Below are 50,249 nucleotides of genomic sequence, written 5' to 3'. Positions count from 1 at the left end.
ACCCCCACCGGTCTCCTTCCTTCCCACCCACGGGAGGGGACGGGCCGGAGGGGCCTGGTGTGTGGACGTAAAGCGAAGCAGTCCACACACCAGGCCCCGGAGGACCGTCACCGCACCCGACAGCCCCGCGCAGCGGCACCGCCCGCCGCAGGCGCCACGGCGACAAAGCCAACAACGTGGGGAGAACGCCGGCCGCCAGGCCACGGCGGGACGGCCGACAACGTGGGAAGCCAAGCCAAGCGCTAAGCGTTTTCTTAGGGGGGCGAAAATTTTCTTTAGCGTAGGGAATGATTGCACCCTGCGCCCCGTTGTACCCCTACGGAGCGCCCGGCAGCGAAGCCGCGCAATCCACACCATTCAGTTCTCCGCAGGAGGATCAGACGAAGGGAGAAGCCGGTATGCGCTTCGAGATCATGCGCCTGGACGACGTCGACGGCACCGCCGTGGACAGCACCGTCGTGGACGCCGCCTCCGTCAACCGGATCGTGCAGCAGGCCGCCGCCATAGGCCAGCGCATCTACATCCGCCCGGCCGACACCGCCGCCCGGTAACACCGACGCCCGTAGCCACGACTCCGCGGCGCCCCCGTACAACGTGTACGTACGGGGGCGCCGCGGCGTTTCGGGGCGGGGTCAGGCTGCCTGGATCACCTGGAGCACGCCGTTGATGATCTGCTGCACGGCGAGCGCGGAGAGCATCATGCCCGCCAGCCGCGTCACCAGGACCACTCCGCCGTCCTTGATCAGACGGATGATCACCAGCGAGAAGCGCATCACCAGGTACAGCACGACGTGGATCGCCACGATCGCCGCCCAGACGGAGACCTGGTCCGCGAACCCGTGCGCGTGCTGCACCGCGAGGATCACCGACACGATCGCACCCGGCCCGGCCAGCAGCGGCATGCCGAGCGGCACCAGCGCCACATTGACGTCCTTGGTCTGGGTCGGCTCCTCCGACTTGCCGGTCAGCAGGTCCAGCGCGACGAGCAGGAGCAGCAGTCCGCCCGCGATCATCAGGGCCGGCGTCGAGATGTGCAGCCGGCCGAGGATCTGCCGGCCGAAGAGACCGAAGACGGCGATCACGCAGAAGGCCACGGTGGCCGCCTGCCAGGCCATGCGGCGCTGCACCTTGGCCGGCCGGCCGGAGGTCAGGGCGAGGAAGATCGGAGTGATCCCCGGGGGATCCATGATCACGAAGAGGGTGACGAAAAGGGTACTGAAGACGGCGACGTCGAACACGGTGGTGGCCTTGCAAGTGGTGGTACGGACGAGCAGACGGGCGGGCCGGTGCGGTTATGCGGGCCCACAGGGGCCGGCGCGGTGCGCGGGCCCGGACGGGGAAGGGGAAGAGAGAGGGGACGGGCTGCCCTCAGCCGCCCGTGCCGGGTACGGGGAAGGCGCCGGTCGCACGGCGCACGATCTCGCCGTAGATCTCGGGGTCGGTGGTGTACTCGCCGAGCCGGCAGGTCTTGCGGCTGCCGTGGTAGTCGCTGGAACCGGTGGTCAGCAGGCCGAGGTCGGCGGCCATGGAGCGCAGCCGCGCACGGGTCGGAGCGTCGTGGTCCATGTGGTCGACCTCGATGCCGTCCATGCCGGCCGCGGCCAGCTCGGCCATCGCGCTCTCCGGTACGCAGCGGCCGCGCTTGACGGCCAGCGGGTGCGCCATGACGGTGACCCCGCCCGCGCTCTTGACCAGCCGGATCGCGTCGAACGGGTCGAGCTCGTGCTTCTCGACGTACGCCGGGCCGTCGCTGGAGAGCAGCGTGGTGAAGGCCTCGTCGACGGACCGGACCACGCCCAGCTCCATGAGGGCGGTGGCGATGTGCGGCCGGCCCACGGCGCCGTCCCCGGCGATCCCGGCGACCTGCTCCCAGGTGACCGGCATGCCCAGGTCGCGCAGCTTGGCGATCATGCCCTGGGCGCGCGGCACCCGGTCGTCGCGCACCAGCTCCCGCTCGCGGGCGAGTTCGGGCTCCTCGGGGTCGAAGAGGTAGGCGAGCATATGGAGGCTCACCCCGTCGATCCGGCAGGAGAGCTCCGCGCCGGTGACCAACGTCAGCCCCTCGGGCCGCGCGGCGCGCGCCTCGGCGTGGCCGGCGACGGTGTCGTGGTCGGTCAGCGCGACCACGTCCAGTCCGGCCGCGGCGGCGTTCCGCACCAGCTCGGCGGGGGTGTCCGTACCGTCGGACGCCGTGGAGTGGGTGTGCAGGTCGATGCGCACGACACGGACTCCAGACTGCTGCGGGACGGACTCGGGAACCCGCTCCGGGCGGACGCCGGGCACGGGCACACCGTAAGGGGACCCCAGCAGGATACCGGGCGGGCGGACGGCACCCGCCCACGGCGATCGCGGACGGTCAGCTCAAGATCCGCGGCGAGAGCGCCCCGCACGGCAGCAGGTCCACCTCGGCGCCCGCCTCGCGCAGATCCGTCAGCACCAGCTCGTCGTACATCAGCATCCCGGACTGCTCGGGCCAGGCGATCGCCCACAGCCACAGCCCGCGCGCCTCACCGGCGAAGACCGCGCGGTCCGCGGGGGCGCCGGCGACGTGCCAGAGGGGGGTGGGGCGACCGGCGGCGAGCACCTTGGCCTGCGGCGCTTTGTCCACGCACATGTGGGGGCCGGGGTCCGGGCCGTCTATGCCGGCGTAGCGCGCGCCCAGTCCGACGCCCAGTTCCTCGGCGATCAGCAGGAGTTCACCGGGGCCGCCCAGTGGTCCGGGGCCCGAGCAGGCCACCGCGGTCGCCCGGCCACCGCTGCGGTCGTCGCCGGCGCACGCCACGCCCGTGAAGAGCCAGCCGACCGGGAGCGGCCAGGGCATCCACACGGGCACCTGCGCGCGGTGCACGACGACGCCGAGCGCCTCGACGCTCGGCGGGACGACCGGCTGGAGCGGGTGCACGGTGCCGTGCACGGCGCACTGCCAGGTGTCGGAGAAGAGACCGGGCGCCCGCACCCGGCCTCCGCACTTCGGGCAACTGGGTTCGCCCCTCATAAGGACCAACGGTCCTCCAGCCCCGCCGTCGCGTCAAGGACGATCACCCGACCGGTGTGGGCCCTGAGGACCGCGCACCCACCGCACCGCTCGACCACCCGTTCGGGTGACGGGTGATCGAGGCCGTCCGCGACTCCGCGCCCGCACACGTACCGACCTCTCGGTGGACTCCCCCGCGAGCGGGCGAACGGGCTAGGGATCGCCGGTGCTCACGGGGGGGGTGTGAGCCGGTACGACGTGGCCGCACGCGGAAGCAGCGGAGCGGTCGACGGTCCGGCCGCGGCGAGCGGTACGTGCTGAACGACCGGTGTCGCGGCCACCTCGGCGACGGCGTACCTCCAAGGGCTCGCGGGGCTGCGCGCTCAGGAGGAACGCCCCGTCAAGTCCGGTGTGGTGAACGCCACTTGGCGAACCGGCCGGCGGAGCCGGGTGACGCGCGGTGCTTCACGACAGCGGTACGCCCGTGCGCAGCGGGTCGCGCAGGTCCGTACCGTGCTGCAACCAGCGCTCCTGGAGGGCGTCGGCGCCGTGCACCCGCTTCCAGGCGGCCTCGTTGGGCGTCATCGGCAACAGCGGGAGGAAGCGCACCGGATCCCTCGGCTCATCGAGTTCCAGGTCCTCGATCAGGCCGCCCGACTCGGCGACCAGCACCGAGGTGAACGCCGCGCCCGGCCACAGTGGTTCGCCCACGTCCAGCGAGGCCCCGGGGGCCACGATCACCCCTTCGACCTGCGGCGACGCGGCGAGCACGGCGAGCGGTCGCAGGACCTTGTCGGTGTCCGCGCGGCCGGCCCGTACCGAGAGCACGAGTTCGGCGCGCGGGCCCCGCAGCGGGTCGGCCAGCACGGCCGTGGGGTCGGCCATCGGCTGCGCGGACATCCCGAGCGTGGCGTAGCGCACCACATCGTCGTCCACGAAACGGAGCACCTCGATGCGCTCGGTCCCGAGGAAGGTGACCGCGGCGCGCGCGTCCGGCTCGCCCAGGCTCGTACGCAGCCGGGCTTCGACCAGCTCAAGAACGTCAGACATGCCGCGAGCATATGGCCAGCCCCTCGACCGCCCGTCACCCTCAAAGAGCTGCCCCGGAGCGCGTCAGCCGTTCGTATCGAACAGGCAAAGCGGCGCCTTATCGCATCAGACGGCTGATAGCCTTGCCGTCTGGTCAGGGAATGACGTCGTCCCCCAGCGGGGACCGGCCGGAGGAGGTGGGGCTGCGGTGGATCCGAGTCGACCGTGCAGTACCGATAGTTCTCCCGCCATCCCCCTCGCGCATCGCATCTCCTGATCCGAGAGCTTCCGTACCCCGCCGCCGCGCGGCGAAACCAAGGAAGCGCCTTTGCGCCGGATGTAGATGACGGAAGAGCGCCTTCGACTCTTTTTTTCCGTGTCTCTGCGAACTGCCGTCGCTGTTCCGCACCACGCTCTGCCCGCCCTCCCCGCCCGCCGCCGCGCGGCGGGACCCCGCGGACGTACAGTCAACGACGCTTGTACGCCTGCGTTCCGGGCAGCGTTGCGCCCCGCGCCCACAGCTGACGGCCGGCCCGTGAAGGAGCCTGCCATGTCGATGATCCGCGACCTGCGCGCCGCCGTCCGCCCGTCCCGGCGTCGCGACGCCCCCTCGTACCACCACCAGAGCGCCACCCCGGTCTGCGCGAACAGCGCCATCGTCGACTGCGGCGTCTACCGCGAGGGCCGCCGGATGAGCGAGCACGTCACCCCGGCCGAGGCGATGGCCCAGGTACGGGCGGACGGCGGCTTCGCCTGGATCGGGCTGCACGAGCCGACCGAGGCCGAATTCGCCGGTATCGCCAAGGAGTTCGGGCTGCACCCGCTCGCCGTCGAGGACGCCGTGCACGCCCACCAGCGGCCCAAGCTGGAGCGGTACGACGAGACGCTGTTCACCGTCTTCAAGACCGTCCACTACGTCGAGCACGCCGAGCTGACCGCGACCAGCGAGGTGGTGGAGACCGGCGAGGTGATGTGCTTCACGGGCCGGGACTTCATCGTGACCGTGCGGCACGGCGGCCAGGGCTCGCTGCGGGCGCTGCGGCACCGGCTCCAGGACGACCCGGAGTTGCTGGCCAAGGGGCCGTCCGCGGTTCTGCACGCCATCGCCGACCAGGTCGTCGACGGCTATATGGCGGTGGCCAATGCGGTGCAGGACGACATCGACGAGGTGGAGATCGACGTCTTCAGCTCGGGCACCAACGGCAAGGGCAACGGCACCAAGGGCTCCGCGAAGGGCGGCGACGCCGGGCGGATCTACCAACTCAAGCGCGAGGTACTGGAGTTCAAGCGTGCGGTGTCGCCGCTGCTGCGGCCGATGCAGCTGCTGAGCGAGCGGCCGATGCGGCTGGTCGACTCCGACATCCAGAAGTACTTCCGGGACGTCGCCGACCACCTGGCGCGGGTCAACGAGCAGGTGCTGTCCTTCGACGACCTGCTCAACTCGATCCTCCAGGCCAACCTGTCGCAGGCGGCGGTCGCGCAGAACGAGGACATGCGCAAGATCACGGCCTGGGCGGCGATCTTCGCGGTACCGACCATGATCGCCGGGATCTACGGCATGAACTTCACCTACATGCCGGAGCTGAAGTGGAAGTACGGCTATCCGGCGGTGCTGATCGTCACGGTCGCGATCTGTTTCGGCATCCACCGCGGCTTCAAGCGCAACGGGTGGCTGTGACGGCGGCCGCCTGCCGCTTCCGGCCGGGGGTCCGGGGGTTGCCCTCCGGGAAGACACAGCAAGCGCAACGGGTGGCTGTGAGGCACCGCCGTCCCACCTCCTGGGCGGGCCCGGGGAGCCGCGGCCGGGCCCATTAGGCTGAGCCGTATGACGGAGACCGTGTCGCAGGCCCTACAGGATCGGGCGCTCATCGAGGAGGCCACGAAGAAGTCCGGCCTCATCTGGGTGCGTGGGGCAACGGGCCCCGCCCGTGCGCTGTGGCACGTCTGGCACGACGGCGCCGCCTGTCTCGTGGGCGGCCCCGGCGAGCAGCCGCTGGCCGACCTCGGACTGACCGACGGCGGCCCGGCGACGGTCACCGTGCGCAGCAAGGACAAGGGCGGCCGGCTGGTCGCCTGGCAGGCCAGGGTGGTCGAGCCGGCGCCGGAGAGCGAGGCCTGGCGGGCCGCGGTCGAGGAGCTGAAGGGCAAGCGGCTCAACGCACCGGACGCGGACACCCTCGCCGAGCGTTGGGCGCGCGAGTGCCGGGTCCTGCGCCTGGAGCCGGCCGCCGACGAGGCCGTCCAGCGCCCCGGCCGGATGCCGGAGGGTTCGCACGCCGCACCGCCGCTGGCGTCCGCCGCGATCACCCGGCGGCCGATCCCGGCGGCGCTGCCCAAGCTGCTGCGCCGGGGCCGCAAGGGCTGACCGCGGGCGTCGCCCGCAATGCTCAGCCGGCGCCGGAGATCTTGCTTCCGTAGTCCACGACCTGGTCCTTGGCCGGGACCTTAAGGTCCACGTCCTTGCCCCAGTCGGCGAGCCGGACCACTCCCGCGTCGCCGGCGCGCTGCAACCGCAGCGGGTAGGGCGTGCCCTCCAGCGAGACGTCCAGGGTGCCGCCGGAGCCGGCGCCGGCGGTCAGCCGGACGGTGCGGGTGCCGTCGACGGTGCCGCGGTCACCGGCCGTCAGTTTGCCGTGCAGCCCGAGCAGGCTGGCGAGCAGGGTGTCCTTGTCGGTGAAACCGCTGAAGCGCTTGTAGACCGGGTCGGTGGCGGGCACCTTCACGTACTTGCCGCCGAGCTTCTGCGCCGCGGCGGGGTCGTGACCGCCCTGCCCGCCGGACGAGCCGCCCTGCTCGCCGGCCCAGAAGGCGGCGTCGGCCTTCAGGTAGAGCGCATGGCCCACCCGCAGCAGCTGGAAGCCGGCGGCCTTGGTGGTCAGCTCGCCCCTGGCGCCGTCCTCGGCCAGGCTCATGTCGAGCTTGTACGTGCGACCCTGGCTGACCACGTTGCCGGAGAGGTGCACCGTGTCCGCGTGCTCGGCCGCGGCCCGCGCCTTGGCCTCGATCGTGGCCGGCGGCAGCTTTCCCACCCCGTTGGTCCCGGCGTCCGGGTCCTCGCCCGCGCAGCCCGCCAGCGCCGCGGCCAGGGCCACGCAGGACGCCCCCACCAGCGCGAACCGGCCCGTACGGCGGGACCCGGCCAGGGGTCGGGGGCCGGCCCCGGGGGGGATTGCGCTCACGTCGGCTCTGCCTCCTGATGCGGGTGACCTCGACAGCCGTACGGCAGCGTACCTGCCACGCACCGGGTCCCGACCGGGTGCGTGGGCGGTCACCCTACGGCCGCTCTCCCCAGGGCGGCACGGACCCGGGCGGGTTAGCCTGAACCCGAATTGATGCCGTATTTCCGGCGACGGGAGAAGGGCGGCGCTCTGCATGGCAGTGGTGACTCCCCGGGTCTTCGTCTCCCACCTCTCCGGCAGCGCCGTCTTCGACCCCAACGGCGACCAGGTCGGCCGGCTGCGGGACCTCGTCGCGCTGCTCCGGGTCGCCGCCCGGCCGCCGCGGCTGCTCGGGCTGGTCGTCGAGGTGATCAGCCGGCGCCGGATCTTCGTGCCCATGACCCGGGTGACCGGCATCGAGTCCGGCCAGATCGTCATCACCGGCGTGATCAACATGCGGCGCTTCGAACAGCGGGCGTCGGAGACCCTGGTGCTCGGTGAACTGCTCGACCGGCGGGTGCGGATGGTGGAGTCCGGCGAGGAGGTCACCGTCCTCGACATCGGCATCACCCAGCTGCCCGCCCGCCGCGACTGGGAGATCGACAAGGTCTTCGTACGGAAGGGGAAGGGCGGGGCGCTGCGCCGCAAGGGCGAGGTGCGGACCGTGGAGTGGTCGGCGGTGACCGGCTTCTCCCTGGAGGAGCACGGGCAGGGCGCGGCGAGCCTGCTGGCCACCTTCGAGCAGCTGCGCCCGGCCGACCTCGCCGGCGTACTGCACCATCTCTCCGCGAAGCGGCGCTCCGAGGTCGCCGCGGCACTCGACGACGACCGGCTCGCCGACGTCCTGGAAGAGCTGCCGGAGGACGACCAGATCGAGATCCTCGGCAAGCTCAAGGAGGAGCGGGCCGCCGACGTCCTGGAGGCGATGAACCCGGACGACGCCGCCGACCTGCTCTCCGAGCTGCCGGAGGAGGAGAAGGAGCGGCTGCTGGCACTGATGCGGCCGGAGGAGGCCGCGGACGTGCGGCGGCTGATGTCGTACGAGGAGCGCACGGCGGGCGGGCTGATGACCACCGATCCGATCGTGCTGCGCCCGGGCGCGACCGTCGCGGAGGCGCTGGCCCGGGTCCGCGACCCGGACCTCTCCCCCGCGCTCGCCGCCCAGGTCTACGTCTGCCGGCCGCCGGACGAGACCCCGACCGGCAAGTACCTGGGCCTGGTGCACTTCCAACGGCTGCTGCGCGACCCGCCGTTCACCCTCGTCAGCTCGATCGCCGACACCGACCTGCCGCCGCTGCCGCCGGACACCGCGCTGCCGGAGCTGACCAGCTACCTCGCCGCGTACAACATGGTCGCCGCGCCGGTCGTCGACGACAGCGGTGCGCTGCTGGGCGCGGTCACCGTCGACGACGTCCTGGACCACCTTCTGCCGGACGACTGGCGGGAGGCCGAGCTGCACGGCGAAGGGACGCCCGGGCTGACCGGCGCCGGGCACCTGGGGGAGGCCGCGGATGGGCGCTGACGAGCGGGAGGGCCGGGAACGTACCCGGGCGAACGGTGCCTCGGCGGTGCGGCGGAGCGTCGCCGCCGACCGAGCGCGGGTACGCCTGGACCTGCCGCGCACGCCCCGCCGTACGTTCGTGCCGCAGTACGACCCGGAGGCGTTCGGACGGCTGTCGGAGCGGATCGCCCGTTTCCTGGGGACCTGGCGGTTCATCGCCTGGATGACCGTCACCATCATCCTCTGGGTGATCTGGAACATCGCCGCGCCGGCCCGGCTGCGGTTCGACGAGTACCCCTTCATCTTCCTGACCCTGGCGCTGTCCCTCCAGGCCTCGTACGCGGCGCCGCTGATCCTGCTGGCGCAGAACCGCCAGTCGGACCGGGACCGGGTCACCCAGGAACAGGACCGCAAGCAGAACGAGCGCTCCATCGCCGACACCGAGTACCTGACCCGGGAGATCGCGGCGCTGCGGATGGGCCTGGGCGAGGTGGCCACCCGGGACTGGATCCGCGACGAGCTCCAGGACCTGCTGCGGGACCTGGAGCTGCGGCAGCTGATCGAGGCGGAGAGTGACGAACGCGACCGCTGACGGGACTTTCCGGAGGCACCCTCACGCGCCGTACCATCGGGGCATGGCTACCGACATGCCCACAGGCCCCGCCCCGAGCGAGGACGCGATCCGCGCCGCACTCTCGACGGTGAACGACCCCGAGATCCACCGCCCCATCACCGAACTGGGGATGGTCAAATCGGTGGACATCGCGGCGGACGGCGCGGTGGCGGTCGTGGTCTACCTCACCGTCTCCGGATGCCCGATGCGCGAGACGATCACCAACTCCGTGCGCGACGCGGTCGCCGGGGTCGAGGGCGTGACCGGCGTCCGGGTCGACCTGGAAGTGATGAGCGACGAGCAGCGCAAGGAGCTGGCGACGTCGCTGCGCGGCGGCACCGCCGAGCGCGAGGTGCCGTTCGCCAAGCCCGGCTCGCTGACCCGGGTCTACGCCGTGGCCTCCGGCAAGGGCGGCGTCGGCAAGTCGTCGGTGACGGTCAACCTGGCCGCGGCGATGGCCGCCGACGGGCTGAAGGTCGGTGTCGTGGACGCCGACATCTACGGCCACTCGGTGCCCCGGATGCTCGGTGCGGACGGCCGCCCCACCCAGGTCGAGAACATGATCATGCCGCCGTCGGCCAATGGCGTGAAGGTCATCTCGATCGGCATGTTCACCCCGGGCAACGCCCCGGTCGTCTGGCGCGGCCCGATGCTGCACCGCGCCCTCCAGCAGTTCCTCGCCGACGTCTACTGGGGCGACCTGGACGTCCTCCTGCTGGACCTGCCCCCGGGCACCGGCGACATCGCCATCTCGGTGGCGCAGCTCGTCCCGAACGCCGAGATCCTCGTCGTCACCACCCCGCAGCAGGCGGCCGCCGAGGTCGCCGAGCGGGCCGGTTCGATCGCGGTGCAGACCCACCAGAAGATCGTCGGCGTGGTCGAGAACATGTCCGGCCTGCCCTGCCCGCACTGCGACGAGATGGTCGACGTCTTCGGCACCGGCGGCGGCGAGCGGGTGGCCGAGGGCCTGACGAAGACGACCGGTACGCAGGTGCCGGTGCTCGGCGCCATCCCGATCGACGTCCGGCTCCGTGAGGGCGGCGACGAGGGCAAGCCGGTCGTGCTGACCGACCCGGACTCCCCGGCCGGCTCGGCGATCCGCGCCATCGCCGGCAAGCTGGGCGGCCGCCAGCGGGGGCTGGCGGGCATGTCGCTGGGGATCACCCCGCGCAACAAGTTCTAGCGGTCGCGCGCCCTGGCTCGTACGGAGCCCGGGGGGCTTCCTGATGCCCGTTGATGCGTGCGAGGGGGCGGGTCCCCAGGACCCGCCCCCTCTGCCGTCCGCCGGCGCGCCGGGCCTCCGTACGCGCTGGTCAGCCCCGGTACGTGGCGATCTCCTTGATGACCGAGAAGCCGAGCCCGTAGGCGCTCATCCCGCGGCCGTACGCACCGATGTGCACGCCGTCCTCGGCGCCCTCGCTCGCCGAGCCCGCCAGCACCCAGCCGTACTCGGACTCGCGGTAGGCGAACGAGGTCGGCACCCCGTCCACCGGCAGCATCAGCTCGCTCCAGCTCCCGCCCCCGAGGTCGTCGGCCAGCTCCCAGGCGAGCATCGTCTGCTGGTCGAGCCAGTCCTGGCGCAGCGAGCGGTCCATCTGGGTCGGCCAGGTGTGGGCGAGCAGCCCCGAGCCGGCGAGCCAGGCGGCCGTGGAGACCGAGGTGGCCTCCAGGACGCCGGTGCCGTCGGCGCTGCGCCGCACGGGGCGGCTGGCGACCGTCACCACCACCGCGAACCGCTCGTCCTGCGGCGACTCCACCTTGATGGTGGGCTCCTCACCATGCCCGGTGGCGCCGTGCTCGACCGTTCCGTCCGCGGCCGCGCCGACCTGCATCAGCCAGCGCGGACCGGTGAATGCCTCATCGAGCCCGTACCACGGGAACGCTGCCAGCAGGTAGCCGTCGACCTTCCGGCCGGCCGTGGTGGTCGCCTCGTGATCCGCTGTCCGACTCGTCGTCTCCATCTGTGCGGAGCCTCCTTGTTGCCCTGCGTCGTGGGCGGCCCGCCCCCCTCAGGCGACCAAACCCCGGACACCCGGAGCATAGCTATAGGGGTCAACACAGCCCGGGCATACCGGAGTGTGTCAGGTAGCGTCGGCGTCGAACGGCGGACGCTCGTCCGGCCCCGTGTTTCCGGGCTTCTTGAGCATGTCCGGGCGGCCGCCTGCGGCCGGGGACTCCTTGGACAGACTCAGGCCTGAGCCGTTGGAGTGCGTGGCGGACGAACCGCTCCCGCGGCCGTGCACGGCGTCCGTGACCTCGGCCATCTCCTGCTTCAGATCGAAGCCGTTGCGGATCTCGGCGAGCTCCTTGAGGCCGTACTCGTCCTTCTCCAGGACGTGCTTGCGGACGAAGTTCTTGGGCTTGAGGTCCTCGAACTCGAAGTCCTTGAACTCGGGGCCCAGCTCGCTGCGAATGTCTTCCTTGGCGCTGTCGGAGAACTCCCGGATCTTCCGGATGACGCCCATGACGTCCTGGATGACCTTGGGGAGCTTGTCCGGGCCGAAGACGAACACGGCGAGGACCACGATCGCTACCAGCTCGAGTGGTCCTATGTCGAAGAACACCGTGCAGCTCCTTGGGTCATCCGCGGCCTTCGTAAGCCTATGGGCCAGGCCGACTATCACGGTACCTGGCTCCGCACGTCCGACGGGAGTCGCCCGTGCCAACACCGTGCAAACGATCAGCCCGTCGTGGAGGAACCCAGCCTGAGCCGTACGGACTGCTCCTTGCCACCCCTCTGGAGCGTCAGCATCAGCGTGTCACCCGGCCGGTGGCTGCGGATCTTCACGATCAGCTCCTCGCCGCTGTGCACCGCGGCACCGTCCACCTGGGTGATCACATCGCCGGCCCGGATCCCGGCCTTGGCGCCCGGGCCGTCAGGGGTGACCGGCGCCTTGCCGTCCTTGCTGTGCCGGCCGACCCGCGCGCCGTCCCCGGCGTACTCCATCTCCAGCGTGACGCCGATCACCGGGTGGGTCGCCCGGCCCGTGTTGATCAGCTCCTCCGCCACCCGCTTGGCCTGGTTGATCGGGATCGCGAAGCCCAGCCCTATGCTGCCGCCCTGGCCACCGCCGTCCAGGCCGCCGGCGCTGTCGGCCGCGCGGATGGCGCTGTTGATGCCGATCACCCGTGCCCTGGCGTCCACCAGCGGCCCACCGGAGTTGCCCGGGTTGATGGGCGCATCGGTCTGGAGCGCGTCCACGTAGGAGATGTCGCTGCCGTCGCCCTTCTTGCCGCCGGCGGTGATCGGGCGCTGCTTGGCGCTGATGATGCCGGAGGTGACGGTGTTGGCGAGGTCGTACGGCGCGCCGATCGCCACGACCGGGTCGCCGACCTGCACCGAGTCGGAGTTCCCGAGCGTGAGCGGCCGGAGCCCCGTGACGCCCTCGACCTGGACGACGGCGAGGTCGTAGCCCCCGTCCTGCCCGACGACCTTGGCCTTGGCCGTCTGTCCGCCGCTGAACGTCACGGATATCTCGCCGCCGCTCCCGGCCGGCTCCACTACGTGGTTGTTGGTGAGGATGTGGCCCTGCCGGTCGAGGACGAAGCCGGTGCCGGTGCCCTGCTCGGCGTTGCCCCGGACGTGGATCGTGACCACCCCGGGCAGCGCGGCCTGCGCGATCCCGGCGACGCTGTCGGGCTTGCGGCCGCCCTCGTCACCGGCCGCCTGCGGCAGCTTGATGTCGTTGATCCCGCCGTAGCGCTCCACATACGCGCCGACCCCGCCGCCGACCCCGCCGGCGATCAGCGCGAGCGCCACCGCGCCGACGGCCAGCAGCCCACGCCGACTGCGCCGCCCGGCGCCGGGCGGCGGCGGTACGGACGGGCCGCCCTGTAGGGGCGCGCTCCAGGGGTCGTACTGCTGCCAGGCGCCGTGGCCGGCCGGCACCGGATCGGGCCCCCGGCCACCCGGTACACCGGGCTGCGGCTGCGGCTGCGGCTGCGGCTGCGGCTGCGGCTGCGGCTGCGGCTGCGGCTGCGGCTGCGGCTGCGGCTGCGGCTGCGGCTGCGGCTGCACGGGAACGGCCGGTTCGGCGGCGGGTGCGGGGTGCGTGGACTCGGCCGGGCGGGCCGGGTGCGGCTGCTCACCGGTCGGGCCGGTCGGGCCGGTCGGCGCGCCGTCGGCGGTGGCCGGCGGCAGGGGGGACGACGCGGCGATCCCGCTGCCGTCCGTGCCCTGCGGCACGGCGGGCGGCGGGGACTGCGGCGCGCTCGGATAACCCGCGGCCGGCGGCGAAGCACCGTACGGCGGCATCGGCCCGGCGGGCTGGGGGTACATCCCGGCGGTAGCCGGGGGAGGGAGCACGGTGCCGTGCGCGGGGGTGGCCACCGGGCGTTGCACGGGCGGCGCGGGCGCCCACGGCCCGGGGCCGCCGTACGGAGGCGTGCCGTACGGGTCCTCGGGGTGCAGCGGCTGCTGGCGCTGCGGCGGCGCGCTGGGCGTCTCCGCGGACACCGACGGCGCCGGGGCCGCGGGGGCAGCCGGCGCCAACTCCTCCGCTGCATCGGCCGCTTCGGCCGCCGCTGCCTCCGGCGGCCGCACGACCCAGTCCGCCGGCTCCTGCGCCCCGGATATCCCGGAGGCGTCGGACGCATCGGCCTGTGCCGGGTCCGCCGAGCCGTCTGCGGACGGCATCGCCTGCGGGCCGGCCTCGGCGGACGACCCGGTGCCCGGGGTGTGTCCCGGACGGCTCCACCACTTCAGCTTCGCCCCGGCAGCCTTACCGTCGTCCATGCTCTCCCCAGAATTCGCCCGCGCACACGCGGGCCACCGCCACCTCGCGGCACCTGACCGGTCCCCCGGTCAGGGGTGCGCCGCCCCACAGGGATTCAATCAGTTCCGTGCGGGGCTGCGCAGGGGCCGGTCAGCGCCGGGCGGCGGCGGTGTCCGGGGAAGCGGAGCCGGCGGCCGCGGAGCCGATCAGCGGCCGCTTGGGCTCCAGCGGCGGGAGCGGGGGCGGGTTGCGGTGCGCCGGGGCGCCGCTCGCGGCTATCAGGGGCGACAGGCCGAACCGACCGGCCGGCTGGTCCGTTGCCGGCGCGGACGGCACCGACGCGGCGCCGGGACCGTAGAGGGCCAGGGCGCTGGGTGCCGGCGCGAGGGTCGGGCCGCCGGACGACGGCCACGTCCGCTGCCGGGCGTTGCCGGTCCGCAGGAACTCCCCGCTGCGGAGCAGCGAACCGCTGTCGGCCGCGGGGCTGACGCTGAGCGGGGTGACGGCCGTGCCGCCGCCCTCGGGACGCCCACCGCCCGGATCGACGGCCGCCTCCAACGGCAGGGCGCCGCCGAGCGCAAAGGCCGCGAGCGAGACCGCACCGGCCGCCGCGAACGCGAACCGGCGCCGCTGCGCGGGCCGTTCGGCCTCCTGGGCGCGGAAGCCGCGCGGACGGGACTGCGGGGGAACGGCGGGCATCGCAGGGCCGGAGTGGTTGCCGGAGGGGACGTAGCGGAACGGGCTGCCGCCCCGGGCGAATTCACCGCGCCCGAAGCTGCCGTTGCCGAGCCGACTGCCGGGCCCGTCGGAGTCTCCTCCGGGCAGCTGTTGCAGGCGTGCCAGGAACCCCGCGGAGGGCCCGGGGGGCGCCGCCTCGGCGAACACGCTCTTCAGCCGACGCTGGGCGTCGGCCTCCGCCTTGCACTTTCCGCACGTCGCAAGATGCGCGAGCACCCGCTCGCGCGCGTCATGCCCCAACTCGCCGTCGACCAGGGCCGCGAGGCGGTCGCCGAGATGCTGCTCGGCGGGGGACGGACCGCCACTGAGGCTCACGCGATTCCGACCTCCCCCGTGGGCACCACGGCCAGCGACCGCCGCTGCCGGGTCTCCTCGCTGCGCGTCGCCGGGGCGCGGTGCTTGAGCGCCTTGCGCAGGTGGGAACGGCCGCGGTGGATCCGACTGCGGACCGTACCGAGCTTGACGCCGAGCGTCGCGGCGATCTCCTCGTACGACAGGCCCTCGATGTCGCAGAGGACGACCGCGGCCCGGAACTCGGGCGCGAGGGTGTCCAGCGCCTGCTGCACATCGGCGTCGAAGTGACTGTCGTCGAACTGCTGCTGCGGCGCGGGCTCACGGCTGGGGAGCTTCTCGGCGGCGTCGTCACCGAGCGCATCGAAGCGGATACGCTGACGGCGCCGGACCATGTCCAGGAAGAGGTTGGTCGTGATGCGGTGCAGCCAGCCCTCGAAGGTGCCGGGGGTGTACGTCGACAGTGAGCGGAAGACGCGGACGAACACCTCCTGGGTGAGGTCCTCGGCGTCGTGCTGATTGCCGGTGAGGCGGTAGGCGAGGCGGTAGACCCGTGCGCTGTGGGTGCTGACGATCTCCTCCCAGGTGGGCGGAGTCCACGCCTGCGCATCCGCGTCTGCGGCAAAGGTCGCGGTAGGTGCGGAGTCGGTGGTGCGGAAACGGTCAGCGGTGTTGGTCACGGATTTCGGCTCGGCGAACGACCTTTTCAAGCGCCTCAGCACTCCTCGGTCACCCGCCGCAGCCGCACCTCCCCTGGTGGCTCTGGTGGTGTCCAGTAGAGCCCCTACCATATCCACCTCGCCCGTTAGCTCCGGATAAGCAGTTTTGACCTGCATTTGGTCCTGCTTCTGGCTGTGATTTCCCTGATTCCCGTCTCGCGCGGTCTTCACCACTGCGTCCCCCCGTCTTTCCCCTACCTCTCCTTAACGCCCGGTCCCATCTGCGGGTTCCCGCAGACAGCGGATACAGTCACGGTTGCGTCAACTACGGGGACAGGAGAGGGCCATTACCGGCAACCGGCAGACGAGCTTGGCATTCGCCGAGGCGTACGGCGCCGGGACCATCGACGGCACCACCGAGGCCGCCCTGCGCTGGTCCCGCGACCGCGCGACGGAGGCCGGCATCCGCACGGTGACGACCGGCACCGGCGCGGCCCTGCGGCTGCTCGCCGCCGCCGTGGACGCCAAGGCGGTCGCCGAGATCGGCACCGGCACGGGCGTGTCGGGCATCTACCTCCTGCACGGCATGCGGCCCGACGGGGTGCTGACCACCGTGGACTGCGAGCCCGAGCGGCAGGCCTTCGCCAAGCAGGCGTTCCGCGCGGCCGGCTTCGCCGGGAATCGCGCCCGTTTCATCCCCGGACGGGCCCTGGACGTCCTGCCGCGGCTCGCGGACGGCGGATACGACCTGGTCTTCTGCGACGGCGACCTGGTGGAGTGCCTGGAGTACCTCGCCGAATCGTTGCGTCTGCTGCGCCCCGGGGGCCTGGTCTGCTTCGAGGGCGTCTTCGCGGACGGCCGTACGGTCGATTCGGCGATGCAGCCGGCCGAGGTGCTGCGGCTGCGCGAGCTGCTGCGGGCCATCCGGGAGAGCACGACGCTGGTGCCGTCCCTGCTGCCGGTCGGCGACGGGCTGCTCTGCGCGGTCAAGCGCGGCTGACCCGCGACCCGGCGGCCCCACACGGCGACGCCGGCCAGGTGGCACACGCAGGCCCGCGACGCGGATACAGCCATATGTAACCCACATACAGCCCACATACAGACACATACTGAACGGCCCCGGCACACGGCGCGCATCAACTGCGCGCCGCCTGCCGGGGCCGGGGTGGTGCGACTGGGGGTACCGAGGGCCGTCAACCCAGGGGATCCGCCGGTTCCACCGTTGTTTCAGACGGTGACCTTCTCCAGGGCCTCACCCAGGGCCTTGGCCTCGTCGGGGGTCAGCTCGACGACGAGCCGTCCGCCGCCTTCGAGCGGAACGCGCATGACGATGCCCCGCCCCTCCTTGGTCACCTCGAGCGGGCCGTCGCCCGTCCGCGGCTTCATGGCCGCCATGCTCGTTCCCCTTCCTGAAACCAGCTCATCTCAGCCGACGGCCCGAATAGGCACGTGTCACCGGCATCGAACACATTGCTTCCAGGCCATTATCCCGCATCGAACGACCCGATGACCAACATCGGGGAGCATCCCTTCGGCAACGCGCTCTCTCAAACCCACCCAATTCGGGGAGCGGGCTGCGATACTCCGCCACCCACCGACGTCCGACGCGGCCGCATTCTTTGATGTACGTCACATGCGAACGGTCGTTGATCTCCGGCATCCTGAGCGCTGACTGCCGCTGCCGAGCAGTCCGAGCCGCGACGGAGGGGACTCCCACTATGGCCGACACCGTGCTCTACGACGTGACCGACGGACTCGCGACGATCACACTCAACCGCCCCGACGCGATGAACGCGCTGAACATCGAGGCGAAGGTCCAGCTGCGGGACACCCTGCGGGAGGCCGCGGCCGACCCGGCCGTGCGCGCCGTGCTGCTGACCGCCACCGGGCGCGCGTTCTGCGTCGGGCAGGACCTCAAGGAGCACATCGGCCTGCTGGCGGCGGACCGGGCGAACGGCTCCGGGAACACCATGAGCACCGTGCGTGAGCACTACAACCCGATCGTGACGGCGCTGACCGAGATGCCCAAGCCGGTGGTCGCCGGCGTCAACGGCGTCGCCGCGGGCGCCGGTGCCGGCTTCGCGCTGGCCGCCGACTACCGCGTCGTCGCCGACTCGGCGTCGTTCAACACCTCCTTCGCGGGCGTCGCGCTGACCGCCGACTCCGGGATGTCCTGGACGCTGCCCCGGCTGATCGGCCACGGCCGGGCCGCCGACCTGCTGCTCTTCCCGCGCAGCGTCAGCGCCCAGGAGGCGTACGAGCTGGGCATCGCCAACAAGGTCGTACCGGCCGAGGAACTGGCGGACGAGGCGGCGGCCGTCGCCCGCCGGCTGGCCGAGGGCCCGACCGCCGCCTACGCCGCGATCAAGGAGTCGCTGGCCTACGGGGCCGGGCACTCGCTCGCCGAGACGCTCGGCAAGGAGGACGAGTTGCAGGGGCGGGCCGGTGCGTCGGAGGACCACCGGATCGCGGTCGAGGCGTTCGTGAAGAAGGAGCGGCCGGTCTTCCTGGGGCGCTGACCCGACCCGGCGGCCGGACCCGCGCCCCGGCACCCGGCTCAGCCGGCCGCCGCCTCCACCGCCGCCCGGACGTGACAGGCCGCCAGATGGTCGTTGACCAGACCGCACGCCTGCATCATCGCGTACGCCGTGGTCGGGCCGACGAAGCGGAAGCCGCGCTTCTTGAGGTCCTTGGCGAGCGCCGTCGACTCCGGGGTGACCGGTTGTACGTCGCCGAGGGTGCGGGGCACCGCCCGGCCGGCGCGGTCCGGGGCGTAGGACCAGATCAGCTCGTCCAGCTCGCCCGGGGCCAGTTCGGCGGCGACCTTGGCGTTGTTGATCGTCGCGGCGATCTTGGCGCGGTTGCGGATGATGCCGGGGTCGGCGAGCAGCAGCTCGGCGTCCGCCTCCGTGAACCGCGCCACCTGCGCGATCCGGAAGCCGGCGAAGGCCGCACGGAAGCCGGGGCGGCGGCGCAGGATCGTGATCCAGGAGAGCCCCGACTGGAACGCCTCCAGGCTCATCCGCTCGAAGAGCGCGTCGTCGCCGTGGACCGGCAGGCCCCATTCGGTGTCGTGGTAGGTGCGGTAGTCGGCCATCTGCTCCGACTCCATCCCCCACGGACAGCGCGGGACACCGTCCGGTGCCGTCACCACACCCCGGCTCATGACTGGTCCTCGCCTTCCGTCGTGCGGAACGATTCGGGGGCTCCGGGGGCCTGTGGACCGGTGGCCCCGGGAGGTGCGTCCCGGTCAGCGGCGCCCTCTATCAGCCCCGGGCCGCCCATCGCCGCGGCATGGGCGCCGGCCAGCGCCGCCTCCAGCTCGGCGATCCGGGCGTCCCGCTCGGCGAGCTCGGCGCCCAGACGGTCCAGGACGTCGTCCACGTCGTCCATCCGATAGCCGCGGACGGCCACCGGCAGCCGGACGGCCTCCACGTCGGCGCGGCCCACCGGGCGGTCCTCGGGCAGCGGGTCGGACAGCCGGTCCGGCTCGGAATCCCGCAGCCCCCCGCCGTCACCGCCGACGACCACGAGCGTGACCGCGGCCACCACCACGACCATCGCGATCAGCAAGAACCAGAACACGACCAACTCCCCGGACTATGTGCCTGCACCGATCGTGCCATGCGGGTCCGACAGTTAGGGTCGCTCCCGGACCACGGAGAGGGAGTCAGGGAATGCTGCGGCTGGGGAATCGCGAGTTCGGGACGCATGAGCCGGTGATCATGGCCATCGTCAACAGGACACCGGACTCGTTCTACGACCAGGGCGCCACGTTCCACGACGAGCCCGCGCTCGCCCGGGTGGAGCAGGCGGTGGCCGACGGCGCCGCGATCATCGACATCGGCGGCGTCAAGGCCGGCCCCGGCGAGGAGGTGAGCGCCGAGGAGGAGGCCCGCCGCACGGTCGGGTTCGTCGCCGAGGTGCGCAAGCGCTTCCCCGACGTGGTGATCAGCGTCGACACCTGGCGGCACGAGGTCGGCGAGGCGGTCTGCGAGGCCGGCGCGGATCTGCTCAACGACGCCTGGGGCGGTGTCGATCCCCGCCTCGCGGAGGTCGCGGCACGCTACGGCGTCGGCCTGGTGTGCACCCACGCGGGCGGCGCCGAGCCGCGGACCCGCCCGCACCGCGTGACGTACGACGACGTCATGGCCGACATCCTGCGGGTGACGCTCGGACTGGCCGAGCGGGCAGTGGAGTTGGGCGTGCGGCGGGACGCGATCCTGATCGATCCGGGGCACGACTTCGGGAAGAACACCCGGCACAGCCTGGAGGCCACCCGCCGGCTGGGCGAGATGACCGAGACGGGCTGGCCGGTGCTGGTGTCGCTGTCCAACAAGGACTTCGTCGGCGAGACGCTCGACCGGCCGGTCAAGGAGCGGGTGCTGGGCACCCTGGCGACCACTGCGGTCTCGGCCTGGCTGGGCGCCCAGGTCTACCGCGTCCACGAGGTCGCCGAGACCCGGCAGGTGCTGGACATGGTGGCCTCGATCGCCGGCCACCGGCCCCCGGCGGTCGCCCGCCGGGGACTGGCCTGAGTCCCGGGCACCGGGCCGCCGGTCCGGGAGGCCGGGCCCGGCGGTCGGAATGCCGGGCCCGGCGGTCGGGACCCGGCTAGAGTCCGACCTCCTTCGTCAACAGCGCGATCGCCTCGTCCACGTCGTCGCTGAGGTGGAAGAGCTCCAGGTCGTGCATCGACGCCTTGCCCTCGGCGATCAGGGTGTCGCGCAGCCAGTCGACCAGTCCGCTCCAGTAGGCCGTGCCGAACAGCACGATCGGGAAGCGGGTCACCTTGCGGGTCTGGACGAGGGTGAGCGCCTCGAAGAGCTCGTCGAGGGTGCCGAGTCCACCGGGGAGCACCACGAACCCGCGGGCGTACTTCACAAAACAGGTCTTCCGGACGAAGAAGTACCGGAAGTCCACGCCGAGGTTCACGAAGTCGTTCATGCCCTGCTCGAAGGGCAGCTCGATGCCCAGCCCCACGGAGACGCCGCCGGCCTCGTGGGCGCCCTTGTTGGCGGCCTCCATCGCGCCCGGGCCGCCGCCGGTGATCACCGCGAACCCGGCGTCGACCAGGGCCCGACCGATCCGCACGCCGGCGTCGTACTCCTTGGAGTCGCGCGGCGTACGGGCCGAGCCGAAGACGCTGACCGCCGGCCCCAGCTCGGCCAGCGCGCCGAAGCCCTCGACGAACTCCGCCTGGATGCGCATGACGCGCCAGGGGTCGGTGTGCACCCACTCGGAAGGGCCCTCGGAGTCCAGCAGCCGCTGGTCCGTCGTGCCGGCCTGCACCTGGTCGCGGCGGCGCAGGACGCGGCCCAGCCGCTGCTCCTCGGGGGTCGGTGCTCCCTCGGGACTGGCCATGACGTGCTCCCTCCGCAGACGATCGTTTGCCGTTTCAGCGTAGATCCACGGACGTGAAGCGCAGGGGAATTCGGCAGGACCGAGAACGGTCGGCGGCCGGTCCCCACGGCACCGGCGGGACCAACCGGAGGCGGCGGTCAGGCGGTCAGGCGGTCAGCCAGGCGCGCAGCCGCTCCTCGCAGTGCAGGATGCGCGCCACCTCGACCCGCTCGTCCGTCTTGTGCGCGAGCAGGGGGGCGCCAGGGCCGTAGTTGACGGCCGGGACGCCCAGGGCGCTGAACCGGGAGACGTCGGTCCAGCCGAACTTGGGCATCGCCCGGCCGCCGACCGCCTCCATGAAGGCCCGCGCCGCCGGGTGGGAGAGTCCGGGCAGGGCGCCCGGGGAGTGGTCGTCGACGACGAACTCGTCCACCGGGCAGTCCGCGAAGACCTCGCGCACGTGGGCGAGGGCCTCGTCGGGGGTGCGGTCGGGCGCGTAACGGAAGTTGACGGTGACCGTGCAGGCGTCGGGGATGACGTTGTTGGCGACGCCGCCCTCGATGCGGACGGCGTTGAGGCCCTCGTGGTACTCGAGGCCGTCGATCACCGGACGGCGCGGTTCGTACGCGGCGAGCCTGGCCAGGATCGGCGCGGCGGCGTGGACGGCGTTGGCGCCCATCCAGCTGCGGGCGGAGTGCGCGCGCTCCCCGGTGGTGCGCAGCAGGACCCGCAGGGTGCCCTGGCAGCCGCCCTCCACCTGGCCGTCGGACGGCTCCAGGAGGACAGCGAAGTCCCCGACGAGCCAGTCGGGGTGCGCCTCGGCGACGCGGCCGAGGCCGTTGAGGTGCGCGGCGACCTCCTCCTGGTCGTAGAAGACGAAGGTCAAGTCGCGGTTGGGCGCCGGGACCGTGGCCGCCATCCGCAGCTGGACGGCGACACCGGACTTCATGTCACAGGTGCCGCAGCCCCACAGGACGCCCTCCTCGTCGAGCCGGGACGGCACATTGGGAGGGTTGTCCGCGATCGGGACGGTGTCGAGGTGCCCGGCGAGCACCACCCGCTCGGCGCGCCCCAGGTTCGTGCGGGCCACGACGTTGTTGCCGTACCGGTCGACGGTCAGGTGCGGCAGCGCGCGCAGCGCCTGCTCGACGGCGTCGGCGAGGTCCTTCTCATCGCCGCTCACCGAGGGGAAGTCGACCAGCTGCGCGGTGAGCGCGGCGGCGTCGAGCGACAGGTCGAGGGCGGGGTGGTGTGTGGAGCGCTCCATGGATCCGACCCTATCGGCAGCACTCCAGTACGGTGGGCTCGTGCCAGCCCAGCCCGTTTCCCCCACCCGCCGCACCCGCCTCTGGCGTTCCGCCGCGGCCGTCGCCGTGCTCCTTGGGCTGGCCGGCTACCTCCTGGTGCAGTACATCACCGGTGGCCCCGGAGCGCCGCACTGCACGGTGCGCGCCGAGGGGGACGAGAAGGCGTACGAACTCTCCCCGGAGCAGGCCGCGAACGCCGCGACGATCTCGGCGGTCGCGTCCTCACGCGGGCTGCCGGAGCGGGCGGTGACCATCGCGCTGGCGACCGCCATGCAGGAGTCGGGGCTGCGCAACATCGATTTCGGCGACCGGGATTCGGTCGGCCTCTTCCAGCAGCGGCCGTCCCAGGACTGGGGCACGGTGAAGCAGATCATGGACCCGGTCTATTCGGCCGGGGAGTTCTACCGGCATCTGGCGCGGGTGCCCGGCTACTCCCGGCTGCCGCTGACCGTCGCCGCGCAGAAGGTGCAGCGCAGCGGCTATCCGCAGGCGTACGCGAAGCACGAGGCGAACGCCGCGCGGCTGACCGGGGCGCTGACCGGCCGCGACGCGGGCGCGATGGCCTGCACCGAGAGCCGCCCGGTGGACAGCCAGGGCGGCGGCACGGCGGCGGTGCGGGAGAAGCTGGTGCGGGAGTTCGGGCCGGCGGTGCTGCCGCACACCGACGGCGCCGGCGGGCGCAGCGTGGGCGACGGGCACGCCCTGACGGTGCCGGTGCCGCGGTCCGGGACGGGAGCCGGCGCGGATGCCACGCAACGCGGCTGGGAGCTGGCGACGTGGGCGATGGCGCACTCCGCGGAGTTGCACATCGAACAGATCTCTTACGCGGGCCGGATGTGGTCGGCGGACAATGCGGGAAAGGGCTGGCAACACCGCCCGGCCGGCTCCGCGGCCGCCGAGCGGGACGTTCGTATCATCACCGCGCAGTAGTCCGCCTTCCTGGAATTCCACCGGAATTGTTGAGGGCGACAATTCCCCGCTGACCTGCGGGAGTTGGGCAGGAAAGCCCGGGTACTTCGCCAATTACCGCTACCCCGGCGGGGCGTGGCACGCTCGTACCCCGTGAGCTGCGCACATATTGGCTGCATTTCCGCACTGCGATTATGTGATGCGTTACCAATTCTTTGCCCGAATTCACCGAAACTTTCGGGGGTCTGACGCGGTAGTCAATGCGTCCGCCAGGCGGACATGGCACATCTGTCAGAAGTACGAGTCCTTCTCCGTAAAAGGAGCACCATGTCCCTCCCCGTTACGCGTCGGATCGCCCGAGCCGCCCTGCTCGTCGCAGCGGGCGCCGCTCCTGTGGTCGCTGCGGCCGGCTCGGCGAGCGCCGCGCAACTGCCCGTCAAGGCGCCCGGCCAGGGCGGACTTGTCGCGCCCCTGGACTCCCAGCACACCAGCAAGACGGTCAACCGCGGCGCGCACGACGGCGTCGACCTGGTGAGCACCACCGGCAACGCGGCGGCACGCGAGCTGCCCCCGGCGACCGTCAGGACCGTGGGCCCGGCCGTGAAGAAGGCCGTGCCGATCTCCCGTGGGGTCGTCGGCAAGGTGCAGGACGTGGCCCGTCCGCTCGCCAAGAACGGCCTGGCGACCAACGGCCTGCCGGCCCTCGCCCAGGGCCTCCTCGGGCAGCAGCTGGCCCCTCAGCCGGCCGCTCAGCCGCGCAAGCGCCTGATCAAGGCCCCGAAGCAGCACGTGTCCGGGGCGGTGCTGCGGCAGCACGTGAAGGGCGCGATGCAGCACGTGCCGCACATGTCGGGCGCCCCCGCCATCACGCCGGCCACCCCCGCCCTCATGCTCGGCGGCATTCCGCTCGGCGGCTGATGCCCCGCCGCGGCACCCGTACGACGCCAAGGGGCCCGGGGAGTTCACCCTCCCCGGGCCCCTTCGCGTACCGCTGCGGTGGTTCGGCTCACGCCGCCAGGCGGCGCACCGCGGCGTCCACCCGCTCGTCGGTGGCGGTGAAGGCGATCCGCACGAACCGCTCCCCCGCGGGCCCGTAGAACTCGCCCGGGGCGACCAGGATGCCGCGCTTGGCGAGGTCGCCGACGGTGTCCCAGCAGGGCTCGTCACGCGTCGCCCACAGGTAGAGCGACGCCTCGCTGTGCTCGATGCGGAAGCCCGCGGCCTCGAAGGCGCCGCGCAGCGCGGCCCGGCGGCGGGCGTAGCGGGCGCGCTGTTCGGCGACATGGGTGGCGTCGCCGAGCGCCGCGACGGTGGCGGCCTGGACGGGCGCCGCGATCATCATGCCGCCGTGCTTGCGGATCTGTAGCAGGTCGCCGAGGACCGCGGCGTCGCCGACGAGGAAGGCCGAGCGGTAGCCCGCGAGGTTGGAGCGCTTGGAGAGCGAGTGGACGGCGACGATGCCGTCCAGGGAGTCGCCGCAGACGTCCGGGTGGAGCACCGAGACCGGGTCGGCCTCCCAGCCCAGTTCGAGGTAGCACTCGTCGCTGAAGAGCAGCACGCCGTGCTCGCGCGCCCAGGCGACCGTGCGGCGCAGCTCCTCGACGTCGAGTACCCGCCCGGTCGGGTTGGACGGTGAGTTCAGCCAGAGCAGCTTCAGGCCGCTCGGGTCCAGCTCCCAGGGCTCGTCGTAGACGACCGGCTCGGCGCCGGCCAGCCGGGCGCCCACCTCGTACGTCGGGTAGGCCAGGCGCGGGTAGCCGACCCGGTCGCCCGGGCCCAGGCCGAGCTGGGTGGGCAGCCAGGCCACCAGCTCCTTGGATCCGACGACCGGCAGCACGTTCGTGTGCTCCAGACCCCGGGCGCCCAGGCGGTCGGTGGCCCAGCCGGTGAGCGCGTCGCGCAGCGCGGGCGTGCCCCACACCGTCGGGTAGCCGGGGCTGTCGGCCGCCGCGGTCAGCGCCTGGCGGACCGCCTCGGGCACCGGGTCGACCGGCGTGCCGACGGACAGGTCGACGATGCCGTCGGCGTGCGCGGCGGCGGCGGCCTTGTACGGCTCCAGCCGGTCCCAGGGGAAGACCGGAAGCCGGTCGCGAAGCGACGTCCTGGACGGCTGGTGGTGGGAGTCGGGCTGGGGGGTGGAGGCTGCGCCCACGGTGCTCTCTTTCTCGGTCTTTCTCGGTGGTGCCGGGACGCCGGCGCGAAAAAGCCCGCGGTCCCGTACGGCTGGGCCGTACGGGACCGGGCGGTGTCGGTTCCGTAGTGCGTCCACGTGTGTGTCCGCCGTACGGAACCGGGGCGGCGCCGTGCGACCGCTGGCGACGTCGGAGGCCGGAGGGAGCGGCGGGCTCCCGCCCCGGCCCCCGGATCGTTACTGGTTCTGCGGCGGCAGCGCAGCGATGAACGCGTGGTCGCGCTCGATCAGCCCGAGCTTGCTGGCGCCACCGGGCGAACCGAGCTCGTCGAAGAACTCGACGTTCGCCTTGTAGTAGTCCTTCCACTCTTCCGGAGTGTCGTCCTCGTAGAAGATCGCCTCGACCGGGCAGACCGGCTCACAGGCTCCGCAGTCGACGCATTCGTCCGGGTGGATGTACAAGGACCGCTGGCCCTCGTAGATGCAGTCGACCGGGCACTCCTCGATGCACGCCTTGTCCTTGACGTCGACACAAGGCTGCGCGATGACGTAGGTCACGCTGTCGTTCCTCCTCGGTAGGGCTGGCGGACCGATGGGCGGTACCGCCGCAGGGCGCGCGGGAGCGCGGCGTCGTCGATGCCCGCCACCTAGTATCTCCGTTCCCGGGCACGAGACGAACAAGAGGGGCGGTTTGAGCGATGGAATTCCTGGCCGGCGGTCGCGCGGAGGTCCGCATCACCCGTGCTGACGTGGGCAAAAGGGTATCCGTCCGGCGCCGCACCGGGGGCGCGGCGGGGGAAGCCGCGTTCACGGACGCGGTCGGCGTGCTCACATCCTGGGACGAGGGTGTGCTGAGCATCACACGCCGCACCGGAGAGTGCGTCCGGATCGCGGAATCGTCGCTGGTGGCGGCCAAGGTCGTGCCCGCCGCACCGGCGCGTCGGAAGGTCCCGGCCGCCACCGTGCGCGAGCTCCAGCAGGTCGCGGCCCGCGGCTGGCCGGCCATCGAGACGGAGCGTCTCGGGGAGTGGACGCTGCGGGCATCCGGCGGCTTCACCCGGCGGGCCAACTCCGTACTGCCCCTCGGCGACCCCGGTCTCCCCCTGGACGCGGCGCTGGAGCGGATCGTCCAGTGGTACGGCGCACGCGGGCTGCCGCCGGTGATCGTCGTCGCCACCGGGCGGGCGGGCGACGACGAGGAGCTCGCCGCGGAGCTGGACCGGCGCGGTTGGACCGCCGAGCGGCACACCAGGATCCTGATCTCCGCGCTGGCGCCGCTCGCCGACACCGCCACCGACACTCCCCCGGGCTCCACCGGGGATGCCCCCACCCGCGTGACGCTGTCCCGGGAGCCGGGCGCGGAGTGGCTGGCGCTGTACAACCGGACTGGCGGCAGCGGCGCCCCCTCGACGGAGGCGATGACGGTGCTGACCGGCGGGCCCTCGGTGTGGTTCGCGACGGTGCGCGGCGCCGACGGCGGGACCGCGGCGATCGGACGGCTGGTCGTCGACGGCCGCTGGGCCGGCTTCGCGGCCATAGAGGTGGCCCCGGCCGAGCGTCGGCAGGGCCTGGCCACGCTGGTGACGGCGGCGCTCGCCCAGCGGGCCCTGGACGAGGGCGCCTCGGCCGCCTACCTCCAGGTCGAGGCCGACAACGCGGACGCCCTGGCCCTCTACGACCGGCTCGGCTTCACCGACCACCACGGCTACCACTACCGGCGGGCCCGGCCCGCCGGTGAGAGCTGAACGGGTATCCCTCCGATATGGCCACCGAACCCGAGCCGGAGCAGGGCGCCCGTGCCGCGCGGCGACGGCTGTTCGCCGACACCGCACGCGCCGAGCGGCCCGATCTGGCGCTGCTGTGCCTGCTGATCGGCGCAGAGGCCGACCCCGACCTGGACGAGACCGGCATGGACGAGGCCCAGATCGAGCTGGACCGCCTGGCCGGGCTCCTGCCGTACTCCCCGGCCGGCGGCCCCGGCGCCTGGGCCCGTAACGTCGCCGAGCTGCTCGGCACCCGCTGCGGCTTCGCCGGCACGCCCGGCGACTACCGGCGGCTGGAGTCCTCCCTGCTGCACGAGGTGCTGCGGCGGCGCCGGGGCCTGCCGATCCTGTTGTCGGTGGTGTGGATGGAGGTCGCGCGGCGGGCCGGGGCCCCCGTCTACGGGGTGGCCCTGCCGGGGCACTTCGTCGTTGGCTTCGGCGACCCGTACGGGACCCACGTACTGGCCGACCCGTTCGCCGGCGGGCGGCTGCTCACCGATGACGACGCGGCGCTGTTGGTCGCGGGGGCGACCGGTGAGCGGCTGACCGCGCGGATGACGGCGCCCGCCGATCCGCTGGACATCGTGCTGCGGATGCTCAACAACATCCGGGCCTGGGCGCAGGCCCGCCCGGAGCACAGCGCGGTGCAGCTGTGGGCGCTGGAGCTGGCACTGCTGCTGCCCAGCCATCCCGCGCGGCTGCGCCATGAGCACGCCCAACTGCTCGTCCAGCGCGGCGACTTCCTCGCCGGGGCGGCCGAGCTGGAGGAGTACGCGCAGGTGGTGGAGGCCGTCGAGCCGGCGGGGGCGACGGCCATCCGGCGTCAGGCCGCCGCGGCCCGTGCCATGCTCAACTGAGCCGCGGTGGGCGTGCGCCGGACCACCAGCACGGTCGCGTCGTCCAGCAGCTCACCACCGGTGAAGCGCTCCAGGTCGGCGCGGAGCGTCCGCGCCAGCTCGGGCGGCTCCAGATCCGTCCAGCCGGCGAGCCGCTCGGCCAGCGGATAGAACGCGCCGTCCGTGCCGCGGGCCTCGGTCACCCCGTCCGTGCAGAGCACCACCCAGTCCTCGGGCTCCGGACGCACCCGTACGCTGCGCCGCGGCTCGTCGCTGAGCGCGCCCAGGCCCAGCGGCAGCCCGCCCTCACCGTCCCGGCGCTCGTAGACCCGGCCGCCGCGCACCAGGTAGTACGGGATGTGGCCACAGGACAGCACCCGGCCCTGTGCCAGGCCGGCCGGGCCGCGGAACTCCATCAGCAGCGCCGTGACGAAGCGCTCGTCCGTGCCCTGCTCGACGGAGCGCGTGTTGTAGCGGGTCAGCGCCTTCTCCATGCGCCCGGCCACCGACTCCAGGGACTCCTGGTAGTGCGCGGCCTCCCGGAACGACGCCAGCACCTCCAGGCCCGCGCCGATCGCGGGCATGCCCTTGCCCTGCACATCGCCGATCATCAGCCGCAGTCCGTGCGGGGTCTCGATGGCCTCGTAGATGTCGCCGCCGACCCGGGCGCCCTCCTGGGCGGAGACGTAGAAGCCGTACGCCTCGACCGGTCCGGCGCTGAGCGGCAGCTCACGGAGCATCGCCCGCTGCACGGTGTCGGCCACCAGACTGGTGCGTTCGTGCAGCGCCTCACGCTGGAGGCGGGTGCGGCACAGCACCAGGGAGAAGACCGCCACCAGGTACGCGCCGAAGATCCCCACCGCCCGGCTGGCCGGGGCCCAGTCCGGCACCGTGAAGAGGTCGACGTAGGTCAGACACACCACGAAGACGGCTCCTACCAGCAGCGTCTGCCGGAACGAGCAGCGCAGCGCGGCGTACAGCGGGGCGATGCCCATGAAGGCCGAGATGTGCAATTCCGGACCGGTCGTCGCGTCCACCACGGTGACCACGACGACCGCGAGGATCAGCAGCGCGGTGGCGCGGCGGCCGCTCTCCTGAGGGCGATGGGCAGGCATAACACTTCAAGCCTGCGGGACGCCGCCCGACACCGCACAGGGGCGAAGGTCCCCGCACCGAACGGACCGGTCGTCCGGCCGTGCGCCTCTGGAGCCGGCTAGAGCCAGCCCTTGTCGCGGGCCGTACGGACCGCCTCGGCGCGGTTGCGGGCGCCGGTCTTCTGGATGGCGATCGAGAGGTAGTTGCGGACCGTGCCCTGGGAGAGGTGCAGAGCGGTGGCGATCTCGGCGTTGGTGGCACCGTCCCCGGCCGCCCGCAGGACCTCCCGCTCGCGCTCGGTCAGCGGGCTGGCGCCGTCGGCGAGCGCGGCCACGGCCAGCGCCGGGTCGATGACCCGCTCCCCGCGCAGCACCCGCCGCACCGCGTCCGCCAGCTGGGCAGCCGGAGCGTCCTTGACCAGGAAGGCCTCCGCGCCGGACTCCATGGCGCGGCGCAGATAGCCGGGACGTCCGAAGGTGGTGAGGATGACGATCTTCACCCCCGGCAGTTCGCCGCGGAGCGCGGCCGCCGCGTCCAGCCCGCTGATGCCGGGCATCTCGATGTCCAACAGAGCGACATCGACGGCCTGCGCCCGCGCCGCCGGCAGCACCTCGTCCCCGCGCGCCACCTGCGCGACGACTTCCAGGTCGCCCTCCAGCGACAGCAGCGCGGCCAGCGCCTCCCGGACCATCGACTGGTCCTCGGCCAGCAGCACCCTGATCATGCGAACCAGCTTAGTAGGCGACCGGCACCCGCCTCGGGGCGCGCAGCCGGCCGGGGACGCCTCTCTTCACCACGGGCCGGCTCGCCGGCCGGCGGCATCATCGGCCGGCGGCATCATCGACCGGCCGTAGCGGGGACGGGGTGGAGGGCTCCGCGGCGCGGAGGGCGGTGGTCAGGGGAACGTAGGCGCGGAGGGCGAAGCCGCGGCCACGCGGGGCGGGGCCGGTCTCCAGGCGGCCGTCGGCCAGGGCCAGGCGCTCGCGCAGGCCACTGAGGCCGTTTCCGTCGTGCTGGCTGCGGGGCGGGCCGGCGCCGTCGTCGACGACCGACAGACAGAGGTAGCGGCGCTCGTCGGACTCCCACTCCTCGGTCAGGAGGAGTTCGCAGCTGCGGGCGCCGCTGTGGCGGACCACGTTGGTGACGGCCTCACGCAGCGCCCAGGCCAGCGCGCCCTCCTCGTCGGCGGCGAGCCGGTGGTGCTCGCGCTCCAGGGCCGGGTCGACGCTGATGGTGAGGCCGGCGGTACGCAGCGCGGCGCGCGCGCCGGCCAGTTCGACGGCGAGGCGGGGACGCCGATAGCCGGTGACCGCCTCACGGACGTCGACCAGGGCCTGGCGGCTGACCCGTTCGATGTCGGCGACCTGCTTGGCCGCGTCCTCGGGCTTGTCCGGGAGCATCCGGCCGGCCAGTTCGCTCTTGAGAGTGATCAGGGAGAGGGAGTGGCCTAGGAGGTCGTGCAGATCGCGGGCGAGGCGCAGCCGCTCGTCGTTGGCGGCGAGACGGGCGACCTCCTGGCGCGCGGCGCGCAACTCGGCGGTGGTACGGATCAGGTGCTGCACCCCGACCATCATGAAGCCGCAGCCCAGCGCGGGCAGGGCATAGGCGAAGACGTAGTAGTCGCGGATCTCCGGGTAGCGCGCGCCAACGGCCAGGAGCAGCGCGGTGATCAGCGGGATGGCCCACCGGGACTGCCGCCAGGGCAGCACCACGCCGCTGGCCACGCTGGTGAAGATGAACAGCACCAGCCAGGCGAAGTCCAGCGTCAAGGAGAGGGCGAGGGACAGGCCCAGCATCAGGGCCAGCGCGCCGTACATCACGTGGCGGGTGAGGACCCGCCACATGTGCCGGAAGACCAGGACGAAGTAGGAGAGGACGAAGAGCGCGAGGCCGGAGAATCCCCAGATGCGGTCGCCGGTGGACACACCGTCCTGGACCAGCTGGCCCACCGGTGAGGCCAGGTACAGCAGCCAGACGCCGGTCCACGCGGTCTTGGCCAGGGCCTGGCGGCGGTTGCGGGGCTCCTGCCCGATCCGCACCGGGTTGTGGTCCTCGGGCTCGTTCGTCTTCTCCACCGGCGTCATGCCTTCCGGGTGTCCTTGCGGTACAGCCATGCCGCGCCGCCGGCGAAGACCAGCAGGTAGCCGGCGAGGATGGCCACGTCCTTGAGGTGGGGTGCCTGGCCGGCCTCGACCGCGGTGCCCAGCGCCGTGTACGCGTGGGTGGGGATCCATTCGGCGATGTTCTGCACCCACTCGGGCAGGATCGTCAGCGGCATCCACAGGCCGCCGAGGAAGGCGAGCCCGAAGTAGCACAGCATCGCGATCGGGCGGACCGCGTCGCCGGTGGCGAGGTAGCCGATGGCGACGCCCAGGGCGGCGAAGACGAAGCTGCCGAGCCAGGTGCCGGCGCCGATGGCGACCCACTGCCAGGCGTCGAGGCGGACGCCCTTGACGACCGCGGCGACGAGCATGACCAGCAGGATCGACGGCAGGCTGACGGTCGCGGCGGCGGCTATCTTGGCTGCGACATAGCCGCGCCCGGGCAGGGCGGTCAGCCTCAGCTGCCGCACCCAGCCCTTCTCGCGCTCCTTGGCGATGCGCTCGCTGTTGCCCAGCAGCACGGCGGTCATGGCACCGAATGCTGCCATGGAGACCATGAAGTAGAGCCCCATGTCCAGCCGCATGCCCGGGATCGGCTTGCGGTCCGCGCCGCCGGCGATGATCAGGTACAGCGCCGGCGGGTAGATCACCGAGAAGAACATGAACTTCTTGTTCCGCAGTGCGCGGATGATCTCCAGCTTGATCAGGGTGGTCATCGGGCCGCCTCCTCGGCGGTGGCGGGGGTCCGGTCGGATGCCGTGGTGATGGCGATGAAGGCCTGCTCCAGGCCGAGGCCGGAGACTTCGAGGTTGTGCGGGTAGAGGCCGAGGCGGTAGACGGCGTGGACGGTGGCGTCGGCGTCCTGGGACTGGATGCGGACCGTGCGCCCAGAGACCTCCAGGGAGGTCAGGAACGGCAGGCCGTGCAGCGCGCCGCGGTCGATCGGCTCGTCGAGGTCGAAGCTGACGCGGCGGGCGCCGGCCCGGGCCTTGATCTCGGTGGCGGTGCCGTCGGCGAGCACCCGGCCGCGGTGGAGCACGATGACCCGGTCGGCGATGGCATCGGCCTCTTCGAGGTAGTGCGTGGCGAACAGGACCGAGCGGCCCTGCTCGGCCTGCTGGCGCATCGCGCCCCAGAACGTCTGCCGGGCGGAGACGTCCATGCCGGTGGTGGGCTCGTCCAGCACGATCAGGTCGTTGGCGCCGGCGGTGGCGAGGGCGAAGCGGACCCGCTGCTCCTGGCCACCGGAGAGCTTGTCGACCTTGCGGTCGGCGATCTCCGTAATGCCGGCGGTGGCCATGATCTGGTCGACGGGGTAGCCGCGCGGGTGCAGGTCGCGGGCGAGGGTGACCAGCTCCTTGACCTTGACGCCTTCCATCAGGCCGCCGCTCTGGAGCATGGCGCCGACCCTGCCCTGCTCGATGGCGCGCTGCGGGGTCGTACCGAACAGGGTGACGCTGCCGGAGTCGGGCGTGCGGAGCCCGAGGAGCAGGTCGAGGGTGGAGGACTTGCCGGCCCCGTTGGGGCCGAGGAGGGCGACGGTCTCGCCGGGATACAGCTCCAGGTCCAGGTCGACCACCGCGCGCACCGCGCCGTAGCTCTTGTTGACCTGCCGGAAGCTGACCACGGGTGCCCTCTCCGCCTCCTGAGCGGTGCTGGCCGTGCTGGTCGCTGTGGTCGTCATGTGGTTCAGCTTCCGGGATCCGTCGTCCGCGCGGCAGTGTCGGCTGTACGGACTCCGGCATGACATCTGTCATGGGTGAGGCCCCCTAGGGGACTTCCCGGGGTGAGCCGGGAAGCCCTGTTGGGGGCCTCGTGTCCGCTGGGACGGTCTGCGGGTCCGTGTCGACGGTCCGTCAGGCGCCGTCCGCACCGATGGTCTGGACGCGCTGCGCGGCGGTGGTGCCCTGGAGGGCCTTGCCGACGGCGCTCGCCACTTCCTCGACGGAGACCGGCTTCTTGGAGCCGTCGCCCTTGGTGAGCAGGACGCCGTTGAAGGTGTCGCCGTAGAGCTCCCTGAGGACGGCCCGGTCGTAGTAGGGCACCAGCTCGCCGTCGCTGCCGATCTTGAAGGACAGGAACTTCGGGATGGACTTCTGCGGGCTGAAGGAGACCGTGTGCCCCGGGTCCGTACGGACCGTCACCATGCCGGCCATGGCGGGTTCGGCGTACTGCTTCATCGCCTTGTCGACGGCGGCCTTGCTCACCCGAGGCTGCTGGGTGCCGGCGGCGAGGACGATCGGTGCGTCGGTGCCGTTGGTGGCGCGGTCGCGGTAGGCGTCGCTGACCTTCTGCTCGGACGCCTTGACGTCGATCGCCTTGTGCGGGCTGCCGTAGTGCGCAACGGCCCGGCCGTTCTCGAAGGTGATGCCGCCGTCCGCGGCGGCGCCGGCCGGGCCCGCCAGGTTCTCCAGCGCGACCTGGAGCTTCTCGTTGTCGACGACCATCGCCGGTTCGGCCGTCCGGGTGCCGCCGAAGAGAGAGCCGATGACGGAGACCGGGTTGTAGTCGCGGCCGGCGGCCTTGCGGACGGTCGCCTGCGGGTCGATGTCGAGGCCCGCCTTGGCCGGGTCGAGGGTGACCGCCTTGCCGTCGACGGTGAGTTTGAGCGGCGCGGTGCGACGGTCCTTGAGCGCCGCCTCCAGCTTCCGGACGGCGTCGTCCTTGGTGGTGCCGCCGATGTCCACGCCGAGCGCGGTGGTGCCGTTGGGCACGTCGGCGTGGTCGAGCAGCAGCCCGGCGCCGTAGGCGACGCCCGCGAGGACCACGACGCCGACGCCGACGAGGACGAGCTTGTTGCGGCCCTTCTTGGGCGGGTTGATCGGCTCGGGGATCTTCGGACGCGGCTTGGGGGCTGCGCTCTCGCCCGTGCCGCCCGGGGAGGTGGCGAACGGGGAGGCCGGGCCGTCGGCACCGGGGGTGGCCGGGATGCCGCTGACGAGGGTGTCGCCGGAGAGCCGGTCGCGGCTTCCGGAGGTGGCGCCGGCCGGGCCGCTCTTCGCGCCGCGCCTGCCGGTCGGGCCGGCGGGTGCGGCGCCGGCCTGGGAGCCGGGCAGTCCGCCGGAGATGCCGCCGCCCGGTCCGTGGCCGCTGCCGGGTCCGGCGAGGGGGGCGGGCGGCTGGGGGGTGAGCTCGGCGGTGTCGTCGTGGATCTGGGGCGTGCTCCGGGTGGTGGCGCCGGAGCCCGCGAGCGGGTCGCTGAAGCCGGGCGGGAGGTTCAGCGCGGCGTCCCCGCGGGCCGGGCCGGCCGTGGGGCCGCTCGGGCCGCCGGCCGGGGCGTCGAAGGGGCTGTGGTCGCGGGGGAGCCCGGTGGGGGCGTCGAACGGCGAGCCGGCCTGCGCCGCGCGGTCGAACGGCGAGTCGGCGGCGGGCGTCGCGCCGAAGGGCGCGGCGTCACCGCGTGCCGCGCCGTCCTGCGGACCGCCGTCAAAGGGGGCGGCACCGGCCGGCCGGGCATCGTCGTCGTACGGCGACGGGGCGCCCTGCGGGGCCGGACCGTCGGAGAAGTACGGCAGGTCCGGACGCTGCTGGGGCTTGCCACGGGGCGGGGTGCCGCCGCCGGGGGCGGGCGGCGCGGCGTGCGAGCCGGTGGTGGACGACGAGCCGGACGGCGCGGCGTGCGAGCCGGTGGTGGACGACGAGCCGGACGGTCCGCTCTGCGCCTTGCGCGGCGCGAACCAGTCGCTGGTCTGGTCGGTCCGGCCGGCGGCCGCCTCGTCCGCCGCGGCGTCGGGGCGGGGCGTGTTGGCCGTGCGCTCCGCGGTCCGCTCGCTGCCGCGGGCGGCCCGGGGCGCGCCCCGGGAACCGGCGGAACCGCCGGCTGCGGCCGCTGCGTTCATGCCGGACTCCTCACCGACGGGCTTGCGCACGACGACCGGCGGGATGGGGCGCGAACCCGGAATGTTGATCTTGATCCGCGTCGTCAGTGTGGTCTCGGTTTTGGGTTCGTCCGGCCGGTCCGCGGCACCGGGCGCCAGTGCCTCGCCGGCGTCTCCCCTGGGCGAGCCGTACGGCGGCGTTCCTGACGGGTACGCGGCTGCGCCACGGCCCTGAAGGCCGGAGGACGAACTGTCAGATTCACGACTCAAAGCAGGTTCTCCCGGTTGGCTCCGCCGCTCGTCAGAGATGATCCCCGGCCCGAGGCCGGAGGGTGCCCCCAGGGCGGCGCGACGGCGCGCACCACCATACTGTCCGCCGCGGGCGGACACCCGGCGAGCGTACGAACACTGCCGCCACGGGCGATACCCCTGTTCCGGGGCCGTTCACCCGAACCCGCGCGGCATCCGTCCCGGTATGGACCACGTCATCCGCCAACTCGGCCGTACCGCGCGCCGGCAGTGCGCACCTGGGCCGCGGTGGCGCAGATCACAGCGACGAGGATGCCGCCCAGCAGGAAGAGGTACGACCCGACGCCGGGGCCGAAGAGGAAGTCACCTTCCGGCCGGACGTCGCTGAGCAACAGGAACACCGTCACCAGCCAGGACGCGCCGGGCACCAACGCGCCCGCGGTGGTGCCCGTGGCCCGGGCGCCACCGTAGAAGAGCCCGGCCACTCCACCGAGGGCCAGCACCAACCCACCGGGGAACCAGGCCGCTTGTACGAGCGTGCCGCCGAACGCGACCAGGACGCCGGCGATGAGGAGCAGGACGTAGGTGGCGATCCTGCCGGGGGTGAGCGGTGCGGAGAGCCCGCTGCCGGGGGCCGGCGGCACGGGAGCGCCGGGCCGGACCCGGTCCCGGGCGCCGGGCGTGCCGCCCGAGCCGGCCCGGGACCGCTGCCCCCGGCCGGCGACCGGGCTGCCGTTCGCCTTGTCGGCGGCCGGACGGCCGTTCCCCTTCCCCGGGGTCGCACCGCCGTCGCCACTCTTCGCCGCGCTCATTCCGCCACCTCCTCGATCCGGGCACTCTCCTCCATACCCGCCATTTCACCAATACCTGCGAAGAGATCGCCCTCCGGCCCGTCCGTCGCGCCCGCGACGCCGTGCACCAGCCGATAGTGCTCCGTGGCGAACAGCGGCTGCCCCAAGTCGTTGGAGAGCGCGAAGAACGGCCCGTCGACCGCGATCTGGGTGTAGTGGGCGCGCATCGCGGCGGCCTTCGCGGCGGCGTGGCCGGGCTCGCCGGAGATCGACGCGCTGACCTCGGAGTCCGGCACCACGCCCGGCACGTCGTCGACGGAGGCGATTCCGGGGAAGCGGTGGCCGGCCGCGTGCAGCCGCGCGAAGCCCTCCTCGACCACGGAGCGCGGGTTGCAGTTCCAGTAGATCTTCTCGATCGCACACGGACTGCCCAGCTCGGGCCGGAAGTCGTCCCGCGCGGCGAGCTCGGCGCCGCGCATGGCGACGCGGTGCGCCTTGATGTGGTCGGGGTGGCCGTATCCACCGTTCGGGTCATAGGTGACCAGGACCTGGGGGCGGACCTCACGGATGACCGCCACCAGGTCGGCGGCCGCCGCGTCGAGCGGGGCCTGCCAGAAGGCGTCCGGGCGCTCGTTCTGGGGCGCGCCCATCATGCCGGAGTCGCGGTAGCGGCCCGGTGCGCCGAGGAAGCGGTGGTCGGTGACGCCCAGGGCGGTCATCGCGGCGGCCAGCTCGTCGACCCGGAACGGACCGAGGGCGTCGTCGCGGTCCGGCGCGAGGTGTGCGAGTTCGGGCGGGATGACCTCGCCCTCCTCGCCGCGCGTGCAGGTCACGAGGGTGACCCGGGCGCCCTCGGCCGCGTACTTGGCCATGGTCACGCCGTTGTTGATCGACTCGTCGTCCGGGTGGGCGTGCACCAGGAGCAGACGGCGGGCGGGGTGGGAGGTCATGCGGACAAGCCTACGAGCCGGCCGCCGCGCCCTCACCATGCGATCCCGGCCACCGGCCGTCCGCCCGCGCCCCGGGCGGACGCGCGGCGGGCCGGCCCGGCCGGGGGCGGATCAGAGCTTGAGGCCCCCGATCATGCTGGCGACGTTCGTCGTCAGGGTCTTGACCGTCGGTGCGATGGACGAGCTGGCCAGATAGAAGCCCAGCAACATGCAGACAAAGGCATGCGCGGCCTTCAGTCCGGACTTCTTGACGAGCAAGAAGACGATGATCGCCAGCAGCACCACCGCCGAAATCGAGAGTGCCACGGCGGCTCACCTCCAAGTACTCATGGTCCGAACAGAGTTGACGGCGCGCGGACCGCGACCACGGACCGGCGCGCCGGGGTATGCCAAGGGCTCTTTACCCCGTACCCACTACGCGCAAGGGATCATAACTTTCCGTCCTAGCGCATAAGTCGGAGCACGGAAGCAGAGCGGGGGCGCACACGATCTTCACGAGTGCGACCACGGTGAGCCCTGCCTCTCCGCCGCCGGTACGACTCCGGTCCGCCGCCGGTCCGGGGCCGATCGGCCGGACACCCTCTAGGCTCGGCTCATGACCGGACAGCCTTCGTTCCCGCGGCACTCCGCCCGTACGCAGCGCTTCACTCTGGGCGCACCGCGCGGCTACACCATCGCGCCCGACGGCACACGCGTCGTCTTCCTCCGCTCCGCCTCCGGCACGGACCGCAGCCAGCAGTTGTGGGTGCTCGACCTGGACGCGGGGCGGGAGTTCACGGCGGCCGATCCGCAGGCCCTGTTGGCCGGTGCGGAGGAGGACCTGCCCCCTGAGGAGCGGGCCCGCCGGGAGCGCAGTCGGGAGGGCTCGGCCGGCATCGTCGGCTATGCCACGGATTCCGCCGTGGAGTTGGCGGCGTTCACCCTCTCCGGCCGGCTGTTCGTCTCCGAACTGCGGGCCGGCACGACCCGTGAACTCCCGGTGCAGGGGCCGGTGGTGGACCCCCGCCCGTCGCCGGACGGCCGACAGGTGGCCTTCGTGTCGGAGGGCCGGCTGCGGGTGGTCGCGGTGGACGGCACCGCGACGTCCGACGACGGCGATGCCGCGGCAGGACCCGGCGGCGGGTCGGCGGACCGGGTGCTGGCGGAGCCGGACGGACCGGAGGTGACCTGGGGCCTCGCGGAGTTCATCGCGGCCGAGGAGATGGGCCGTTACCGGGGCTTCTGGTGGTCCCCGGAGAGCGATGCGGTGCTGGCCGCCCGGGTCGACGAGGCGCCGGTCGAGCGCTGGTGGATCTCCGACCCGGCGCACCCGGACCGCGAGCCCGTACGGGTGGCCTACCCCGCGGCGGGCACCGCCAACGCGGAGGTCACGCTGACGCTGTTCGGCCTGGACGGCTCGCGTACGGACGTCCGCTGGGACACCGGGCGCTACCCCTATCTGGCGCGCGTCCACTGGTCCGCGGCCGGCCCGCCGCTGCTGCTGGTCCAGGCCCGGGACCAGCGGGACCAGCGCTACCTGGCCGTCGACACCGCGACCGGCGCGACCAGGACGGTGCACGAGGACGAGGACGAGGTGTGGGTCGAGCCGTTCCCCGGAGTGCCGGCCTGGACGCCGGACGGCCGGCTGGTGCGGATCGCGGACGAGGGCGGGGCGCGCAAGCTGTTCGTCGGCGACCGGCCGCTGACCGGGGCGCCGCTGCATGTGCGGGCGGTGCTGGACATCGGCGAGGAGGACGTCCTGTTCTCCGCGAGCGGCACGGACATGCACGACATCGGCGTCTACCGCGCGTGGTTCCGCGGCAGCGGCGACCAGGGCGGCTGGGAGCGGGTGGGCGAGCGTCCGTATCCGACGGTGTCCTCCGCGGTGCGCGGCGGCGCGCTGACCGTGCTGTCCCAGACGTCTCTGGAGCGGCCCGGCACCCAGGTGGACGTGGTCCGGCTGGATCCCGACGGCGGGGAGAAGACGCTCGCCACGATCGGTTCGTACGCCGAGGAGCCGCCGATCACCGCCCGGCCGCGGCTGGTGCTGGCCGGGGAGCGGGAGATCCCGTGTGCGGTGCTGCTGCCCGACGGCTATGCGGAGGGTGACGGGCCGCTGCCGGTGCTGCTCGATCCGTACGGCGGTCCGCACGGCCAGCGGGTGGTCGCCTCGCACAACGCCCACCTGACCTCGCAGTGGTTCGCCGACCAGGGCTTCGCGGTGATCGTCGCGGACGGCCGGGGCACCCCGGGCCGCTCCCCCGCCTGGGAGAAGTCGGTCTCCCGGCGCATCGCGGAGATCACGCTGGACGACCAGGTCCACGCCCTGACGGCACTGGCCGGATCCTTTCCCCTCGACATGGAGCGGGTGGCCATCCGCGGCTGGTCCTTCGGCGGCTACCTCGCCGCGCTCGCCGCGCTGCGCCGACCGGACGTCTTCCATGCCGCGGTGGTGGGTGCGCCGGTGACCGATCTACGGCTGTACGACACCCACTATCAGGAGCGGTATCTGGGCCACCCGGGCGAGGAGCCGGCGGTCTACGCGGAGAATTCGCTGCTCACGGACGAGGGGCTGTCCGGAGCGGTGGAGCCGCACCGTCCGATGCTGATCGTGCACGGCCTGGCCGACGACAACGTGGTGGTGGCGCATTCGCTGCGGCTGTCGTCGGCACTGCTGGCGGCGGGCCGCCCGCACGAGGTGCTGCCGCTGTCCGGGGTGACCCATATGACGCCCCAGGAGCAGGTGGCCGAGAACCTGCTGCTGCTCCAAGTCGACTTCCTCAAGCGGTCGCTGGGGCTGCCGTCCTGACTGCGGGGGTGCCGGCCTGACCGGGGGGCTGCCGTCCTGACTGCGGGGGTGCATTTCCCGATCACGGGAATGCACCTTGCCCCCGCCCCGTTGTGGCCCCGAAGGGGGGCCCGTATCCCCTACGGGATCTGTTCGCCTGCCCCCTAAGGCCCCGCCCCACCTAAAGGCCCTCCGCCTGAGGCCCCACCCCGCCTGAGAACCCGCCTCCCCAAGGCTCCCGCCCCGCCCTCACCAGCCGGGCGGGAGGGTGGACGGCGGGGGCGGGGCGTGCGGCGGCCGCGCCTCGCCGGGGGCGGAGCCGTACGCCCGCACCTCGTCCGCGTCCCGGGCGGCGTCCGGTACGCCGGGCCGACCCGCGAGGATCAACGTGGTCAGCCCGGCGACGACCAGGAAAGCGGCGGTGGCCAGCTCCAGTTGGGCCTCGGTGGGCAGGGCGGCGAACCGGCCGGCGGTGCCGGTGTGGACGGCGGCGGCGAGCACCACGGTGCCGTGGCCGAGCAGCAGCGCCGCGGCACCGGCCACCGCCGGCCGGGCCCAGGACGCGCGGCGCAGCGCGGCGGTCGCGGCGGCCAAGGCCAGCAGCGCCAGGGCCGCCGGGTGCCAGTGCACCGGGGGCTCCAACATGGCGCGGAAGACGGAGGCGTCGCCGAGCAGCCCCTTGCGGTAGACGTCCCCGCCGAGCACCAGCCACCAGTGGACCTCCCAGCCGACGACGGCCAGCGCGGCGGCGGCCAGGAGGACGGCGGCGGTGACGGCCGCCCCCTTGTGCGGCCGGCCGGGCGCGCCGGGTTCGGCGGCGTGCGGTGCGGCGTGCACGACTCCGTACGCCGACGGAGCCACGTCCGGCAGGGCGCGCGGCCGCCGCCCGGTGTGGCGGCCGCTGCCGCCACCGGTGCGCCGGCCGGCCGCGACCACGGCCAGCAGGGCGACGGCCAGGACGAGCTCGACGACGGCGGTCCACCGCGCCCGGCCGATGAGACCGCCGTCCAGTCCTTGGAGCCAGCCGGCGTTCAGCGTCCAGACCAAGGGGGTCCTCAGCAGAACGGTGGCGGTCGCGACGGAGAGCAGCGCGCCGGTGGCCACGGAGGCGGTGACGGCGGTGCGCAGCGCGGTGACCGCCGCGGCGAGCGCGCCGAGCACCAGCAGGGGGTCGAGCGCCGAGGTGGCCCAGGCGGTGAACTCCCGTGGCCTCGGGGCCTCACCGAGCCAGGCCCACCACACATCGGTGCCGTGCCGGGCGAGGGCGAGGTCCCGGACGATCCAGACCGCGCCGAGCAGGGCGAGCAGCAGGCAGATCAGCGCGCCGAGGCCGCGCGCGCCGCGGGTGAGAACGCGATCCCGCACTGTGGACACGGCTCGCCCCCCGTCCGTGTCGGTGTACCAGGGTCGTCCACGTCGCCCCGGTATACGAGGCGTCCACCGCAGGTCTACTGGAGTCGCGGCCCGGGGACAACAGACCCGAACGGAGTACCGAACAGAGTGCCGGATGAAATCCGGACAAAGTCCATATAAAGCAGTGACCGACCGGGACGCCGCCTGGCTTCCCGGTCGGTCTACGGCACCCGCACGGCCGTACGTTGTTCATCATGACGCGTCCGTATATCGGTGATGCGACAGTGAAGTTGCCTTCACGTTAAAGCGGTTGGTGACGATATGTCCCCCATGCCGCATATTGCTCCCCCCTGTCAAGCACGCCCGGGCGTCAATCTGCGCAATCTTCGCTCAAGAAGTAGACGACCTGTTCACGAGCACACCCGATCCCCTTGACTCCGCCATAAATCACTTGCGAAAGTCCGCTCATCCAGCGGTGCGACCGGTGCCGCTTCACGTTCCAAGAGAACTCGGCGCGGGGGCACTTCGCGATGACTAGTCCATCCCAGACCGCGGCTACCAAGTCCGACACCCCAGGGCTTGGACCAGAGGGTCTGAAGAAGGGAAAGAAGGGCAAGGGCGGTGAGCTCGTAGGCCGTTCTCCCGGCCAGCTGATGTGGACGCGCTTCAAGCGCGACCGCACGGGCGTGGTGTGCGCGATCATCGTGCTCGCCTTCTTCGTCATCGCCGCCCTGGCCCCGGTGATCGGCGCGCTGTACGGCAAGGACCCGTACACGCTCTACGGCAGCGAGGACCCCAACCTCCTCGACGAGTTCGGCTACCCGGCGGGTGCCAACGGCGGCATCTCCCCCGCGCACTGGTTCGGCATCGAACCGCAGCTGGGCCGCGACGTGTTCATGCAGTTGATCTACGGCATCCGGATGTCGCTGGGCATCTCCGTCGCAGTGACCATCCTGACCGTGATCACCGGCATCATCATCGGCGTGACGGCCGGCTACGTCGGTGGCAAGACCGACTACTTCCTGAGCCGGGTGATCGACTTCCTGCTGGCCTTCCCGAGCCAGCTGACCTTCGTGGCCTTCATGCCGGTCGTGGTGGCGCTCTTCGTGCCGCCGGGCGACGAGACCCCCACGTACGTCCGGGTCTGCGCGCTGATCATCGTGCAGTGGTTCCTGGGGTGGATGGGTCTGGCCCGACTGCTCCGCGGACAGGTGCTCTCCCTGCGGGAACGGGAGTTCGTCGAGGCCGCGAAGATCACCGGCGCGTCGCCCTGGCGGATCATCCGCAAGGAACTGCTGCCGAACGTGGTCACCCCCGTGCTGGTGCAGAGCACCTACATGCTGCCGCTCTTCGTGACCGCGGAGGCGGGCCTGTCCTTCCTGGGCGTCGGCATCATCGAGCCGACCCCCGACTGGGGCCGGCTGTTCCAGGCGGGCGCCCACTTCTACGAGAACGACCCCACCTTCTTGCTCTTCCCCGCCGCGGCCATGCTGATCTTCGTGCTCTGCTTCAACCTGCTCGGAGACTCGGTCCGCGACGCCTTCGACCCCAAGTCAGGGCGCTGATCGCCCCACTTGAGGGGGGCTTGCTGTCACCCCCACCGGCCGGGCCTGCCCCGGATGTTTCAGACAGCACATCTGGACCCCAACCGACAGGCAGGTGCTTGGAACTCATGAACGCACTTTCTACGCGCAGAGCGCGCGCGGTGATCGTGGCCCTAGCGGCCGGTTCACTCGCGCTGACCGGTTGCAGCGGCGGCAGCGGCAACAACAAGGACAAGTCGCAGACCGACGCGGACGCCGCGGCCCAGGCCAAGGTGATCCCGATGGGCACCGCAGCCGACTCCACCGGACCGGCCGTCGCCGTCAAGGGCGCCCGCAACGGTGGCACCATCCGCGTGTACCAGCGTGACAGCTACAACCACCTGGACCCGGGCCAGATGTACGTCAGCGACATGAAGGCGCTGTCGCAGCTGATCTTCCGCGGTCTGACCGCCTTCAAGCAGGACGACCAGGGCAACGCCAAGGTCGTGGGCGACCTCGCCACCGACGCCGGCCAGATGTCGGACGGCGGCAAGACCTGGAAGTACACGCTCAAGGACGGCATCAAGTTCGAGGACGGCAAGCCGATCACCTCGAAGGACATCCGTCACTCGATAGAGCGGCTGTACGCCAAGTTCATCACCGACGGTCCGACCTACGTCCAGACCTGGCTGTCGGGCGCCGGCACGACCTACCGCAAGGCGCTGCCGGACGGTCCGTACAAGGGCGACCACCTGCCCAAGAACGTCCTGGACACCCCGGACGAGAAGACCATCATCTTCCACTTCACCAAGCCGCAGTCGCAGCTGCCGTACGCGCTGACGATGCCCGGCTACAGCGTGGTCCCGGACAGCGCCAAGGACACCCAGGACGCCTACGACGTCAAGCCGGTGTCCTCCGGCCCGTACAAGATCGCGTCGTTCAAGTCCGGCAAGTCCATGCAGCTGGTGCGCAACAAGAACTGGGACGCCAAGACGGACCCGGTGCACCACCAGTACCCGGACGGCTTCAACATCACCTTCAACCACCAGGCCTCGGACTCCACCAAGCGCCTGATGGCAGACCAGGGTGAGGCCAAGAACGCGATCAGCTTCACCAACGCGGTCGACCCCACGCTGACCAAGGACGTGCTGAACAACGCCAGCGCCAGCAAGCGCCTGGTGCAGGGCTACCAGCCCTACGTCTGGCAGATGAACATGAACATGGACCGCCTCAAGGACAAGCGGATCCGTGACGCGATCACCTACGCGCTGCCGGACCAGCAGCTCGTCCGGCTCAACGGCGGCAGCTACGGCGGTGAGATCGCCGGCGGTCTGCTCGCCCCGACCGTCGCGGGCTACAAGAAGGGCTACGACCCCTACGGCAAGCTGTCGCACCCCAACGGTGAGCCGGAGAAGGCCAAGAAGCTCCTCAAGGAGGCCGGCAAGACGGGCATGAAGCTCGTCTACGCCTACTCCAACACCGAGTCCCGCCAGAAGGAAGCCGTCGCCATCGAGGACGCGCTGACCAAGGCCGGCTTCAACGTCCAGAAGAAGGAGGTCGACGCGGCCTCCTGGTACGAGCAGATGGGCAAGGTCGACAACGGCTTCGACATCTACATGACGGGCTGGGGCCAGGACTGGCCGGACGCCTCGACGGTCATCCCGCCCTCGTACGACGGCACCACCATCCAGGACGGCGCCTCCAACTACTCCCACGTCAACGACAAGCACGTGAACTCCGAGATCGCCCGGATCTCGCAGATCACCGACGTCAAGAAGTCGACCGAGGAGTGGCAGAAGCTGCACCAGTACATCGTGGAGAAGATCAACCCGGCCGCGCCGGCCTTCTACACCAAGGTGCTCCAGCTGTACGGCTCGAACGTCGGTGGCACCCGGTACAACCTGGATGTCAGCTACCTCGACCCGAACACGCTGTACCTGAAGAAGTAACGGCCGCTCAGGCGACCACCTGACGAAGGTACTCCGGACGGCGCGCACACGGCGGAACGCGCGCCCTCCGGGGCCTTTGTCCCCACCCCTCACGCCCACTGCCGCCGCCGTCCTGAGAGCAGCGAACTGCCATGCTTCAATTCCTACTTCGCCGGACGTTCGGCGCTGTTGTCATCCTTCTCCTGCTCAGTGCCTTCACCTTCTTCGTGTTCTTCGGTGCCGGTGACCCGGCAGCGATGTCCTGCGGAAAGAACTGCACCGCGGACAACATCGCGCTGATCCACCAGAACCTCGGCCTCGACAAGCCGCTGACGACGCAGTACTGGGACTGGCTGGTCGGCATCTTCGCCGGCCGTGACTACTCCATCGGCCACTGCAGCGCCCCCTGCTTCGGCTACTCCTTCGCCACCAAGCAGGACGTCTGGTCCACGCTGATCGACCGGCTGCCCACCACCGCCTCGCTGGCCGTCGGCGGCGCCGCGGTGTTCCTGACCGTGGGCCTGGGCACCGGCCTGCTCGCCGCCTACAAGCGCGGCTCGTTCGTCGACAAGGCGCTCACCTCCGTCTCGATGGTGCTGAGCTCGGCGCAGATCTACATCCTCGGCCCGATCGCGCTCGGTCTGTTCGTCTACAGCGGTCTGCTGGAGTCGCCCCGGTACGTGCCGCTCACCTCGGACCCCGCGGGCTGGTTCATGGGCCTGCTGATCCCCTGGGTCGTGATGGCGACGATCTTCACCGCGCAGTACACCCGTATGTCCCGCTCGACGATGATCGAGCAGCTCCAGGAGGAGCACGTCCGGACGGCCAAGGCCAAGGGCATGTCCGGCTCGTACGTCTTCCTGCGTTACGCCTGGCGCGGTTCGCTGATCCCGATCGTGACGATCCTCGGCATGGACCTCAGCTCGCTGTTCGGCGGCGCGATGATCACCGAGTTCACCTTCCAGCTGGCGGGCGTCGGACGGCTCGCGATCGACTCGGTCATCACCCTCGATCTGCCCATGGTCCTGGGCGTGCTGGTCTTCAGCGCCGCCCTGATCCTGGTGTTCAACATCATCGTGGATGCGACGTACGCCTTCATCGACCCGCGCGTGCGCCTGTCCTAGGAGAACCTGAAGTGACCACACTCACCAAGACCGAAGGCACCACCGTGCCGGCCGGGTCCGACCCCTTCCTGTCCGTTCGTGACCTGCATGTGCGGTTCTCCACCGAGGACGGCATCGTCAAGGCGGTCGACGGTCTCTCCTTCGACCTGGAGCGCGGCGAGACCCTCGGCATCGTCGGCGAGTCGGGCTCGGGCAAGTCGGTGACCAACCTCGCGGTCCTGGGGCTGCACAACCCCAAGGCCACCGAGATCGGCGGAGAAATCGTCCTGGACGGCCAGGAGTTGACCGGGGCCAAGGAGAAGACCCTGGAGAAGCTCCGCGGCAACAAGATGGCGATGATCTTCCAGGACGCGCTGACCGCGCTGTCGCCGTACTACACGGTCGGCCGGCAGATCGCCGAGCCGTTCATGAAGCACACCGGCGCCAGCAAGCGCGAGGGCCGGCAGCGCGCCATCGAGATGCTGACCAAGGTCGGCATCCCGCAGCCCAACCTGCGGGTCGACGACTACCCGCACCAGTTCTCCGGCGGTATGCGCCAGCGCGCGATGATCGCCATGGCGCTGGTCTGCAACCCCCAGCTGCTGATCGCCGACGAGCCGACCACCGCCCTGGACGTCACCGTCCAGGCGCAGATCCTCGACCTCCTCAAGGACCTCCAGCAGGAGTTCGGCTCCGCGATCATCCTGATCACCCACGACCTCGGCGTGGTCGCCAACACCGCGGACAAGCTGCTGGTGATGTACGCGGGCCGGGCGGTCGAGCGGGGCTCCGTCAAGGAGATCCTCACCGAGCCCCGGCACCCGTACACCTGGGGCCTGTTGAGCTCCATGCCGCAGCTCTCCTCGGACGTCAGCGAGGCGCTGCACCCGATCCCCGGCTCCCCGCCGAGCCTGCTCAACCCGCCGTCCGGCTGCGCCTTCAACCCGCGCTGCGGATTCACCGGCGAGGTCGGCGGCAGCCGCTGCACCGAGGAGCGGCCGCCGCTGGAGCCGGGGCGCGCCGCCGCGTGCCATCTGAGCGCCGAGCAGAAGCAGACCTTCTTCATCGAGCAGATCAAGCCCCGGCTGGGCTAGGAGCGACCACCATGGCAGAGAACGCAACCCTTCCGGCGCCGCGCGACGCCGCGTCCGCCCAGGGCGAGCCGCTGCTCACCGCCGAGGGCCTGACCAAGCACTTCCCGATCTACGGCGGCTTTCCGTTCAAGCGGAAGGTCGGCGCGGTGCAGGCGGTCGACGGCGTCGACCTGACCGTGCACGCCGGCGAGAGCTTCGGCCTGGTCGGCGAGTCGGGCTGTGGCAAGTCCACCACCGGACGGCTGCTCACCCGACTGATGGAGCCGACCTCCGGCAAGATCACGTACGCGGGGCAGGACATCACGCACGCGGGCCGCAAGGAACTGGCGCCGATCCGCTCCGAGATCCAGATGATCTTCCAGGACCCGTACGCCTCGCTCAACCCGCGGCAGACGGTCGGCACGATCATCGGCGGCCCGATGGAGATCAACGGGATCAACCCGCCCGGCGGCCGGGAGAAGCGGATCCGCGAGCTCCTGGAGACCGTGGGTCTCAACCCGGAGCACTACAACCGCTTCCCGCACGAGTTCTCCGGCGGCCAGCGGCAGCGCATCGGGGTGGCCCGGGCGCTCGCCCTGGAGCCGAAGCTGATCGTCGCGGACGAGCCGGTCTCCGCGCTCGACGTGTCCATCCAGGCGCAGGTCGTCAACCTGCTCCAGGACCTCCAGCGCGAGCTGGGCATCGCCTTCCTCTTCATCGCCCACGACCTGGCGATCGTGCGGCACTTCAGCGAGCGGGTCGCGGTGATGTACCTCGGCAAGGTCGTCGAGGTGGGCAGCCGCGACGAGATCTACAACCGGCCGCGCCACCCGTACACCCACGCCCTGCTCTCGGCGGTGCCCGAGGCCAAGCTGGTGGAGGACGACGCGGAGGAGCGGGAGCGCATCCGCCTCGCCGGTGACGTGCCCTCCCCCGTCAACCCGCCGTCCGGCTGCCGCTTCCGCACCCGCTGCTGGAAGGCGCAGGACAAGTGCGCGACCGAGCAGCCGCCGCTGCTCCAGCTCTCCGGCAACGCGGCCGGCCACCTGACGGCCTGCCACTTCCCGGAGGAGCCGACGACCGCGGCGCGGGACGAGGACATCGTGCTCGACCCGGCGCTGGCGGCGATGGAGGAGTCCGACACGGACCCGGCCGAGTAACCCGGAGCCGTTCGAGCGCCGTCGCGGCGGGAATCCCTCCCGCCGCGGCGGCGTTGTCGTCTTCGGAAGGGGGCGATCGATGCGGATCGGGGAGCTGTCGGAGCGGACGGGCACGCCGCGCCGGCTGTTGCGGTACTACGAGGAGCAGGGGCTGATCGTCGCCGAGCGCTGCGCCAACGGCTACCGCTCCTACGACGAAGCCTGCGCCGACCGCGTCCGGCAGATCCGGGGGCTGCTGGACGCCGGGCTGCCCACCCGGATCATCAAGCAGATCCTGCCCTGCCTCAACGCGCCGCGGGCCATCCACTTCCCGGACGCCACACCGGAGATGCTCGCCACGCTGGAGCGGGAGTGCGACCGGATGACGGAGCGGATCGAGACGCTGGTGCGCAACAGGGACGCCGTCAGCGCGTACCTGGACGTGGTGCGGGCGACGCGACTGCCGGACGCCGTAGGGCCGGCCCCGACGGCCTGATCCGGCGCCGGCCGCCCGGCGCGGGGCTCACTCGCCCGGCACCACCGTGAGCTCCTGTGCGAAGTGGCAGGCCGAGGCGTGCCGCGCGGGTCCAGTCGACTCCCGGAACTCCGGGGGGACGTCCAGCGGGGGGACGACCTCGGCGCACAGCTCCTGGGCCTTCCAACAACGGGTGCGGAACGGGCAGCCGGAGGGCGGCTCGGCGGGTGAGGGGACGTCGCCGGTGAGCAGGATCCGCTCCCGGCGCTCGCGCGCGTCCGGGTCCGGTACGGGGACGGCGGAGAGCAGGGCCTGGGTGTAGGGGTGGGTGGGGTGGCGGTAGACCTGCTCCTCGGTGCCGATCTCCGCGATCCGGCCCAGGTACATCACCGCGACCCGGTCGGAGATGTGCCGGACGACGGACAGGTCGTGCGCGATGAAGACGTAGGAGAGGTCGAACTCGTCCTGCAACTGCTCCAGGAGGTTGACCACTTGGGCCTGGACGGAGACGTCGAGGGCGGAGACCGGCTCGTCCGCGACGATGATCTCCGGACGCAGGGCGAGGCCGCGGGCGATGCCGATGCGCTGCCGCTGGCCGCCGGAGAACTGGTGCGGGTAGCGGTTGATGTACTCGGGGTTGAGCCCCACCACGTCCAGGAGCTCCTGGACCTTGCGGCGGCGGTCCCCCTTGGGGGCCACCTCGGGGTGGATCTCGTACGGTTCGCCGACGATGTCGCCGACGGTCATCCGGGGGTTCAGGGACGTGTAGGGGTCCTGGAAGACCATCTGGATGTTGCGCCGGACGGACTTCATCGCCCGGCCCGTCAGGGTGGTGATGTCCGCGCCGCGGTAACGGATCTGACCGGCCGTCGGGCGTTCCAGACCGACCAGCATCTTGGCGACCGTGGACTTCCCGCAGCCCGATTCGCCGACGATGCCGAGCGTCTCGCCCTTGCGGAGGTCGAAGGAGATCCCGTCGACGGCCTTGACCGCACCCACCTGCTTGCGGAAGAGCACGCCCTGGGTGAGCGGGAAGTGCTTGACCAGGTCGCGGACTTCCAGGAGGGGTTCGCCGGACGCCGGCCCGGGGCCGGTTCCGGTCGCGTCAGCGCGCGTCACCGAGGGTCTCCTTCCAGAAGTGGCAGGCGCTGGTCCGGCCGGGGCCGACGTCGTGGAGCGGCGGCAGTTCGCTGCGGCAGACGTCCTGGGCGAGTGGGCAGCGCGGATTGAACGGGCAGCCGGGCGGGATGGCGGTCAGATTGGGCGGCAGGCCCTTGATCGCGTACAGCCGCTGCCCCTTGTGGTCCAGCCGCGGAATGGAGTCCAGCAGGCCACGGGTGTAGGGGTGGGCGGGCGCCCGGTAGAGCTGGTGGACGGGCGCGGTCTCGACGATCCGTCCCGCGTACATCACCGCGATGGTGTCGGCGACGTCCGCGACCACGCCCAGGTCGTGGGTGATCAGGATCAGGCCCATGGTGAGCTCCCGCTGGAGCTCGGCGAGCAGGTCCATCACCTGCGCCTGCACGGTGACGTCCAGCGCCGTGGTCGGCTCGTCCGCGATGATCAGGTCCGGGCCGAGGGACAGCGCCATGGCGATCATGATGCGCTGGCGCATCCCGCCGGAGAACTGGTGCGGGTAGTCCCCCACCCGCGCCCGGGCGGCGGGGATCCCGACCCGTTCCATCAGCTCCACCGCCCGGCCCCGCGCCTCCTTGCGGGACGTCCCCTCGTGGACCTGGAACATCTCCCCGAGCTGCGCCCCGACGCTGAGGACCGGGTTCAGCGCGGAGAGCGCGTCCTGGAAGATCATCGCCATCTTGGCGCCGCGGACCTTGCGCCGTTCCTCCTTGCGCAGCGCCAGCAGGTCGCGCCCCTGGAAGACGATCTCGCCGCCGGTCACATATCCGGGCGGCGAG

At 72.0% G+C, this 50,249-nt stretch carries 49 protein-coding genes (1 of these 49 running past the window's edge); 20 read left to right on the top strand and 29 right to left on the bottom strand.

All coding sequences use genetic code 11. The features are described from left to right. Positions 1-398 precede the first annotated feature (398 nt). Positions 399-551 carry a hypothetical protein gene (locus AB0C96_RS16640; protein ID WP_099871903.1) on the top strand — a complete coding sequence of 51 codons (153 nt, stop codon included), beginning with the start codon at positions 399-401 and terminating at the stop codon, positions 549-551. Positions 552-632: 81 nt separating this feature from the next. Here AB0C96_RS16640 and AB0C96_RS16635 read toward each other — a convergent pair whose 3' ends face one another. The 4 genes from AB0C96_RS16635 to AB0C96_RS16620 form a co-directional block, all read right to left on the bottom strand. Then, positions 633-1,238: a MarC family protein gene (locus tag AB0C96_RS16635; protein ID WP_362917977.1), complete on the bottom strand. Its 606-nt coding sequence runs from the start codon at positions 1,236-1,238 to the stop codon at positions 633-635. 130 nt (positions 1,239-1,368) lie between these two features. Then, positions 1,369-2,220: a PHP domain-containing protein gene (locus tag AB0C96_RS16630; RefSeq protein WP_362917975.1), complete on the bottom strand. Its 852-nt coding sequence runs from the start codon at positions 2,218-2,220 to the stop codon at positions 1,369-1,371. Between the two features lie 136 nt (positions 2,221-2,356). Continuing rightward, a complete protein-coding gene (locus AB0C96_RS16625; RefSeq protein WP_362917973.1) occupies positions 2,357-2,995 on the bottom strand; it encodes a DUF6758 family protein in 639 nt (212 codons plus the stop codon). 444 nt (positions 2,996-3,439) lie between these two features. Further along, a complete protein-coding gene (locus AB0C96_RS16620) occupies positions 3,440-4,024 on the bottom strand; it encodes a suppressor of fused domain protein (protein ID WP_362917972.1) in 585 nt (194 codons plus the stop codon). Between the two features lie 529 nt (positions 4,025-4,553). Here AB0C96_RS16620 and AB0C96_RS16615 point away from each other — a divergent pair. Both AB0C96_RS16615 and AB0C96_RS16610 read left to right on the top strand, forming a co-directional pair. Next, on the top strand, positions 4,554-5,681 hold the full coding sequence (locus tag AB0C96_RS16615; RefSeq protein ID WP_362917971.1) for a magnesium and cobalt transport protein CorA: 1,128 nt from the start codon (positions 4,554-4,556) through the stop codon (positions 5,679-5,681). 147 nt (positions 5,682-5,828) lie between these two features. Next, on the top strand, positions 5,829-6,368 hold the full coding sequence (locus AB0C96_RS16610; RefSeq protein ID WP_362917969.1) for a hypothetical protein: 540 nt from the start codon (positions 5,829-5,831) through the stop codon (positions 6,366-6,368). A 22-nt stretch (positions 6,369-6,390) separates the two neighbouring features. On the opposite strand, the gene AB0C96_RS16605 is transcribed toward AB0C96_RS16610, so the two are convergent. After that, positions 6,391-7,182: a hypothetical protein gene (locus AB0C96_RS16605; protein WP_362917967.1), complete on the bottom strand. Its 792-nt coding sequence runs from the start codon at positions 7,180-7,182 to the stop codon at positions 6,391-6,393. Positions 7,183-7,375: 193 nt separating this feature from the next. Here AB0C96_RS16605 and AB0C96_RS16600 point away from each other — a divergent pair, with 193 nt between their 5' ends. The 3 genes from AB0C96_RS16600 to AB0C96_RS16590 are packed head-to-tail and all read left to right on the top strand — an operon-like array spanning position 7,376 to position 10,458. Next, on the top strand, positions 7,376-8,683 hold the full coding sequence (locus tag AB0C96_RS16600) for a CBS domain-containing protein (protein ID WP_362917965.1): 1,308 nt from the start codon (positions 7,376-7,378) through the stop codon (positions 8,681-8,683). Continuing rightward, complete coding sequence (locus AB0C96_RS16595) at positions 8,673-9,254, top strand: DUF1003 domain-containing protein (RefSeq protein ID WP_362917963.1); 582 nt, start codon at positions 8,673-8,675, stop codon at positions 9,252-9,254. Before AB0C96_RS16600 ends, AB0C96_RS16595 begins: the two co-directional genes overlap by 11 nt. Before the next feature lie 43 nt (positions 9,255-9,297). Then, positions 9,298-10,458 carry an Mrp/NBP35 family ATP-binding protein gene (locus AB0C96_RS16590; protein ID WP_362917961.1) on the top strand — a complete coding sequence of 387 codons (1,161 nt, stop codon included), beginning with the start codon at positions 9,298-9,300 and terminating at the stop codon, positions 10,456-10,458. A gap of 130 nt (positions 10,459-10,588) precedes the next feature. Here the strand turns inward: AB0C96_RS16590 and AB0C96_RS16585 are convergent, their stop codons facing one another. The 5 genes from AB0C96_RS16585 to sigE all read right to left on the bottom strand — a co-directional run bounded on the left by AB0C96_RS16585 (position 10,589) and on the right by sigE (position 15,810). Then, positions 10,589-11,236: a hypothetical protein gene (locus AB0C96_RS16585; protein WP_362917959.1), complete on the bottom strand. Its 648-nt coding sequence runs from the start codon at positions 11,234-11,236 to the stop codon at positions 10,589-10,591. A gap of 120 nt (positions 11,237-11,356) precedes the next feature. Further along, the gene (locus AB0C96_RS16580) at positions 11,357-11,839 is read right to left on the bottom strand and encodes a sec-independent translocase (protein WP_362917957.1); all 483 of its coding nucleotides are present in this window, start codon (positions 11,837-11,839) and stop codon (positions 11,357-11,359) included. 116 nt (positions 11,840-11,955) lie between these two features. Next, positions 11,956-14,010 (bottom strand): trypsin-like peptidase domain-containing protein, encoded by a 2,055-nt coding sequence (locus tag AB0C96_RS16575; protein ID WP_362917955.1) that lies wholly within the window; start codon positions 14,008-14,010, stop codon positions 11,956-11,958. 130 nt (positions 14,011-14,140) lie between these two features. Then, positions 14,141-15,043 (bottom strand): zf-HC2 domain-containing protein, encoded by a 903-nt coding sequence (locus AB0C96_RS16570; RefSeq protein ID WP_362917953.1) that lies wholly within the window; start codon positions 15,041-15,043, stop codon positions 14,141-14,143. Continuing rightward, positions 15,040-15,810 (bottom strand): RNA polymerase sigma factor SigE, encoded by a 771-nt coding sequence (sigE, locus tag AB0C96_RS16565; protein WP_362917989.1) that lies wholly within the window; start codon positions 15,808-15,810, stop codon positions 15,040-15,042. Before sigE ends, AB0C96_RS16570 begins: the two co-directional genes overlap by 4 nt. 184 nt (positions 15,811-15,994) lie before the next feature. Here sigE and AB0C96_RS16560 point away from each other — a divergent pair, with 184 nt between their 5' ends. Further along, positions 15,995-16,678, top strand: coding sequence for a class I SAM-dependent methyltransferase (locus AB0C96_RS16560; RefSeq protein ID WP_362917951.1), 684 nt, complete (start codon positions 15,995-15,997; stop codon positions 16,676-16,678). A 227-nt stretch (positions 16,679-16,905) separates the two neighbouring features. Here AB0C96_RS16560 and AB0C96_RS16555 read toward each other — a convergent pair whose 3' ends face one another. Then, the gene (locus tag AB0C96_RS16555) at positions 16,906-17,073 is read right to left on the bottom strand and encodes a DUF3117 domain-containing protein (protein ID WP_003985072.1); all 168 of its coding nucleotides are present in this window, start codon (positions 17,071-17,073) and stop codon (positions 16,906-16,908) included. A gap of 323 nt (positions 17,074-17,396) precedes the next feature. On the opposite strand from AB0C96_RS16555, the gene AB0C96_RS16550 reads away from it, so the two are divergent. Further along, on the top strand, positions 17,397-18,197 hold the full coding sequence (locus AB0C96_RS16550; protein WP_362917949.1) for an enoyl-CoA hydratase-related protein: 801 nt from the start codon (positions 17,397-17,399) through the stop codon (positions 18,195-18,197). Positions 18,198-18,235: 38 nt separating this feature from the next. Here the strand turns inward: AB0C96_RS16550 and AB0C96_RS16545 are convergent, their stop codons facing one another. Next, entirely contained in the window at positions 18,236-18,844 is a 609-nt protein-coding gene (locus AB0C96_RS16545; RefSeq protein WP_362917947.1) for a DNA-3-methyladenine glycosylase I, read from the bottom strand. Further along, positions 18,841-19,263, bottom strand: coding sequence for a DivIVA domain-containing protein (locus tag AB0C96_RS16540; RefSeq protein ID WP_362917945.1), 423 nt, complete (start codon positions 19,261-19,263; stop codon positions 18,841-18,843). Before AB0C96_RS16540 ends, AB0C96_RS16545 begins: the two co-directional genes overlap by 4 nt. Positions 19,264-19,355: 92 nt before the next feature. Here AB0C96_RS16540 and folP point away from each other — a divergent pair, with 92 nt between their 5' ends. Continuing rightward, entirely contained in the window at positions 19,356-20,216 is an 861-nt protein-coding gene (folP, locus tag AB0C96_RS16535) for a dihydropteroate synthase (protein ID WP_362917943.1), read from the top strand. A 76-nt stretch (positions 20,217-20,292) separates the two neighbouring features. Here folP and AB0C96_RS16530 read toward each other — a convergent pair whose 3' ends face one another. After that, positions 20,293-21,042 (bottom strand): TIGR00730 family Rossman fold protein, encoded by a 750-nt coding sequence (locus AB0C96_RS16530; protein WP_362917941.1) that lies wholly within the window; start codon positions 21,040-21,042, stop codon positions 20,293-20,295. 145 nt (positions 21,043-21,187) lie between these two features. Next, positions 21,188-22,288, bottom strand: coding sequence for a succinyl-diaminopimelate desuccinylase (gene dapE, locus AB0C96_RS16525; protein ID WP_362917939.1), 1,101 nt, complete (start codon positions 22,286-22,288; stop codon positions 21,188-21,190). 40 nt (positions 22,289-22,328) lie between these two features. Here dapE and AB0C96_RS16520 point away from each other — a divergent pair, with 40 nt between their 5' ends. Both AB0C96_RS16520 and AB0C96_RS16515 read left to right on the top strand, forming a co-directional pair. Next, positions 22,329-23,258, top strand: coding sequence for a heavy metal transporter (locus AB0C96_RS16520; protein WP_362917937.1), 930 nt, complete (start codon positions 22,329-22,331; stop codon positions 23,256-23,258). Positions 23,259-23,564: 306 nt separating this feature from the next. Beyond that, entirely contained in the window at positions 23,565-24,155 is a 591-nt protein-coding gene (locus tag AB0C96_RS16515; protein WP_362917935.1) for an ATP-binding protein, read from the top strand. Between the two features lie 88 nt (positions 24,156-24,243). Here AB0C96_RS16515 and dapC read toward each other — a convergent pair whose 3' ends face one another. Further along, positions 24,244-25,389 carry a succinyldiaminopimelate transaminase gene (dapC, locus tag AB0C96_RS16510; RefSeq protein ID WP_362917933.1) on the bottom strand — a complete coding sequence of 382 codons (1,146 nt, stop codon included), beginning with the start codon at positions 25,387-25,389 and terminating at the stop codon, positions 24,244-24,246. Between the two features lie 216 nt (positions 25,390-25,605). Further along, positions 25,606-25,926: a ferredoxin gene (fdxA, locus tag AB0C96_RS16505; RefSeq protein WP_362917932.1), complete on the bottom strand. Its 321-nt coding sequence runs from the start codon at positions 25,924-25,926 to the stop codon at positions 25,606-25,608. A 140-nt stretch (positions 25,927-26,066) separates the two neighbouring features. On the opposite strand from fdxA, the gene AB0C96_RS16500 reads away from it, so the two are divergent. Together AB0C96_RS16500 and AB0C96_RS16495 are read left to right on the top strand one after the other, a co-directional pair. Continuing rightward, positions 26,067-27,113 (top strand): GNAT family N-acetyltransferase, encoded by a 1,047-nt coding sequence (locus tag AB0C96_RS16500; RefSeq protein WP_362917930.1) that lies wholly within the window; start codon positions 26,067-26,069, stop codon positions 27,111-27,113. A 17-nt stretch (positions 27,114-27,130) separates the two neighbouring features. Next, positions 27,131-27,988: a transglutaminase-like domain-containing protein gene (locus AB0C96_RS16495; protein WP_362917928.1), complete on the top strand. Its 858-nt coding sequence runs from the start codon at positions 27,131-27,133 to the stop codon at positions 27,986-27,988. On the opposite strand, the gene AB0C96_RS16490 is transcribed toward AB0C96_RS16495, so the two are convergent. The 9 genes from AB0C96_RS16490 to AB0C96_RS16450 all read right to left on the bottom strand — a co-directional run bounded on the left by AB0C96_RS16490 (position 27,955) and on the right by AB0C96_RS16450 (position 37,278). After that, positions 27,955-29,082 carry a PP2C family protein-serine/threonine phosphatase gene (locus AB0C96_RS16490; protein ID WP_362917926.1) on the bottom strand — a complete coding sequence of 376 codons (1,128 nt, stop codon included), beginning with the start codon at positions 29,080-29,082 and terminating at the stop codon, positions 27,955-27,957. The genes AB0C96_RS16495 and AB0C96_RS16490 overlap by 34 nt on opposite strands. A gap of 98 nt (positions 29,083-29,180) precedes the next feature. Continuing rightward, complete coding sequence (locus AB0C96_RS16485) at positions 29,181-29,786, bottom strand: response regulator transcription factor (RefSeq protein WP_362917924.1); 606 nt, start codon at positions 29,784-29,786, stop codon at positions 29,181-29,183. Between the two features lie 97 nt (positions 29,787-29,883). Next, positions 29,884-31,146, bottom strand: a complete 1,263-nt coding sequence (locus tag AB0C96_RS16480; RefSeq protein ID WP_362917922.1) for a sensor histidine kinase — start codon at positions 31,144-31,146, stop codon at positions 29,884-29,886. Continuing rightward, positions 31,143-31,880: an ABC transporter permease gene (locus AB0C96_RS16475; protein ID WP_362917920.1), complete on the bottom strand. Its 738-nt coding sequence runs from the start codon at positions 31,878-31,880 to the stop codon at positions 31,143-31,145. The genes AB0C96_RS16480 and AB0C96_RS16475 overlap by 4 nt, the downstream gene beginning before the upstream one ends. Next, entirely contained in the window at positions 31,877-32,848 is a 972-nt protein-coding gene (locus AB0C96_RS16470; protein WP_362917918.1) for an ABC transporter ATP-binding protein, read from the bottom strand. Before AB0C96_RS16470 ends, AB0C96_RS16475 begins: the two co-directional genes overlap by 4 nt. A gap of 172 nt (positions 32,849-33,020) precedes the next feature. Beyond that, the gene (locus AB0C96_RS16465; protein WP_362917916.1) at positions 33,021-35,252 is read right to left on the bottom strand and encodes a hypothetical protein; all 2,232 of its coding nucleotides are present in this window, start codon (positions 35,250-35,252) and stop codon (positions 33,021-33,023) included. 215 nt (positions 35,253-35,467) lie between these two features. Then, positions 35,468-36,043 carry a DUF6113 family protein gene (locus tag AB0C96_RS16460; RefSeq protein ID WP_362917914.1) on the bottom strand — a complete coding sequence of 192 codons (576 nt, stop codon included), beginning with the start codon at positions 36,041-36,043 and terminating at the stop codon, positions 35,468-35,470. Further along, positions 36,040-36,972, bottom strand: a complete 933-nt coding sequence (gene mshB / locus AB0C96_RS16455) for an N-acetyl-1-D-myo-inositol-2-amino-2-deoxy-alpha-D-glucopyranoside deacetylase (protein WP_362917912.1) — start codon at positions 36,970-36,972, stop codon at positions 36,040-36,042. Before mshB ends, AB0C96_RS16460 begins: the two co-directional genes overlap by 4 nt. Positions 36,973-37,083: 111 nt before the next feature. Then, entirely contained in the window at positions 37,084-37,278 is a 195-nt protein-coding gene (locus tag AB0C96_RS16450) for a hypothetical protein (RefSeq protein WP_362917910.1), read from the bottom strand. Positions 37,279-37,567: 289 nt separating this feature from the next. Between AB0C96_RS16450 and AB0C96_RS16445 the strand changes: the two genes are divergently transcribed. Beyond that, complete coding sequence (locus AB0C96_RS16445; RefSeq protein ID WP_362917909.1) at positions 37,568-39,760, top strand: prolyl oligopeptidase family serine peptidase; 2,193 nt, start codon at positions 37,568-37,570, stop codon at positions 39,758-39,760. Positions 39,761-39,988: 228 nt separating this feature from the next. Here AB0C96_RS16445 and AB0C96_RS16440 read toward each other — a convergent pair whose 3' ends face one another. Then, positions 39,989-41,113, bottom strand: a complete 1,125-nt coding sequence (locus AB0C96_RS16440; protein ID WP_362917907.1) for a hypothetical protein — start codon at positions 41,111-41,113, stop codon at positions 39,989-39,991. Between the two features lie 509 nt (positions 41,114-41,622). On the opposite strand from AB0C96_RS16440, the gene AB0C96_RS16435 reads away from it, so the two are divergent. From AB0C96_RS16435 to AB0C96_RS16410, 6 genes are all read left to right on the top strand, one after another. Further along, positions 41,623-42,657: an ABC transporter permease gene (locus tag AB0C96_RS16435; protein WP_362917905.1), complete on the top strand. Its 1,035-nt coding sequence runs from the start codon at positions 41,623-41,625 to the stop codon at positions 42,655-42,657. A gap of 107 nt (positions 42,658-42,764) precedes the next feature. Continuing rightward, positions 42,765-44,564, top strand: a complete 1,800-nt coding sequence (locus AB0C96_RS16430) for an ABC transporter substrate-binding protein (RefSeq protein ID WP_362917903.1) — start codon at positions 42,765-42,767, stop codon at positions 44,562-44,564. A 131-nt stretch (positions 44,565-44,695) separates the two neighbouring features. Continuing rightward, a complete protein-coding gene (locus tag AB0C96_RS16425) occupies positions 44,696-45,667 on the top strand; it encodes an ABC transporter permease (RefSeq protein ID WP_362917901.1) in 972 nt (323 codons plus the stop codon). Between the two features lie 11 nt (positions 45,668-45,678). After that, complete coding sequence (locus AB0C96_RS16420) at positions 45,679-46,740, top strand: ABC transporter ATP-binding protein (RefSeq protein WP_362917899.1); 1,062 nt, start codon at positions 45,679-45,681, stop codon at positions 46,738-46,740. 11 nt (positions 46,741-46,751) lie between these two features. Beyond that, positions 46,752-47,879 carry a dipeptide ABC transporter ATP-binding protein gene (locus tag AB0C96_RS16415; protein WP_362917897.1) on the top strand — a complete coding sequence of 376 codons (1,128 nt, stop codon included), beginning with the start codon at positions 46,752-46,754 and terminating at the stop codon, positions 47,877-47,879. Between the two features lie 79 nt (positions 47,880-47,958). Then, on the top strand, positions 47,959-48,354 hold the full coding sequence (locus AB0C96_RS16410) for a MerR family transcriptional regulator (RefSeq protein WP_362917895.1): 396 nt from the start codon (positions 47,959-47,961) through the stop codon (positions 48,352-48,354). A 27-nt stretch (positions 48,355-48,381) separates the two neighbouring features. On the opposite strand, the gene AB0C96_RS16405 is transcribed toward AB0C96_RS16410, so the two are convergent. Next, positions 48,382-49,452, bottom strand: coding sequence for a dipeptide ABC transporter ATP-binding protein (locus AB0C96_RS16405; RefSeq protein ID WP_362917893.1), 1,071 nt, complete (start codon positions 49,450-49,452; stop codon positions 48,382-48,384). Then, positions 49,439-50,249 carry the 3' portion of an ABC transporter ATP-binding protein gene (locus AB0C96_RS16400; RefSeq protein WP_362917891.1) on the bottom strand. It continues 227 nt past the right edge of the window, so only the last 811 of its 1,038 coding nucleotides appear in the window; its start codon lies off the right edge, out of view — the gene reads right to left on this strand; its stop codon occupies positions 49,439-49,441. The genes AB0C96_RS16405 and AB0C96_RS16400 overlap by 14 nt, the downstream gene beginning before the upstream one ends.

Source organism: Streptomyces sp. NPDC048506 (assembly GCF_040651315.1).
GTDB lineage: Bacteria > Actinomycetota > Actinomycetes > Streptomycetales > Streptomycetaceae > Streptomyces.
The sequence above is the reverse complement of the archived record's forward strand: the minus strand, read 5'-3'. Positions and strand labels throughout refer to the sequence as shown.

Excerpts from the sequence above, each read along its gene's own strand:
- AB0C96_RS16445 (WP_362917909.1), top strand. The coding sequence starts at position 37,568 with ATGACCGGACAGCCTTCGTTCCCGCGGCACTCCGCCCGTACGCAGCGC.
- sigE (WP_362917989.1), bottom strand. The coding sequence starts at position 15,810 with ATGGTAGGGGCTCTACTGGACACCACCAGAGCCACCAGGGGAGGTGCG.
- AB0C96_RS16500 (WP_362917930.1), top strand. The coding sequence starts at position 26,067 with ATGGAATTCCTGGCCGGCGGTCGCGCGGAGGTCCGCATCACCCGTGCT.
- AB0C96_RS16555 (WP_003985072.1), bottom strand. The coding sequence starts at position 17,073 with ATGGCGGCCATGAAGCCGCGGACGGGCGACGGCCCGCTCGAGGTGACC.
- AB0C96_RS16460 (WP_362917914.1), bottom strand. The coding sequence starts at position 36,043 with ATGAGCGCGGCGAAGAGTGGCGACGGCGGTGCGACCCCGGGGAAGGGG.
- AB0C96_RS16590 (WP_362917961.1), top strand. The coding sequence starts at position 9,298 with ATGGCTACCGACATGCCCACAGGCCCCGCCCCGAGCGAGGACGCGATC.
- AB0C96_RS16425 (WP_362917901.1), top strand. The coding sequence starts at position 44,696 with ATGCTTCAATTCCTACTTCGCCGGACGTTCGGCGCTGTTGTCATCCTT.
- AB0C96_RS16515 (WP_362917935.1), top strand. The coding sequence starts at position 23,565 with ATGTCCCTCCCCGTTACGCGTCGGATCGCCCGAGCCGCCCTGCTCGTC.
- folP (WP_362917943.1), top strand. The coding sequence starts at position 19,356 with ATGCTGCGGCTGGGGAATCGCGAGTTCGGGACGCATGAGCCGGTGATC.
- AB0C96_RS16410 (WP_362917895.1), top strand. The coding sequence starts at position 47,959 with ATGCGGATCGGGGAGCTGTCGGAGCGGACGGGCACGCCGCGCCGGCTG.
- AB0C96_RS16595 (WP_362917963.1), top strand. The coding sequence starts at position 8,673 with ATGGGCGCTGACGAGCGGGAGGGCCGGGAACGTACCCGGGCGAACGGT.
- AB0C96_RS16490 (WP_362917926.1), bottom strand. The coding sequence starts at position 29,082 with ATGCCTGCCCATCGCCCTCAGGAGAGCGGCCGCCGCGCCACCGCGCTG.
- AB0C96_RS16530 (WP_362917941.1), bottom strand. The coding sequence starts at position 21,042 with ATGGCCAGTCCCGAGGGAGCACCGACCCCCGAGGAGCAGCGGCTGGGC.
- AB0C96_RS16625 (WP_362917973.1), bottom strand. The coding sequence starts at position 2,995 with ATGAGGGGCGAACCCAGTTGCCCGAAGTGCGGAGGCCGGGTGCGGGCG.
- AB0C96_RS16600 (WP_362917965.1), top strand. The coding sequence starts at position 7,376 with ATGGCAGTGGTGACTCCCCGGGTCTTCGTCTCCCACCTCTCCGGCAGC.
- AB0C96_RS16470 (WP_362917918.1), bottom strand. The coding sequence starts at position 32,848 with ATGACGACCACAGCGACCAGCACGGCCAGCACCGCTCAGGAGGCGGAG.
- AB0C96_RS16575 (WP_362917955.1), bottom strand. The coding sequence starts at position 14,010 with ATGGACGACGGTAAGGCTGCCGGGGCGAAGCTGAAGTGGTGGAGCCGT.
- AB0C96_RS16475 (WP_362917920.1), bottom strand. The coding sequence starts at position 31,880 with ATGACCACCCTGATCAAGCTGGAGATCATCCGCGCACTGCGGAACAAG.
- dapE (WP_362917939.1), bottom strand. The coding sequence starts at position 22,288 with ATGGAGCGCTCCACACACCACCCCGCCCTCGACCTGTCGCTCGACGCC.
- AB0C96_RS16620 (WP_362917972.1), bottom strand. The coding sequence starts at position 4,024 with ATGTCTGACGTTCTTGAGCTGGTCGAAGCCCGGCTGCGTACGAGCCTG.
- AB0C96_RS16430 (WP_362917903.1), top strand. The coding sequence starts at position 42,765 with ATGAACGCACTTTCTACGCGCAGAGCGCGCGCGGTGATCGTGGCCCTA.
- AB0C96_RS16480 (WP_362917922.1), bottom strand. The coding sequence starts at position 31,146 with ATGACGCCGGTGGAGAAGACGAACGAGCCCGAGGACCACAACCCGGTG.
- AB0C96_RS16585 (WP_362917959.1), bottom strand. The coding sequence starts at position 11,236 with ATGGAGACGACGAGTCGGACAGCGGATCACGAGGCGACCACCACGGCC.
- AB0C96_RS16435 (WP_362917905.1), top strand. The coding sequence starts at position 41,623 with ATGACTAGTCCATCCCAGACCGCGGCTACCAAGTCCGACACCCCAGGG.
- AB0C96_RS16615 (WP_362917971.1), top strand. The coding sequence starts at position 4,554 with ATGTCGATGATCCGCGACCTGCGCGCCGCCGTCCGCCCGTCCCGGCGT.
- AB0C96_RS16550 (WP_362917949.1), top strand. The coding sequence starts at position 17,397 with ATGGCCGACACCGTGCTCTACGACGTGACCGACGGACTCGCGACGATC.
- AB0C96_RS16640 (WP_099871903.1), top strand. The coding sequence starts at position 399 with ATGCGCTTCGAGATCATGCGCCTGGACGACGTCGACGGCACCGCCGTG.
- AB0C96_RS16415 (WP_362917897.1), top strand. The coding sequence starts at position 46,752 with ATGGCAGAGAACGCAACCCTTCCGGCGCCGCGCGACGCCGCGTCCGCC.
- AB0C96_RS16495 (WP_362917928.1), top strand. The coding sequence starts at position 27,131 with ATGGCCACCGAACCCGAGCCGGAGCAGGGCGCCCGTGCCGCGCGGCGA.
- AB0C96_RS16545 (WP_362917947.1), bottom strand. The coding sequence starts at position 18,844 with ATGAGCCGGGGTGTGGTGACGGCACCGGACGGTGTCCCGCGCTGTCCG.
- mshB (WP_362917912.1), bottom strand. The coding sequence starts at position 36,972 with ATGACCTCCCACCCCGCCCGCCGTCTGCTCCTGGTGCACGCCCACCCG.
- AB0C96_RS16485 (WP_362917924.1), bottom strand. The coding sequence starts at position 29,786 with ATGATCAGGGTGCTGCTGGCCGAGGACCAGTCGATGGTCCGGGAGGCG.
- AB0C96_RS16610 (WP_362917969.1), top strand. The coding sequence starts at position 5,829 with ATGACGGAGACCGTGTCGCAGGCCCTACAGGATCGGGCGCTCATCGAG.